This window comes from Paraburkholderia sp. BCC1885 (genome assembly GCF_900996235.1).
In the GTDB taxonomy this organism is placed as follows: Bacteria; Pseudomonadota; Gammaproteobacteria; order Burkholderiales; family Burkholderiaceae; genus Paraburkholderia.
Map to the genome: position 1 here is coordinate 1 of NZ_CAAJGM010000155.1, position 57,671 is coordinate 57,671.

The window sequence follows — 57,671 nt, forward strand, 5'->3', positions numbered from 1 at the left end:
AGATCGTGTCCACGATCGCCGATCGTGGACACGATCTCCCTTGATCTACACGGACTCCAACACGCCATCACCATCATGCCTTGCTCGCGCGCGCGTGAGGACACGGCCCAGCCGAGCCGCTTACCGACAAACAGGGTCGACGTTCGTCTCGGCGAGGATATTCCCTTTCGGCTCACTATGCCAATCTGTCCACGAATGAGTTCGCGAGGTTTCGTTCTAGAACAGCTTTGGCCACCCCGTCGTACCCAGGAAAAATCGAAGCCGCAGACACACCGAATTTGTGACATCTCATCAACAGATCACCGGCCAAGCTCACAGGTAGCGTCAATTTAATTAGCTTGTCCGCATAGTGTAGCTGCGTCTCTAGACTCACACCAACAGAAAAATCCTCGTTTCCAAAGCCAGAGTTATTTACCAGAATAAACGAGCCGCTCTGAGCAGGGATGTTTACGGAAATGCTGCCGGGAACCTTGACGTATTTGTATTCTGTATCTGGCCTGTGTTCGCTAAAAGTGAATCCGAATACAGCGATCCTTGTGTCTTTAGTTATCTTTTCTTTATAAGTGTCGAGTTCAGTCACTGCACGAGACGCAGCAAAATAGCATGCGACCATGGAATTACTTGACCAATCCAAAAGGCGAGTCGGAACTCCGTGGTGCTGCGCGAGAGCCATTATGGGCCACAGTTTAGGGTCACGCCAAGCGTCGGGATTAATATCTACATTATGCAAGAGTTTCGGGAATTCAAAATAATTTCGAAAATCCATCGAGTCGAATGGGACGGGGAGTCCTCGCAAATCACAGTGGTGGACAAAAGATTGCAACAGCATATATTCAAAATATATCTGACCCGAGTGGTCCGGACGTCCCCACGGCATGCTGCCCTTGTATTTATCGATTATATCCTGCCTGTAGACCGGGGGGACTAGTCCCCAAGCGCTATCCCGGTGACCACGGTAAATAAAATTCTGCTGTCCAAATATTTCTCCAATAGGCGAAATAGCATTCCAAAAGTCGTCAAGCGAATCGTAATCCTTAAGCGAGTCGGTCATGGCCCCCCCTGATGTGGCGATGTAGTATCCGAAGGCACGCGGTGCCCACCCGGCGTCAATGTATATCCATTTTCGACTCCCGCCACCACATGTTGATGCCTGCGCGCAATGGGCGCTGCCGCCGACGCCGCGACGACGCTGGCTTCATACGGAAGGGGTCACAGGTTCACGATAACTCGGATGCCCAAGCGTACGTTCACCGCGCACTGCTTCCCAAAAAAATCGGGCGTATAGGCCGTATACTTGCGCAGTGTCTTTCATATCAATCGCTGTCGAACGAACCACGTGCATCAAGTCTTCAACGATGGTTCGGGTATCCAGATAGAACGCTTCGACCGCTTCATCCTTAGCGCTACGATGCGCTGCTGTCCGCGCCTCCTTCTGACGATGCGCAAGGCTGGTATTGCGAAAGATCACAAGCCGTTTCATCACGTCACTCGCTATGCCGTTGCTTTCGTACTTATCGCAAAGTTGCCCCACCCTCTCGATTCGTTCGCGGAAATTGCTTTCGATGTGCTCGGCAAGGATTATTTGGAAGCCTCCTGTTGTCGCTTCTGCTCGGAGTCTGACCAGTGCATCGAACAGGCCCGGTTCACGCAGCGCACTGACGATCCGCCGAATGCTGATTGCTCTCTTGTCGTCATCCCAGATACGCATCAGCGCCATCAGCATTTCCCGACGCAATGCCCGTCGGATCACGCTAAAGGTCCCGGTCGCAAACGAGGTGCCCATACGGTCAATCAAAGCCTCGTCGTACGCCATCGGCTTCCACGACTCATGAAGGCCAATGACCAACGTGATTTCCTCCAAGGCAATGTCAATCTGCCTTTCCAAGTCTGCGATTCTGGTTCCGTAGTCCATCCTAATTTTCCAGTTTTGAACTGACAACGACCATACAGCTTGCGAAAACTCGTGGCGCTTTTGGCAACAAGCGGACGTCCGTTGGGCCATCTCGATTGACCGCACCCGGCCAAACGGAGGCCACGCTGCGGGACTTTCGATGCCCCCGAAAACGGGGCTACACTGTATATCCATACAGGATTCGCACCATGGACTCTACCGAAGGCGCTATGGAATTCTACGAGGAGCGAGCCGCGATAATGCAATACGACGGCGGTTCCAAACGGTACGACGCTCAATTGTTCGCAGAGCATCTAACGCGGCAGTACTGCGACCGGACCGGCAAACCACTCCCCGAGCATTCCGCTTTCCGCTTTTCCTTTAGCCGAGGCAGTACCGCGTGGGACGAGGATACCGGAAGGGCGTACTACGTACCGCCGCCATACGAACGGCGCTGACTAATCGAAGTCTGCGAGCCGTTAACGGTAGGTACGTATCGCGCACAATTGTCCCGTATGCAATGAATTTGTACGTGGAGCGGAAACAAACTCTAGGCGCTCGCGATGGGTGAAAGATCGTCGGTTGACAAAAAGCGATCTAGCCGCTTCTGAGCGTTTTCAATAACGTGTCTCGGAATGGTCGCCAGTTGCCGATCATGCATCGCCAGTACGTGCTCTATCTGAATGCAACCGTCGCCCGAAATTTCATAAACTCCACTTCCCTTCGCTGCGGTAACCATCTCGTGAAGTGCAGCCTCGGCGGCACGAAACACATTAAGGTCGAAACGACCGATCGTGGCTTCGCGCACGAAATACGCCACATAGATGCAGTGGAAAAGTCGGCCTACCGTATCGCTACCACCCCTGCCGCTCCGTAGCGTGGCGAGCGCGAGATGATGTTCGAGCGATTTTTGACGAATGAAGTCCGCGGCAATAGGGAGCAGCATTTCTTTGCCCATAGGTCTTTTGGTTCGAACGGCTGCCGCCTTGGCTCGTTGTTTCACAATGGTTCTAGGAGATTTCAATATGCATAGATTCTCGCACGCTCGGAACCGCAAGAGTCCTCACCGAGCAAGGATCGGTAGAAGCTGCGCTGCGGCGAGTCCGTTCGCATAGTCGGACATGTGATCCCCGTAGCTATAGAGGTAATGTCCATTCATCGTCATTGGACAAATGTTCCCCCGGATATCGCACAGCACGGCGGCAGGATCGTAGACTTGCATGCGGGGGTGATGCTTCTCCAGTTGACCGACGATGGCACGATACGCCGCTGTGCTTTGGACGTGGCTGCTATAAGAAATTGCACAGCGTTTCGCGGCACCGAGGTTTGTGACTCCGAGCGCTCGACGCACGACCGGCCACTCCAATGGCCTTCTGTCCATGCATTGCCGAGGGTCGCGCAATCGCGGATTATCGAGAACCAGCGAGACGTGCTTGCCTGCTCGCTGAAGCTGTGTGACCGCCTTGTCGAGTCCTTCAACTGCTGCTGAGGATGAGTCGACCTCCGAAGCGCCATCGGCTGCGAACTGCGCGTCAACGACATCCCGATCTGACATGACCAGCACAACTGTCGTGAGCGCCGGGTTGTTGAGCAGCATGTGAAGCGCTTTGTCGTTCGCCTCACGGCACATCTGGGGATCGTCGCCCACATGCGAGGAGATGCGGGAAACGCCAACCATCGGAGCACAGCTTGGCCGTCCGATCAGCGTCCAGCTCATGCCAGGCAGCGACTTGCGCACCAGCCCCCAGTACAGTGCGTCGGCCTTGCTGTCGCCCCACACCACGAAATGGGACGGCGACCGCCTGTCAGTCGCACAAAACGGGAACAGGCGCTGATCGGCAGACGATATGCCACACGCGGGATTAACGAACTCGTGTCCGGCTCCGAGCGTCGCGGTCCCTGCATCGGCATCCGGACTATATCCTTTGCGGAAACCCAGCCCACCACGCGCATAGGTCATACCGCCGAGATAGGCGATTCCGAGCATGAGCACGCACGGCACGATGAGTTTCCAGCGCGCTGGCGGTCCGAGGCGTACCGGTTGCTCGATCGAGATCGTCGTGAGCCATGCCAGTCCGATGCTGATGACGACAATACCAGTCCGCACGGTCGACGATGGTTCGTCGCCCGCCATGATGAAAGCGAACGACAACAGCGGCCAGTGCCATAAGTAAAGCGCGTAACTGATTTTCCCAAACCAGACGGCGACCCGGTTTGACAGGACGTACCGATTCACCAAACTGTCGGGGTCTGCCGATATCAACGCGACTGCGCCCAGAACGGGCAGGATCGCCCACCCTCCCGGAAAGGCCAGTTTTGAGTTGAGCGCAGAAAATGAAACCACACACAGCAAAAACCCGGCGAGCGAAAGCGCATTCTCGGTCGCTGGCGTGCGCCGGGTTGTGACGACGTGTTCCCGGCTGATCGCCAATCCGGCACCGGCTGCCAGTTCCCAGATGCGGCTCATCGGCCAATAAAACGCTGCCGATGGGTGATACTGCGTGAGCCAGAGATTGCACATGAACGACGCAAGACCGACCGCCGCGCAGAAGAGCGCCACTCGTCGGGCCTTGAATGCGACCAGAAGCAGGAAGGGCCAGACAATGTAGAACTGCTCTTCGACACCAAGCGACCACAGGTGCAGCAATGGCTTGGCGGAAGCCGTCTGGTCGAAGTAGCCAGCTTCCGTCCACAGCGCCCAGTTCGACAGGAAGCCCGCGCCCGCGAGCACATGCTTTCCCAGTTCCTTGTATTCGTCACTGGTAAGGCAGGACCAGCCTATCGCCCACGTTGCCAGCAGCACAGTCAGTAGCGCGGGAAATATCCGGCGCGCCCGCCGTGCATAAAACCGGCTGACCGAAAACTGATCCGCCCATAAGTCACCGAGCAGAATGCCGGTGATCAGGTATCCGGAAATGACGAGGAAGATGTCGACGCCAACGAAACCACCCGGCAACGCGGCAGGAAATGCATGGAAAACGACGACGGCGAGGACAGCAACGGCGCGCAATCCGTCGATATCGGCGCGGTAAGGGTGCGAACGGGCGACCGCAGGCGCGGTGTCAGGAAGGGTTTTGGTCATCGTTTCGCGTGAGCGGTGCTGAAAGGCGACCCGAATCACGTCATAATATTCTCTGGGACGAATATTATTCCACATGAAGCCCTTCAGGCGTCCGTGCTGAAAACAGACACTTCCTCGTCAACAGAGGAGGGAGTCAGGTTTGAGCGATATAGATCAGCTCGCGCGGTCGATTGGCTCGGCAATTGCCGCTCGCCGTAAGGAACTCGACATGACGCAGGAACAGCTTTCAGAGCTAATCCAGATAGAGCAGCCGTCGCTCTCCAGAATCGAGCGCGGCACACTTGTTCCCAGCATTGAGCGTCTTGCTGGCATCGCCGAGACATTGCGATGTCGCCTGGCAGACTTGCTAAGCACTGCCGGAACCGCGCCGCTTGACCGGGCGATCAGAATCCAGGAGAAGCTGTCGCCCCTCTCACCCGTGCAACAGGAATTGATAGAACGGATCATCGACGATGCAGTTGCGCTGTTAGATGCGCCCGCAAGTCGACGTCCATCCAGAAGCGGCTCAAGGCCTGTTAGAAAAGGCCCCTGACTGCTTCAACGAGATGTTGCGGAACGCCCGTGCAGGCCGCAGTCATTCGCGTCCAAGCACGAGGGCGTGCTTCCTGTCTGAGATCGATAGCGAGCCATGTCTAACTGACGAACGACCCCCGCGCCAGCAGCGACGTGCCGTAGAGAGCGTAGCCAAGATAAAGGCCATTGAAAGCGACTACCTTGATGTAGCCAGTCGAAACCGCTCACCTCACCGCAATATGTGCTTGAGATGTTGCGTAAGATGCTCCTAGCTTCGAGACAATCTCTGTAACGGTTGTGTGCCACTGTTGCTACGGAGGGTCAGATTCTACCGCCCATAAACCATTGATTATTAAAAATAAATTTATGGGGTGGAATAAGGCTTGAAATTTAGCATCAAACGGCCTATAGCGCTCACACTCAGGAGAAATAGGCAAACCTTCGAGATATTCAGGTATTCCCGAGGTGGCGCCCGCCCCCTACGATGGGAACCCTGCCACACCGTCCCATTCCCGCCGCCGCAGTCTCTCGGCGCCGGCGCGTTTTGCAACAACCCCTCTTCATTGCAGGAGCACTCATGACTACGACCTACGCCTATGCCGCAAGCGACGCCAAAGCGAAACTTGCCCCATTCGAATTCCAGCGCCGCGAGTTGCGCGAACATGACGTGCAGATGGAAGTGCTGTTTTGCGGCGTGTGCCATTCCGACCTGCATCAGGCCCGCAACGAGTGGAAAAACTCGATTTACCCGGTGGTGCCGGGCCATGAAATCGTCGGCCGCGTAACGGCGGTCGGCCCGGATGTCACGCATCACAAGGTGGGTGACCTCGTCGGCGTCGGCTGCCTCGTCGACTCGTGCCGCACCTGCGCGAGCTGCGAGGAAGGCCTCGAACAGTATTGCGAAAGCGGTTGGGTCGGCACCTATAACGGCGCGGACCGCATCACCGGCGAGAACACGCTGGGCGGCTATTCGACGCAACTCGTGGTCGACGAAGCCTTCGTGCTGCGCGTGCCGGAGAATCTCGACCCGGCCGGCACCGCGCCGCTGCTGTGCGCGGGCATCACGCTCTACTCGCCGCTGCGCACGTGGGGCGCCGGTCCCGGCAAGAAGGTGGGGATCGTCGGCCTCGGCGGTCTCGGCCACATGGGCGTGAAGCTGGCGCGCGCCATGGGTGCGCATGTCGTGCTGTTCACGACCTCGCAGTCGAAGGTCGAAGACGCGAAACGCCTCGGCGCGCATGAAGTGGTGATTTCGAAGAACCCGGAAGAGATGGAAGCGCATGCCAACAGCTTCGATCTGATCGTCAACACGGTGGCGGCCCAGCACGACCTGAACCCGTTCCTCAACCTGCTGCGCCGCGACGGCACCATGGCGCTGGTCGGCGCGCCGGAACACGATCACCCGTCGCCGCAGGTGTTCAACCTGATCATGAAGCGCCGCCGTCTGGCGGGTTCGCTGATTGGCGGCATTGCTGAAACCCAGGAAATGCTCGATTTTTGCGGCGAGTACGGCATTACATCGGACATCGAAATTATTCCGATGCAACAGATTAACGATGCATATGAGCGCATGTTGAAGAGCGACGTGAAATATCGCTTTGTGATCGACCTCGACTCGCTCCGGAAGTAACTGCCGGTCGTTTTACCCCAAGGATTCACCCCGGTAGTTCCACAGGTCGTCACGCCGGCGGGTCAAGCGCCCGCCAGCCGTGATGCACAGGCCGCGCCCGCTGCGGCGGCCTGCCCTGCTCCCGCCTTGCATCGTCATGCCGACTCGCCGTTCCAATCGGGCCACGCCCGAAGGGACCAGGCGCGTTGGCTGTACGTCCTTGATTCGGCTTGTCCCGCGTATGTACTGTTTGACAGGAGATTGCCCGTGATTGACCGTATTCAGGCGATGCGCACTTTTATCCGTATCGTCGATACCAATAGTTTCACACGTGCCGCGCAATCGCTCGATATGCCGCGCGCAACGGCGACGACGCTGGTGCAGAATCTCGAAGCCCTGCTCGGCACCGTCTTGCTGGTGCGCACCACGCGCAGGCTGAGCCTCACGCCCGAAGGTGCTGCGTACTACGAACGATGCGCGCAGATTCTTGCCGACATCGACGAGATGGAAGCCAGCCTGCGCCATTCCACCGATCAGTTGAGCGGCCGCCTGCGCGTCGAAATGCCGGGCTCGGTGGCCACCGCGCTGGTGTTGCCCGCGCTCGACGATTTTCACGAGCGCTTCCCGAACATCGATCTCGCGATCGGCGTCAGCAATCGCGCGGTGGATCTGGTCGGCGAGGCGGTGGATTGCAGCATCCAGCTCGGCGAGTTGCCCGACTCCGGCCTCGCGGCCCGGCGTCTCGGCATGCTCGAACTGGTGACCTGCGCGAGCCCCGAGTATCTCGCGCGCCACGGCATGCCCGAGGACCTCGACGCCCTCGAGCATCACGTCGCCGTGAACTGCATCTCGCCGCACAACGGCCGCGCGGTGGACTTCGATTTCGAAGTCGGTGACACCACCCTGAATGTGAAGGTGAACGGCTTCCTGAAAGTCAGCGACGAGCAGGCGTATCTGACCTGCGGCTTGCAAGGGCTCGGCCTGATTCAACCGGCCCGCATCGCCGCGCAGTCTTACCTCGATGCCGGCCAGTTGCGCGAAGTGCTGCCGCAGTGGAAGCCGGCGCCGATTCCCGTTTCGGTGGCGTATGTGAAGAACCGGCGTGTATCGCCGCGAGTGCGCGCTTTCGTCGACTGGCTGGCGGTGCTGTTCGAGCAGGCGGAAAACGTCGATCAGGACCTGTCGCGCGTGCGGCAGTTGCTGCGCGGCGGGTTGCACGCGTGAGCGTGAGACCGGCCGCAATTCAGGGCGTTACGGTTGCGGCTGCTTCTGCGCAGTTCCTGGGCAGGAAGGGTCTTTACCCCAGTGGCCGTCGCAAACACGCCAGCGGCAAAGCTGGTCTTCAAAGAAGCCGCGCGTGCCGCATTCCTTGACACGTTCGGCCAGTTTCGCATCGCCGGTATTCGCACTCACTTTGGTAGTCGCGCCTTTGGTGTCGGCCGGCTTGGTGCGCGCCACCAGCGCAGCCAGCAGGTCGGCATCCGGGTCGTCCTTCGAGGTGGCGCCGTTACTCGCCGGGTGCGGCTTGTCCTTCTTCGCCTGCGCAACCGCAGTCTGATTTGCATGATGGGCGGCGGGCGTTTCATGCTTCGCGTGCGCGCCTGCGCTCGCCGTTTCATGCTCGTGCTCATGATGCGTATGACTCGCCGCCGATGCCGTCACCGGCGGCTTCACGCTCTTTGCATTTACCGTCGGCGCGGCAGACGCGGCAGACGCAGCGCCCATGTCGGCGCCGTTCGCCAGCGCACGCGATAGACGGTTGTCGTCCAGCCCGTTCGCCGCCGATGCAGCCGCATCGAACGATGGTTTGGAGTCCTTGTTTTCGCTATCGTCCGCGACGATAGTGGCCGCTTGCGGAACCGAAGCCACTGCGGCCGACGCTACCGACGCTGCCGCCACTTTGGCCGCCGCCTGGGCAGCACTGCCGCTCACGGGTGCTGCGGCCATCTGCGTCGCAGCAAGCGATTGCGTGGCGGCGACCATGGGCCGCCCGCCGGCGCCGCGCTGCTGCAGGTGCCATGCGCCCCAGCTACCGGCGGCCACGACCAGCAACGCCACCAGCACCATGGGTGCTTTCGCGCGGCGTGGCTTGTCGGTGGGCGGCGCAACGCGGCCTTCGAGATCCGCGAGAATCCGCGAGCCGCTGGCGGGTGAACCTTTCGCCTGATTGGCTTGCGGGCCCTTTGCCGGATCGGCCAGCAGGCTAGGCGGGGCTTTGGAATTCGAGCTGTCCGGCGCACTCATTCACTGTCTCATTGAATCCTGGTTTATTTCGCCGTGATAATACCGTTTCGGCTCGACTTCGAGCAGGCCTGATTCTAAGAGCAAGCATTACAAAATACAATTGTTTCCAATTTTCCGGGGTTACCTTTGATTGCCGTCGTACTCATCACCTATTTCGCCATTGCCGTGCTGATCGCGGCTGTACTGCTATTGCCGCCGGTTCGATCTTCAATATTTAACATTGTGCGCGATTTGCACAGACGCTTTATGCGCAATGCATCTATTAGCGCATCGGCGGCACTCGGCCAATTAAGTCGCTCGGCAAAAATTTCGCAATCAACTGTAGTTGATATGCAAAATTTACTCGTAAAGCGGCGCTTGCTGATTTTAACGACCGCAGGTATTCTTGCGACGCCGCCATTGGTCGCGATCGCATTACGCGGTCGGCAGTTATTCCAATACGACGACACAGTAAGAGTACCCGACGAAAAAATCGCCGCGCTATTGAATGGCGAGCAGCTCGTCCCGCCGCCAGCCTTGCCGCCGGAGGCTTTTGCAACGCAGGAAGTGGAGCAGGTCCGCCCCGCGCTACAGGATGCGAGCCGCGACTGGAATTTGCTCGATGCCGACTTCAGAACCCGTTTATTGCTCGTCTACAAAATCATGCACGAACAATACGGCTATGAAATGGCTTTACTTGAAGGCTATCGCAGTCCGGAGCGGCAAAACCGGCTGGCGCAATTAGGAGGAAACGTCACCAATGCCGCAGCGTTTCAGAGCTATCACCAATACGGGCTCGCCGCTGACAATGCATTTTTGCGTGACGGCAAGCTCGTCATTTCAGAAAAAGATCCCTGGGCCATGCGCGGCTACCAGTTATACGGACAGACCGCCGAACAGGTCGGTCTGGTGTGGGGAGGCCGCTGGAAATTGATGGATCTGGGGCACGTCGAATATCACAAGCCCGGTTTCGTAATCGGGCGGCATTAAATGGCGCAAAGCGGCAAATAATGGGGTTGGCATGGGGCGTTCATTTATTTTTCCCGCCGGCAAGACCGATTGGGGCGGCACGGTCATTACCACGCCCCTTTTGCAGGCGCGGCCCCATCCCCGGAGCCGCAGGCGCGCCCATGCGGCGCGCGCCGCTCGCTTCGCCCGTCATGCGGCGAGCATCGCGAATCGACACCAACCCGAAACAGATGACCGGCACGCTAGACGCGCACGCAGCGCTGGACGTCCTGCCGCACGCTACCCATAACATTCAGACCTGAACGGCTTATGCAACGCTTCCTCAACGGGTTGACCCACCCTCGCACGCTCTCGATCATCGGGGTGCTCGCGCTCGCTGCCGTGCTGTTCATCGCGGCGGATACCTTGCAGATCGACCCGATCTGGCCGGCCATCGCGCTGGGCGTCGTGCTGGTGCTGTGGCTCATCGTCTGGCTGATTCGCCGGCTGGCAGCGCGGCGCGCCAACCGCAAGCTCGGCGACATGCTCGAACAGCAGGCCGAAAAACAGACCGAGGCCGCTGCGGCGGCGACGCCCGCGCGCCAGGCGGAACTCGACGCGCTGCGCACGCGCCTCGTCGACGCGGTGAAGACCATCAAGACCTCGAAGATCGGTCAGGTCTCGGGCGGCGCGGCGCTATACGAGCTGCCGTGGTACATCGTGATCGGCAATCCGGCGGCGGGCAAAAGCAGCGCCGTGCTGAACTCGGGCCTGCAGTTTCCGTTCGCCGACAAGAACAACGCGGTGATTCACGGCATCGGCGGCACGCGTAACTGCGACTGGTTTTTCACCACCGAAGGCATTCTGCTCGACACGGCCGGGCGTTACTCGGTGCACGAGGAAGACCGCACCGAATGGCTCGGCTTCCTCGGCCTGCTCAAGCGTCACCGCCCGAAGGCGCCGATCAACGGCATTATCGTCACCGCGAGCATTGCCGAGCTGACCGGCAGCCGCCCCGAGTTCGCCATCAACCTGGCAAAAAATCTGCGCCAGCGCGTACAGGAACTCACCGAGAAGCTCGAAGTGTTCGCGCCGGTGTACGTGATGTTCACCAAGACCGACCTGATCACCGGCTTCACCGAATTCTTCAGCGGCAGCGAGCGCCACGAGTACGACCGCGTCTGGGGCGCCACCCTGCCCTACGAGCCGGACGAGAAGCGCGATGTGGTCGGTCTGTTCGACGAGCGTTTTGAAGAGCTTTACGAAGGCCTGAAAGAGATCAGCGTGGCGCAGATGTCGATCAGCCGCGGCAACAAGCTCTCGCCCGGACAACTGAGCTTCCCGCTGGAGTTCTCCACCATCAAGCCGGCGCTGCGCTCGTTCCTCGCCACGCTGTTCGAAACCAATCCCTTCCAGTACAAGCCGATTTTTCGCGGCTTCTACTTCACGAGCGCGCTGCAGGAAGGCGAGACCAATAGCGCGGCGGCGCATCGCATCGCCAATCGCTTTGGGCTCGACGGCGACACGCTTCCCAAGCCGCAAAGCGCCTTTTCGAAGAACGGCTTTTTCCTGCGCGACCTGTTCTCCAAGGTGATCTTTGCCGACCGGCAGACGGTCAAGCAGTTCGCGAGTCCCGCCAAAACGCGTATGCGTTATGGGACTTTCTTCGCCTTCGTCGCCGTGCTGGCGCTGGCGCTCGGCGGCTGGACCTGGTCGACCGTCAACAACCAGCAGCTCGCCGCGAACGTGCAGGCCGACCTCGATAACGTGGTCCGTCTGCAGCAGAACCGCAACGACCTGCAATCGCGCCTGCAGGCGATGGATATTCTCGAGGACCGCATCGACCAGCTCGAACAGTTCCGCCGCGACCGGCCGCTCGCCGTTTCGCTTGGGCTGTATCAGGGCGACCGTCTCGAACAGCATCTGCTGACCGAGTATTACAACGGCGTGAAGCAGATCATGCTCGACCCAGTCGCGCAGAATCTCGAAGGCTTCCTGAAAGACGTCAACGCCCATCCGGACCAGCTTGCGCCGATGACGCACGCACCGGACTCCGGCGCGGTGCCGGTGTCCACCAAGGGCTCGGCCATGGTGGCGGCAAGCCAGGGCGGCCTGTATAGCGACGCCTCCCCCACTAACGTGGAAGACGCCTACAACGCGCTCAAGACCTATCTGATGCTGGGCGACAAGCGTCACGTCGAAACGGCCCACCTGACCGATCAGGTGGCGCGCTTCTGGCGCGGCTGGCTCGAAACCAACCGGGGCAACATGCCGCGCGACGAGATGATCCGCAGCGCCGAGCGCATGATCACCTTCTACCTGTCGCGCGTCTCGGACGACGACTGGCCGATGATCGACCAGAACCTCTCGCTGGTCGATCAGACGCGCGAAAACCTGCGCCGCGTGGTGCGCGGCATGCCGGCCCGTCAGCGTGTCTATGAAGAGATCAAGGCGCGCGCCTCGACCCGCTTCGCGCCGATGACGATTGCGCGCATCGTCGGCGACAACAACACGGCGCTGGTGGCGGGCAGCTATGCGATTCCCGGCACCTTCACACGCGACGCATGGTTCGAATACGTGCAGCCGGCGATTCGCGACGCCGCCACCAAGGAACTGCAGGCCAAGGACTGGGTGCTCAACACCTCGGCGCATGACGACCTGACGCTCGAAGGCAGCCCGGAGCAGATCCAGAAGGCGCTGGTCTCGATGTACAAGACCGAGTACGCAATGCACTGGCAGAAGTTCATGCAAGGCATCGCGGTGCAGAACTTCGGCACCTTCAGCCAGGCCGTCGACGCCATGAACCGCCTCGGCGACCCGCAGGATTCACCGATCCGCAAGGTGCTGCAGACCGCTTACGACCAGACCTCGTGGGACAACCCGTCGTTCGCCGGCGCCGCCGCCAGGGGCGTGCAAAACGGCGTGACAGGCTGGTTCAGACAATGGTTCTCGTCGCATACGCAAGCGGCGCCGGTCACGGCGAACATCGATATCAACGGCAATCCGGTCGATCTGCCGATGGGTCCGATCGGCGTGGAATTCGCCGGCCTCGGGCGCATCGTCGCCAAGGGGGACAACGGCTCGATGCTGCAGGGCTATATGGACACGCTGTCGAAGGTGCGCACGCGCTTTAACGTCATCAAGAACCAGGGCGACCCGGGACCGGGCGCGCGCGAATTGATGCAGCAGACGCTCGACGGCAACGGCTCGGAACTGGCCGATTCGCTGAAGTATGTCGACGAACAGATGCTCACCGGCCTCACCGATTCGCAACGCAAGGGGCTGCGGCCGCTGCTGGTGCGCCCGCTGATGCAGGCATTCGCCGTGGTGATTCAGCCGGCCAGCGTCGAAGTCAACAAGGTGTGGAACGCCCAGGTGTACCAGCCGTTCCAGGGATCGCTCGCCAGCAAGTATCCGTTTGCGGCCGACGCCAAGGTCGAAGCCGGCGCGAATGAAATCGCCCAGGTGTTCGGCCCGGACGGTTCGGTGGCGAAGTTTGTCGGCACCACGCTCGGGCCGCTCGCCGTGCGCCGCGGCGATACGCTGACCGCGCGCACCTGGGGCGATATGGGCCTCGCGCTCACGCCGGAGTTCACGAGCGGCTTCGCGCGCTGGGTGGCCCCGCTTTCGGGCGGCGCCGCAGGCGGCGGCGCTCAGGGCGGCGGCTCGGCGGAACCGCAGACGGTGTTCCAGATCCTGCCGCAGCCGACCACCGGCACGACCGAGTACACCCTCGCGATCGACGGCCAGCAACTGCGCTACCGCAACACGCCGCCGCAGTGGACCAACTTCGTCTGGCCGAATCCGTCCGGCTCGCCGGGTGCGACGCTATCCGCGACCACCTTCGACGGCCGCACGATTCAGCTCGTCAACGAGCCGGGCCGCTACGGTCTGGAGAAGCTGATCAACTCGGCGCAACGCAAGCGTCAACCGGACGGCACCTTCGATCTGTCGTGGACGCAAGGCAATGTGACCGTGGCGGTGAGCATGCGCATCATCAGCACCTCGCAGGCTTCGGGCGGCGGCGGCAGCGACGCGCCGCAGCAGCAGAGCCTGCGTGGCCTGCATCTGCCATCGTCGGTGGCGGATGTGAGCGCGGCGGCGAATTCGGTCAATGCCACGCAGACCGGCGCTTCGGGCGCGGCTGGCGCGGCGGGTTCCGCGGGCTCAGGCGCGGGCGGCTCGCCCGTGCCGGCCTCCGCCAACGGCTCCGCTGCCATGCAAGCGAATCCGGGCGCCGCCATGGCTGCGAACTCGAACTCAGGGAGCGCGCAATGACGCAGACCGTCCAGGCGCAAATCGCCTATTTCGGCAAGATTCCGTCGCGCGGCGACTTCGTCAAAAGCGCGCATAACCCGCAGTTGCTGCAGACGCTCGACCGCTGGATCGCCGAGGCCATGGAACTGCTTGCCGACGACCCGCGCTGGAAGATCGTCTACGAAGGCGCGCGGCCGATGCACTTCGCGTTCCTCGGCTCGCGCAGCAAGCTGGCGATTGCCGGGCATATGGTGGCGAGTCACGATCAGTCGTCGCGGCGCTTTCCGTTCCTGGCCGCTACCGCGCTGGAAGTCGAAAAGCCGCTGACGTTCCTCGCGCGCAGTCCGCTCGCGTTCGCGCGGCTGTGGTCGCGGGTGGCGGCGCAAATGCGGCCGCTGCTGGCCGCCAGCGAGCCCGCAGGCGCCCTGCAGGCTCTCGGCGACACACAGGTGCCGATCGAAGTAGGCGGCGGTCCGGGCAACCCGCATGACGGCACCTTCAACGATTTCGTCGAACACCAGACGCTCGCCGGTCTCGAACAGATGCTGCTGGCAAGCGGCCATCCGGTGCGGCTGCGCGGCGCCATGCTGGCGCTTGGCTCGCTGCTCAAGCCGGTGATGACGAGCGGCTCGTCGCATCTCGAACGCGGTCTGACCTTGCCGCTGCCGAACGATCCGTTTTATCGCACGCTTGTTGCCGCGTTCTGGCTCGAACTGATCGCCCCATTCGTATCGCAGGCCGATTTCGAACTGGCCATTTTCATCGGCACGATCGCGCAGCGCGAGCGGCTCGTGATCGGCTTTAACGGCGCCTCGGCGAAGACGCTGCATAGCGTGGTCGATCCGCAGGCCTACGCCGCACATAACATCGATATCGACGATCCCGAATGGATCGACGAACATGCACAAAACGACCATGGGATCAGCAAGCTCGTCAGTTACCTCGATCAACCGCAACTGTCGCTGCGCGTCAGTATCGACACGTTCCGCGAAGCGTTTTCCGGGGAGTGAGGCGATGTCAAGCAGCCCTGATCGTCTGATGACGTCACCATTGCCGGCGCGCTTGCGGCACATCGCGCCCGCCGCGGCCTTGCTCGGCGCCTTGCTGTTCAGCGGCCTCGCGCGCGCCGACAACGCCGGGCCGGCGAACGTCACGCCGGTCGACAATAGCAGCACGTCGATTCATACGACCGTCCTGCCGCCGGGACCGTCCGCCAGCAACGCGACGCCGGCGGCGCCCAACACGGTGAGCCGTGGCGCCACCGGCGCGGTCTCGCAGATGCCCGCGCCGGCCAACGCGACGCCGGGCCAGGTGGTGGTGGGCGGCAAGGTGCCGGACGAGGCCACCAAGGCGGCCGTGCTGCAACGACTGCGCGACACATACGGCGCGGCCAATGTGGTCGATCAGATCGAAGTCGCCGACGTGGCGACGCCGCCGAACTGGGGTACCAATGTGCAGAAGCTGATCGGCCCGCAGTTGAAGCAGATCAGCAAGGGGCAGTTGAAAATCGACGGCACCGAGGTCGATGTCAAGGGCGAAGTGAGCAACGAGGCGCAGCGTCAGCAACTGGCGAGCGATATGGCGAACTCGCTAAATCCGACCTACACGATCAAGAACGGCCTGCGCGTGAGCGCGTCGCAACAGGGCCTGCTCGACCAGACGCTGGCGAACCGCACGATCGAATTCGAAACCGGCAGCGCGACGCTCACGCCGCAAGGCAAGGCCATTCTCGATCAGATGGCGGCGGTGCTGGCGAAGATGACCAACAACACCGTCGCGATCATCGGCCACACCGATAACTCCGGCAACCGCACCTCGAATATCGCGCTAAGCCAGGCGCGCGCGGATGCGGTCAAGGGCTACCTGGTGTCCAGGGGCATCCCGCCGCAGCAGTTGTCGACGACGGGCGTCGGGCCGGATCAGCCGATCGCGTCCAACGATACCAATGACGGCAAGGCAAGGAACCGGCGGATCGAGTTTCGGGCGGGGTTGGGGACGAGCGGGACCTGAGGGGTGTCGTAAAACCCGCTGGGGCTAGTGATTCAGCCCTAAAACGCTGAGGTAAGCGGCAAGCGAGCGTTGCACCGCGTTCGCCACCAACTGCGTGATACCCGTGTAGTCGCCGCTCACGCACGCCTCGTCGAGCGAGTCGTAGTAGGCCAGCCGGTCTTCTTTCTGGATGATCGCCGGAGGATAGCCGGCTTTCATCAACTCGAAGTTGAGAAGCAGGCGACCGGTGCGACCATTGCCGTCCACGAACGGATGAATCTTGACGAAGCGCGTGTGAAGTTCCGCCGCACCCTCGACGGGATGCAGCGCGTTAGCCTGCTCGTGCCATTCGATCAACGCGCGCATTTCCTCGGGCAAATGCAGAAAGTCGGGCGGCGTGGTGCTCGCGCCGGCAATCACGACATTTTCCTGACGGTAGCGGCCTGCTTCGGTCTGGTCGATGCCCTTGAGTACGAGGTTGTGAATATTGCGGATCTGCCATTCGCTCAACGCCTCGTTCTTCGCCACAATCGATTCGACATACAGAATGGCGTCACGGTGATTCGTGGCCTCGAAGTGTTCGCGCAGCGACTTTCCGCCGACCGTAATGCCTTCTAACACGACCTTGGTCTCACGCAACGTGAGCGTATTGCCCTCGATGGCGTTCGAGTGATAGGTCCATTCCAGCATCAGTTTTTCGCGCAACGACGCCAGCGTGTGTGCGGGCATCGGACGCACGGCATCCAGCCTGGCCTTGTCGGCATCGATTGCTTGCAGGAGCGCCGCGGTTTGGGAAGCCATCACGTTTCTTTTAAGGCACGAATCAGCGGGTTGGGGTCCGCCTATCATAGCACCGCGTTCCCACCCTCAATTGGGCGTGCATCCGGCGGCAACCACGCCCCTACTTCAATACCTCCGGCCCCGAAAACGGCGCCTTATCCGGCTCGGCCTGATACTTGTCCTGGATCGCGCTGACGCAGTTGGTGAATTGCGTCCGAAACGCGACCGGATTGTCGGCCGGTGGCGAGAGACCATCGGAACTGACGTTCCAGCCGTCGGCGGTACGAATGGCGTCGAGATCGAACGAATCATCGGCGCCGCTATCGAGGATCACCGATTCGCGTTTGTCGCCGCCCGGCAGATGCAGGATCGCCTCGCAACCCTGCTGCAGCCGTACCGGTCCGTGAGACCCCGAGTTGCCGAAAGGTGCGGCGTTGTCGGGCGCCGTGTGATACATGCGGAATGACGTGAACTGCGGCGGCATTGCCGAGGTCACGAATTGCACGTCAGACTGCGAAATGCCATCGCTGCAACCGGCCAGAACGCCAATTAGCGCTACCAGCGTAAGACGCGAACCCTGGCCCTTCGATGAAGCAACTGCGGTGAACATCCCCCCTCCTCGCTTTTCTGTTCCTTGCCGAACCGCAAGGCATCAGTAAAGTGAGGCTCTTGGGCTACAACCTATAACGGCAGCCCAAGGAGATATCTTTAGGGTGATTGGATGAAACCCACTACGGGCAGCGTTTTGCGGCCAGGCCCGCTTTGGCCTGTCTCGGCCGGTCTGAAATAAAAACTTCAATTGCTCTCGTCGGGCTTCACACCCAGCAACTCGCGGATATGCGCAAGCGAGCCATCGTCCTTGACGACGGTCGAGAGCCATTGATGCAGCGGCATCTCCGCCCATTCCGCGGCCTTGTCGGCCAGATACGCCGCCGGACTATGCGGCTCCGTGCTGCGAAAGAACTTCGCCACGGCGCGCAGTTGCGCCACCGCTTGCGCACGATTCTGGATGCCTGCAACGCCCACCTGCGGATTGCTCGATACGGTCGTCAACACGGGTTCCTCCCGTTGCGGTGAGTTCCTGAAACTGGGCTCGGCGCGCTCGACGGCTTCCGGCTTCTCCGCTTTCGCCACCGTCTCGGCCGTGACGCCAAGTTCGCGGGCAAAGCGCTCGGCGAGCCGGAATACCCCTTCATACGCGTCCTTCGCCTGGCGAAAGCTCGGCGCGGCATCGCCCGCGCGGTGGTCCAGCTCCTGTTCGAGCGCCAGCATGGCCGCTTCGAAGGCCTTCAGATCCGCCAGCAAGCCGGCGTAGAACGCCACCGGGCTCACGCGTCTGGACGCCTCGATCTGATCGATGGACGGCTTGCCGCGCGCGATATCGTCTGCGTGATCGGGGTCGCGTTTGATGGCCTGGGCGACGTGGGTCGCCACTTCCCAATCGACGGTGCTGTAGAGATTGCCCGGCGCCGCGGTCAGCGGCATGGCCCGCAACAGCTCGGCTGTGCGCCCCATCAGCCACGCGACATTGCCGAGGCGGTACTCCGCGCCGTCGCCCTCGGGCAACGGGTGCAGATGGTCCCAGAAACGCTGCGAAAGCCCTGTGATCAGTTTGTAGCCGTCGGTCAGACCCACCACGCCGTCTTCGATGGCGAGGCCTTCCGTGAGCCATACCGCGAGCCGCAAGTCTTTCGTTTGCGTCTTGAGCAGGCTCGTGCTTCGTTCGACCACGAACGGCCAGTCGGCTTCCTTGATCTCGGTGACCCAGTCGCCCTGATCGAGCGACGGGTCGTCGAAGCGCCGCGCATGCTGGATCGCGTCGAAGTCGGCGGAGAACAGCAGGTCGTCGCCGCAGGGCGAGGTTTCGCTAATCGGTTCCAGCAGCGTGTTGATGTTAGCGGGCATGAGCATGGCTGAAATGCAGTGAGTGCCTGGCTTCAGGCGTTAAAACAGGCCGGGCGATTCGCCCGCCTTCGACGATTCAAACGCTTCACACAACCGTGTATTCGAATTCACCGGCCTCGCTCGCGCGCACGGCAATCCGTTGGAGCGCCGTGCCGTCCGCGATCCGTTCCAGCACCTGTTGCGCTACTTCGGGCAACAGCGTGCCGTTAAGAATGTGATCGACGTTGCGCGCACCCGAATCCACTTCGGTACAACGCGCCAGCACCGCATCCACCAGCGATTCGTCCCATTCGAACACCGCCTTGTGATTCGACTCGATGCGCCGGCGAATCCGTTCCAGCTTCAGTTCGATGATTTCCGCCAGCACGTCGTCGGAAATCGGATAGTACGGCACCACCTTCATGCGACCGAGGAACGCCGGCTTGAACGCCTTGTATAGTTGCGGCCGCAACGTTTCGGCCAGTTCGTCGGCGCTCGGCAACTCTTCTTCGCTCTTGTTGAGACAGGCCTGCATCACTGCTTGCGAGCCGACGTTCGAGGTCAGGATGATCAGGGTATTGCGGAAGTCGATCTCGCGGCCTTCGGCGTCGTCCATGGTGCCTTTGTCGAACACCTGGAAGAACATTTCCAGCACGTCCGGATGGGCCTTTTCGACTTCATCGAGCAGCACGACGGAATACGGATTGCGCCGCACCGCTTCGGTCAGCACGCCGCCCTCGCCATAACCGACGTAACCCGGCGGCGAGCCCTTGAGCCCCGACACGCTATGCGCCTCCTGATACTCGCTCATGTTGATGGTGACCATCTTGCGTTCGCCGCCGTACAGGATGTCGGCGAGCGCCAGCGCCGTTTCGGTTTTGCCCACCCCCGACGGGCCGACGAACATGAATACGCCGCGCGGCTTGTTCGGGTCTTCGAGATTCGCGCTCGCGGTACGCACGCGCTGCGCGATCGCGTCGAGTGCATGGTCCTGGCCGATCACGCGCGCGGCGAGCAGCGGCTGCAGGTTCAGCACGGTCTGAATTTCGTCCTTGACCATGCGGCCAAGCGGAATCCCCGTCCACGAGGCGACGATCTCGGCCACCACATGGCCGTCGACCTGCAGCGGCACCATCGGCTGAGCGCCTTGCAGGGCGTGCAATTCGCTCACGCGCATGGCGAGCGTCTCACGCGCCGACGCCGCTTTTTCAGCCTGTTCGGCATCGGCGCTGCGGCCGCGCGCCGCGTCGATCTGCCCGCGCAGTTCGCCGATCTCCGACACGAGCGCGCGCTCCTTGTCGTAGCGCGCTTCATTGACGGCCAAGGTCGCGACGTCCGTTTCGCGCAGGCCGCGCAATTCGGCAAGACGCTCCTCGTGGACCGCACCGCTCGCGACTTCCCGCTCGAGCGCGGCCACTTCGGCGTCGATGCGTTCGATACGCTTCTTCGCATCGTCGATCGCAGCCGGCGTCGAGCTATGCGCCAACGCCACTTTCGCGCAGGCCGTATCGAGCACGCTGATTGCCTTGTCCGGCAACTGACGCCCGCTGATATAGCGATGCGACAGGCGCACGGCTTCGGTAATGGCATTGTCCAGCACGCGCACGTTGAAATGCCGCTCCATCAGCGCCGCCATGCCGCGCAACATGGACGCCGCCAGCAGCTCGTTCGGCTCTTCGATCTTCACCACCTGAAAACGCCGCGCGAGCGCCGCGTCTTTTTCGAAGTATTTCTTGTATTCGCTCCAGGTGGTCGCGGCAATCGTGCGCAATTCGCCGCGTGCGAGCGCCGGCTTCAGCAGGTTCGCCGCATCGTTCTGTCCGGCCTGGCCGCCCGCGCCGATGATCGTATGCGCCTCGTCGATGAACAGAATGATCGGATGCGCGCTCTTCTTGACCTCGTCGATTACGTTTTTGAGGCGGTTTTCGAATTCACCCTTGACGCTTGCACCCGCCTGCAACAGGCCCATATCCAGCACGTGCAAGGCCACGCCTTTGAGCGGTGCGGGCACATCCTCGGCGGCGATGCGCAAAGCCAGCCCTTCGACCACCGCCGTTTTGCCGACGCCCGCTTCGCCCGTCATGATCGGATTGTTCTGGCGGCGGCGCATCAGGATGTCGATGGTCTGGCGAATCTCCGCCTCGCGGCCGATCACCGGATCGATATGGCCGTCGCGGGCGCGCTGCGTCAGGTTGGTCGTGTACGTGTCGAGCGCGGGCGTTCTGGACGGGCCGCCGGTCTGCGCGGATTGCTGTGGATCGGCTGCGGCGTCGCCGCTGTCATCGGCTCCCGTCGCATGACTGCGTTCCGCTTCGCATGAACCGACCGTCAGTTCATCGAACTTATGCTTGAGATCGGTCAGCCGCACTTCGCGCAACAAGGGCGACATGCGCTGTGCAAACTGCGCCAGATCCGGCGCGCTCAGCAGGGCCAGCAGCAGATGTCCCGAACGGATGCGGCCAATCTGCGAGTCGAGCGACGCCACCAGCCACGCCTGCTCGAATAGCGCGATCAGATGCACGGAAAACACCGGCGTGCGTGTATTGCCGGTTTTCAGCCGCTGCAATTCGCGTTCGAGGTCCGCACGCAACGCATGCGCATCGATGCGGCTCGCGCGCAGCACGAGCGACACGTCGCCTGCCGGCTCGTCGAGCAAGGCCAGAAACAGATGCTCGAGATCCACCTCGTAGTGACCGCGTGACAGGCAGTTGCTGGCGGCCCGCTCGGTGGCCTGGCGGCAGGTCGGGTTCAGTTTCGCAATCAGGGTCTTGAGGGGCGTGCTCATGTCGTGCGGTCCAGGTCCTGTTCGTATCGTGACGTCGTGTGGTCTTGCCGGATTCAGTGGATGACGTGCAGTTCATAACGCGCATCCGCGCGGTCGCGCTCGGCCTCGTGAGTGCACAGAAACGCATCCCAGCCGAGCCGTGCGCCCCGGCCGAGCTGGATCGGGCCCACTTCCGCGCGGCGCAGCACCAGCGAGACTTCGTATTCGAGCGTGACGCCGGCGAGCAGCGTGAGCATCCGTTCCAGCGCAATGGCGCGCTCGGCACCCGGAAGAAATGCTTCGTAGTCCTTTTTGTCGAGCGGACCGATCACGAGGCGCGCCCGCATGTCGCGCTGCCAGACCCGCTCGCCCGCGAGCGCGGTCGCGCCCAGCGTGGCGTTGACGCTGCCGAGCACCGTCAACTGATCGTGCGGCACGTCGTACCATTTGCCGACAAACTGATCGACACGCACTGGCACTTCGAAGTATTCGGACAACGTGCGCTGCAAATATGCAGCCGACACCGGCCGATGCCGCGCCGCCAGCGCGTAGCCCGCAATCGCTTCGTCGAACAGCGCGCCGTCGCCCTGTTGCAGAGTGCCGCGCGTGTCGGCATCCGCGACGCCGGCAAGCGCCAGCAACAACGGCAGATAGCGCTCGTCACGATCCAGTTCGTAGTGAAACGGCAGCCGGTATTTTTTCCACGCCGAGTAAAACAGCGCGGTCGCACGATTCGAGAAAACGTCGAAGAATTCGCGCGCCGCCCGGTCGCGTCGCAACTGCTCACGTGCGATGATCTGCTCGGTGTAATGCAGCGGCAGCGCGCCCTGCCCGCCCAGCAGCCCGAAAAACGCCGGCGTGATGTCGACCTTGCCAAGCGTGCCGTCTTCGACTGCGCTGTCGCGCTGCGGCTTGTCCTTGAGCGCCGCGCCCTGATCGTCGTAGGACTGCGCGCCCTGAATCTCGCTGGGCGGAAAGCCGAGCGAGAGTGTGTTACGAAACGCGATTCGCTGCGCGACGATTTCGCCGGGACGAGTGGAGTTATTTGTGGCGAACCACTTCTCGAGGATTCGCACCGCCTGAAAAAACTGGAAACGATGCGGCTCGTCGAGCAGTTGCCCGATTACGCCAGGATCGATTCGCCGCTGCGGGGTTTGCATCGCAGGATCTCCTCGCCGGTGCGCTTCGACACGACGACCAGTTGCACAAAGCTGTTCAGATGCACGTACAGCCCAAAAAACGTGTCGATCACGCGCACGAACGATGCGAGGCTCGTGCCTACGAAATGGTCCTCGTCGATCGTCAGGCGAATTTCCATGCCACGCACGAAGGTGGCAAACGGTTTGCCGGGCAGCCATTGCACCGCCGCGCGCTGCTCGATGCCCACCAGCCCGTCGATATGCCGCGCCGACACCGCCGTGCGCCGCACGTCGTACAGCACCAGCATTTCCTTGAGCGCGGCGAGCCCGCTGCTGGCAAGCGAGACGTGATTGAGCGCCAGATGCGAAATCAGCCGCCAATGCACCGCACGACCGCGTTCGAAGCGCACGCTCGGCGTGGGCCGGCGCAGCATCGAAATATTGCCGGTCAATGAGCCGCCTTCGAGGAACAGATCGCCGCCTTCGAGACCCATGGCGAGTCCCGCCGGCAGATCGCGATTGGTACAGGTCAGCTCGAGACTCAGCGTATCGGTTTGCGGCGCGGCTGGTTCGAAGTCGATATCGACGATCGAGATTTCCGTTTCATAGCCGGGGCTTTTCTGCGCCACCCAGTCGTTGCGGCGCGCGAACCAGTAATGTCCGGCGCGCTGTTTTTCGCCGTGATGCAGCGAGTAAAACGGCCTGAATTCGATCACCGATTCTTCATGCGCCTGCTGCCTGACGAGCTTGACCGAGTCGATCGAATAGACGTCGTAGGCAAAAGCGCGCCGCGCTTCGGCAATCACCGGATACGAAACGGCCTGATGCGTCAGACGGATCGGCTCGCCGTGCTGTTTGAACAGGTTCACCACCGGCGTGCAAAACAGCCGGAAATGCTGCGCCGACAACGAATCGAGCAGACGTGCGACGTGCGAGTCGCTGCGCACATCCTTGAGCACGACGTGCAGCGTCAGACGGCTGCAACGACCGCTCGCACGCGTCATCGCGGCCAGATCGAAGTCGACGAAATTGAATTTGTCGGGGAACGCAAAGTATTCCGTGAGCAGCCGATACGCCGGATGCGACTTGGCCGGATAATCGATCAACGCGTCCGCTTCGTCGAAACCGGCCTGCGCGAGCGGAGAATTGCGCAGCGCGGTCCACACGCCGCAGCGGTCGGCCTCCACATAGCTGGCCAGCGCGTTGACAAACAGGCAGTCGGTCAGGCCCGCGATAAACGACTGTTCGCCGTGCAGATGCGTGCGTAGATTGCCGAGCTTCAGCGCGCCCAGATCGAGTTGCGCCGCGGTCGATTCGAACGTGATCGAGACGATCGCCGAGGCATTGCCGGGCAGCACGGTCGCGCTCGGCGCCATCGCCACCGAGGTGTACTTCGCCTCCGAGATGCGGAGCGGCGCCAGCGTCACGTCGTAGGCGGTGCGAAAGCGGCATTGCACGCCGCGAATCGCCCGCGATTTCAGTTCGGTGCCGCGCTCGATGGTGGCCGGCTCGGTCAGATGCGCGAACGCGCCCGAGGTGCCGAGCTGCGCAATCGAACACGAGGGAAACGGCCGCAGATAATGCGGATACAGCACTTCCAGCAGGGCTTCGGTGAATTCGGGGTAATCGTCGTCGAGCTTCTTGTTGATACGTGCGCCGAGCAGCGCGAACGACTCGATCATCCGCTCCACGTGCGGATCTTCGCAATGCTCACCGGACATCGCCAGCCGTGCGGCGATCTTCGGATAACGATTGGCGAAATCGTTCGAGTAGCGCCGCAGGAATGCCAGTTCGCGCTCGTAATACGGCAGCAGTTCTTCCATCAACCTATCCCCGGACCTGACACTTCCACGCCGCCGTGGCGCGTGACGGCGGCCAGCAAGCTGGTTTTAAAGCTTCGCGCGGGCGCGCGATACGGAATACTGCAACGTCGATGGTTGCAGCATCGCGTCGAAACTCACCGGTTCTTCCGCCGGATGCACGACCAGCAGCGCCTGAATGGCAAAATTCAGCGCGTTGGTGGATTGTTCGTTCAGTTCGAGCGTGACTGCAACCTGCTTCAGGCGCGGCTCGTGCCGCGCGATGGCCTGCTGAATCGATTTGCAGATGAAGGTACGGTCATAATGGCTCGCGAGGCTCAGGCCCGCGAAGTCGTTCAGACCATACGTCAACACCGAACGCTGACACTCGGGCAGCGCGGCCAGTTCGTGTTCGGTCAGGGCGATCCGCGTATTCAGAATCGCCTCGACGTCGCGCGCCACGGTTGCCTTCAGCTCTTCCAGCGACAATTGCCGCATCGCCGGAGAAGCCGGCAAATGCGGTTCGTCGTCGAACAGCTTGTCGAGGAAGCTCGGTTCGAATCGTTTCATCAGGTGCCGAAGAAGTGCTGCAAAACGCCGCGCGGCGTCCGCGGGTCGAGTACGGACGCCGCGCCGCCCATCAGACTGCGTATGTCTTGTCGTTCTTCGTCAGGCTCCACGCGCCCTGCGCGTTACCACCCTGATTGCCGCCGATCTTCTGCTGCGTGTACTTCCACTGCACCGCCGCGTACTTCAGCGAGAACTGCTCGTTCGGCAGCGACACGCCCGGCGCGTCGCTCGTGCCGGTGGTGACCGTGGGCGAACCCACGCTCGGCGCCACGCTCGAGATGATCACGTACTTCAGCTTCACTTCCAGATACTTGATGCGGTTGCCTTCGCCGTCCGAGCGCATGAAGTCGACCGTCACCTCGTCGAACGTCGTGCCGCCCGAAGCGTGTTGATACAGCAGCGGGCTAACCACGTCGATGTCTTTGGTGAAGACCATGTCGCCATGCTCGCAGCGCTCCGCCGTATGGCCGCCGGCTGTCGAAGCCGTTGCCGAACGCGGTTGCGTGATCGAGTGATTCCACGAATCGATTTCGATCCAGCCCTGGTGATCCTTATCGGCGGACTCGCCCTTGATCGCCGGATTGCCGAATTTTAAATAGATGTCCTTCATAACTCATCGACTCCCCAAAGAGGTGGTTTTGACAGTCAGCCCGGACGACCTGCCCGGGCATACTGACTTCATTTATGAATTTGCCGGTTTCGGCAGGTCAGCAACAAGACGCAAAGAGATCGACAGCTCGTCCAGCTGGAAGTGCGGACGCAGGAAGGCGACCGAACGATACGCGCCGGGTTTGCCCGGAATCTCCGAGACCTGTATGGATGCCTCGCGCAGCGGGAACTGCGCCTTCTGCTCCTGCGTGGCGTTGTCGTCGAGCAGGACGTATTGCGAAATCCAGCGATTCAGGAACACTTCGACGTTCTGCGCCGAGGCGAAGCTGCCGATCTTGTCGCGCATCATCGCCTTCAGGTAGTGCGCCACGCGCGACACCGAGAAGATGTACTGCAACTGCGCGGACAGAACGGCGTTGGCGTTGGCGCTATCGGTGCTGTACTTCTTGGCCTTTTGCACCGACTGCGCGGCGAAGAACGCGGCGTAGTCCGAATTCTTGCAGTGCACGAGCGGAATGAAGCCGAGGTCGCTCAGTTCCTTTTCGCGGCGGTCGGTGATGGCGATTTCGGTCGGGCATTTCAGCGCCACTTCGCCGTCGTCGGTCTTGAAGGTATGGGTGGGCAGGTCTTCGACCAGACCACCGCCTTCCACGCCGCGAATCGCCGCGCACCAGCCGAAGTCGTCGAACGCTGCCGTCAGGCGCGCGGCAAACGCCCACGCCGCGTTACACCACAGGTACTTGCTGTGATCGGTACCGTCCACCTCTTCGACGAAGTTGAAGCCTTCCGCCGTGGCGCCGTCTTTCGGATTGAACGGCAGACGGCCGAGAAAACGCGGCAGCGTCAAACCGACATAACGCGAGTCTTCGGAATCGCGGAACGACTTCCACTTGGCGTATTCGACGGTATCGAATACCTTGCCGAGATCGCGCGGCTTGCCGAGGTCGGCAAAGGTTTCGAGACCCAGCAGTTCCGGCGAAGCCGAGGCGATGAACGGCGCGTGCGCCGCTGCGGCCACGTGCGCCATCTGCTCGATGAAATAGACGTCTTCCGGCTGACGCGTCACTTCGAAGTCGCCGATGATGGTGCCGAACGGCGCGCCGCCGAAGGTGCCGAACTCTTCTTCGTAGACCTTTTTGAAGAGCGCGCTCTGGTCGAATTCAATCGCGTTCTTGAAGTCGCGCACCAGGTCGCGCTTGGGTGCATGCAGCGCCTTGATCTTGACGGTCGAGCCGGTGTTGCTTTCCTTGCACAGGTAGTCAAGACCGCGCCAGGTGCCTTCCAGCCGCTGGAATTCGGGCGCGTGCATCACCGCGCTCAATTGCGCCGAGATCAGCCGGTCGAGTTCGGCCACGCGGGCGTCGATGGTGGCCGACAGGTTGTCGGAGACGATCACCGTGCCGTCGAGCACCTGATGCACGAGTTCGCCGATCAGGTCTTTCGCGCGCGCGTGCTCCGAATCGGACTTCGCCACCTTGCTCTTCTCGACGATCTGGTCGAGCAGCGAGGTTTCCGTGCCGCCTTGCACATTGGCCAATTGGGCCGCTGCCGTTTGCTGGTTCATCTCACACCCCGTGCTTATTCGCCCTGCTGATCTTTATCCGGCGCGCTGCCGTGCTGTTCTTCGCCTGCATCGCCCTGGCTCTTCGCGAGGGCCTGCAGTTGCTGGGTATTCGTGAGCACTTCGCTCAGCAGGTCTTCGAGCTTGTCGTTGCCCGCGAGCTTGTTGCGCAGGTCCGCGAGCTTCGAGCGGGCGTCGAGCAGGCACCGCAGCGGCTCGATCTGCGCCACCACTTCGTCCGGGCTGAAGTCGGCCATGGAGCGAAACCGCAGGTCCACCGCAAATCGGCCACCGGCTTCGCTCAGGCGGTTTTCCACCTGAAAAGCCGCGCGCGGTTCGATGCCTTTCATCACGTCGTCAAAATTGTCGCGGTCGATATTGACGAACTTGCGATCGCGCAGCTTCGGCTGCTCCACTTCGGATTGCCCGGCGAGATCGGCCACCACGCCGACGACGAACGGCAGTTCCTTGATTTCAATGGCATCGCCGCGTTCGACCTCATAGGTCAACTGAACGCGCGGCGGCCGCACTTTTTGCAAGCGCTTCTGAATGCTTTCTTTCTTCGCCATCGTCGGCTCCCGGAGGCAGGTGGTCTTGCGTGTGAATTAGCGAAGTGCGCTGAACGGGTCGGACGCACCGCCGCTCTGGGCTGCCTTGGCAGGCGCGGCCGGGGCAGCGGGCGCGGACGGCACGGCGGGCGCCGGCGCGTTAGCTGCGGCTGTGTTTGCGGCCGCGCTGCTGCTGGCGGCATCCGCCGCCGGCTTCCTGACGGCACGCCGCACGTACTTTTTCTTGACGACCGGCTTGTCGGAATCGTCCGGCGGGAACAAGGTGGCTTCGCCGAGCGTGTCGCGCAGTTCCTTGGCGAGCGCCTGGGCGTCGGTCTTGGCATCGCCCGCGAGCGACGCATCCTGGCGCAGTTCGCCAAGCGACTGCGTGGCGACGCGCAGACCAGCGACGGCCAGCACGCTCTTCGCCTGACGGTCGGTCTGATCGCGCTGCAGGGCTTCCTGCGCGTCGACGATGGCCTGGCCGTAATGCCCCTGGGTGAACTGGATCTGCGCCATGCGCGACCACGGTTCTTCGCGCGTCGGATCGGTCTTGGCTAACTGCTGGTAAAGGCCCATGGCCTTGTCCTGGTCGCCCGCCTTGGCGACGGTATCGGCGTCGGCCAGCGACTTGTTGAAAGCCTCCGGCGTGGTCGCGACGTTATTGCCTTGGGTTGCACATCCGGCAATCACGCCACATGCCAACACCACCCCTGATAGTTTTACAAAGAGACGCTCTTTCATCGCTTTTTCACCGACGTGCGAGTTTTTTAATTCAAGGAAAAACCGGAGTTTTGCTTTGCTTCAAGTGCGCGGGTATAGTACAGGTCAATTTTTGATAATTCAACTTTCGTGTGACAAAGCATTGCATGAAAAAACCGTATTGGGAACATGCAAGGACCGAAATAAGAAATAGTTTCCGGGCATAAAGTCCCGCATTCTCGGGTGCGGAACTTTTTTCCGCCCATTGGAATGGGGTTGTACGGCTAATCAATGCGTACTGCATAGAAATGGCGTACCACCCGGATGGTTTTGCTTAATCGCGATTTGACGGGGGCGATCGGCAAAGAACCGATCGGTGTAAATGAATTCGCGCCTTATTCGTTATGCATCGCTGCTCGCTGCATGCGTGTCGCTGGCCGGCTGCGCCGCTGCCGTTCCCATGCTCGGGTCGGCCGCCTCCGCCGCCTTGCAGGCCACCGGGCTCGGCAAGCCGGACCTGCCGGATGCCCAGAAACCGCCGCGCAATATAGGTTTGACGCTGTATGCCGCGCAAAATCTGAACGCCGCCAACGACCAGCGGCCGCTCTCGCTGATCGTCCGCCTGTACGTGCTGAAAGATCCCACGTCGTTCCAGCAGGCGCCGTTCGACACATTCACCGATCCAGCCAAAGAGAAAACCACCTTGGGCGGCGATTTGCTCGGTGTACGGGAAGTAACGCTGATTCCCGGTCAGCATTACACGGTCACCGAGAAGGTATCGCAAGAAGCGCAGGCATTCGGTATCGTCGCGTTATTCCGCGACCCGGCAATGCAGCGCTGGAAATTCGCCTTCGATCCGAAGAAGTCCGAGAAATCCGGCATAATGATCGGCCTGCATAACTGTGCAATGACCGTGACCAACGGCACTGTGATCCCAGCCGATCAGGCAATGCCGGTTCAATCGTTAAATATGCTGTCTTCGGTAAGCTGTGGCTAAATATGCATTTGAATGGCGATTTAACCGTATTTGACGATTTAACAATTGCAGGGGCCGATCCGGTTATCGCCCGGCGTGCCACCCGCTTGATGCATATAACAGGTTCGAGATGAGTTATTCGGCAAAGGTGCTCTGGGGAGAAGGCCTGTTTCTCAGGCCGCAGCATTTTCAGCGTCAGGACGCCTATCACGAGGCGCGTCTGTTCGAATCGATTCAGGCCATTCAGCCTTACAACTGGGGCGTGCGCTCGGTGAAGTTCGACCGCGACGCGCTCGGCAGCAACGTGCTGCGCGTGAGCGAACTGTCGCTGGTGTTTCCGGACGGCGCGCTGTACTCCGCGCCGCAAGCCGACGATCTGCCGCCGCCCATCGCGCTCGACACGCTGCCCGACGGCATCAACGAATTCACGTTTTATCTGGCGCTGCATCCGGTGCGCGAGACCGGCGCGAACTACTCGCCGGACCGCAACTCGGGCTTCGTCTCGCGCTACGTCAGCGAGCAGTCGCCGGTTGCCGATCACTTCACGGACGCGGCCGAAGCCGACATCACGTTCCTCAAGACCCGCGTCAAACTGATCGCGCATAGCGAGCCGCGCGACCAGCTGCTTTCGGTGCCGCTCGCGCGCGTGCGCCGCACCGCGACCTCGGGCTTCGAATTCGACGACAGCTTCGTGCCGCCGTCGCTTGCCATCGACGCGTCGCCGATTCTGCATCAACGTCTGCGGCAGCTGATCGACGCGCTGCAGGCGAAGGTCAACGCGCTGTACGGTTTTCACCGCGAGCCGACCAAGAACATCATCGAATTCCGTTCGGGCGACATCGCCTCGTTCTGGCTGCTGCATACGGCGAACGCGGCCTTTGCGTCGCTCGCGCATCTGTATCAGCACGCCGCGCTGCACCCCGAGCGGCTGTTTCAGGAACTACTGCGTCTGGCCGGCCAGTTGATGACCTTCTCGAAGGGCTATGCATTAGCCGACCTGCCCGCCTATCGTCACGACGATCCGGGTCCGGGCTTCGCGCGTCTCGACACGATTCTGCGCGACCTGCTGGAAACGGTGATCTCCACGCGCTACTTCGCGATTGCACTGGACGAAGTGCGGCCGTCGTTCCACGTGGGCCGCATCGACTCGGGCAAGATCGACGACAAGACCATGTTCTATATCGCGGTCTCGGCGGACATGCCCACCGTTGAACTCGTCGAAGCCGTGCCGGCGCGCTTCAAGGTCGGCGCCCCGGACGACGTCGACAAGCTGGTGCTCTCGGCCATGCCGGGCGTGCGGCTCGTCTACACGCCACAGGTGCCGCCCGCCATTCCGGTGCGCCCCGGCGCCTGCTACTTCTCCTTCGAATCGCGCGGCGCGCTGTACGACCGCATGCTGCAAGCCCAGTCGGCCATGATCTACGCGCCGTCCGGAATCAACGATCTCAAACTCGAACTGATCGCCGTCACATCATGAGCTACGCGCCCTCTCTGTTTGGCGGCAGCACGCCGTCCGTCACGCCCGCCCCCACGGTCGAGCCGACCTATCAGGTTCGCTCGCTGCTCGATCTGCTGTACGACGGCTTTTTCATGCTGTTTTTGCTGAAGAACGGCCGGGAACCTGGGGATGCTAACGAATTCAGCCAGCGCATCCAGCAGTTTCTCGGCGATTTCGAGCGCGGCGCAAAAAAGCTGAACGCTTCCGCCGACGACGTGTATGCGGCGAAGTTTGCGTTCTGCGCGGCGGTGGACGAGTCGGTCCTGTCGTCGACCTTCAAGATCCGCACGGAATGGGAACGGCGGCCGCTGCAACTGATCTTGTTCGGCGAGCAACTGGCGGGCGAAAAGTTTTTCCACTACCTGGAAGAATGCCGCGCGCAGGGCGCGGCGCGCCTGCAGTCGCTGGAGGTGTTTCATATGTGCCTGCTGCTCGGCTTCCAGGGCAAGTATCTGCTGGAAGGGCCGGAGAAGCTGGCTTACCTGACCGCACGCATCGGTGATGAAATCGCGCATCTGAAGGGCAAGCGCGCGCCGTTCGCGCCGCATTGGCCGCTGCCGGATCAGGTCGCGCACCGTCTGAAGCGCGAGGTGCCGTTGTGGAGCATCGGCGCGGTGTTCGCGCTGGTAGCGCTGCTGGCGTTTCTCGGTTTGAACAGCTATCTGCGCGACAGCACGCTGCACACGCTCGCGCCGTACTCGCAGATCATCAAGCTCGGCCCGCAATCGGCCAATCTGACGATCTCGCTGCCGTAGGCTCTCTCGCAGCCTGCCCGGTCTAGTCAGGCTCAAAACGACAAAGGCGGCCCGATCCAGCGGCCGCCTTTTTTATCTCAAACGTTGAAACGCCAAAGCCCCGAGGCGATGGAGCGCCAGACCTCGGCGCCCTCCCGCCCGCTTACTGCGACTCTTCGGCCCACACCGTGTTGTCGCGCGCCATCAAGGCCGTCGCCGCTGCCGGACCAAACGTGCCGGCGGAATAATTGCGCGGCCGCTCGCCCGATTTCTTCCAGCCATCCAGAATCGGCTCCGCCCATGCCCATGCCGCTTCGAGTTCGTCGCGGCGCATGAAGTGCGTGAGACGCCCGCGCACCACGTCGATCAACAGACGCTCGTAGGCTTCCGCGCGACGCTCCGTGAAGGCTTGCTGCAGGTCGAGGTTCAGGTTCACCGGCAGCATATGCATGCCGCTGCCCGGCTCCTTGGCCAGCATCTGCAACTGGATCGATTCTTCCGGCTGCAACTGGATCACGAGGCGGTTGCCGTATTTATGCGGACCGCTCGGGATGATCGAGAACGGCAGCTCGGAGAACTCGATGACGATCTCCGAGATTTTCTTCTGCATGCGCTTGCCGGTACGCAGATAGAACGGCACATTGGCCCAGCGCCAGTTGTTGATCTGCGCCCGCAGGGCGACGAAGGTTTCGGCACGGCTGCTGGCCGGCACGTTGTCTTCTTCCAGGTAGCCCTGCACCGCTTCGCCATCCACGGCGCCGGCGGTGTACTGGCCGCGCACGGTGTCGCGGGCGATGTCTTCCGGTGTCATCGGACGCAGCGAGCGCAGCACCTTGAGCTTTTCGTCGCGCACGGCATCCGGGTCGAGCGAGACCGGCGGCTCCATGGCCACGATGCACAGCAGCTGCAGCAGGTGGTTCTGCACCATGTCGCGCAGCGCGCCGGTCTTGTCGTAGAAACCCGCGCGAGTGCCCACGCCGACCGTTTCCGCCACCGTGATCTGCACGCTCTTGATGTACGGCGCCTGCCACAAGGGCCCGAAAATCGCGTTGCCGAAGCGCAGCACCATCAGGTTCTGCACCGTTTCCTTGCCGAGGTAGTGGTCGATGCGGTAGATCTGCGCTTCGCTGAAATGCCGGCCCACGTCGGTGTTGATCTCCTGCGCCGACGCCAGATCGTGACCGAGCGGCTTTTCCAGCACCACGCGCGCATGCTCGTCGATCAGGCCGGCAGCCGCGAGGTTGTCGCAGATGTTGGTGAACAGATCGGGTGACGTGGCGAGATAAAACACGCGCCGCGAGCCTTCGCGCGAGACTTCCTTCAGCCGCTGATAGTCCTCCGCCGAATCGACGTCCATGCGCACGTATTCGAACATCGCAAGGAATTTGTCCCACGAGGCGGCGTCGAAAGCCTTCTTTTCGATGAAGGGCTTCGCCTTCACTTCCATGAATTCGCTGACGTACTCCTCACGCGACCACGGCTTGCGGCCAATCGTGAGAATGCGGGTTTCCGGCGGCAGGTTGCAGTGCAGATGCGCCATGTAGAGTGCGGGCAGCAGCTTGCGGAACGAGAGATCGCCGGTGCCGCCGAAGATGATCATATCGAGCGGCAAGTCTGGGGTGGCAGAAGCGGTTTGGGTAATCATGGCGCGATGTCACCGTCGTGAAAGGCGTCGCTAAAGGCAACGTGAAAGGGCAAAAATGCCGTTGCCGGCATTCTCTGGCAAACGCCTATGGTGCAACGTTTTCGGATTGTTTGCACGTCGCGTGCGGTCGACGGTGTAGAAAAACTACAGGTTTATGCGCCTTGCAAGGCCGCGCGGGCCACCCGGCAGGCGGCCAGATCCCACGCCGCGCAGCCGACGCTCTTGAATAGCACGGGCGTGCCGGCCGCAGGCCGTGGCGCGCTGCCGTCCAGCACGGCGGCGATGCCGGTCACGCTCGTCCAATCGACGCCCGCCTGGATGAAGTCGCCGGCTTCGTGCTTCGCGCCGGCCGGATCGTCGACATAGAGCGCGCTGCCGTGCACGGTGTGCGCGCCGAGTTCGAGCATGGCGGGCGTGAACGCGCCCACGCCGATCACGAGGCGCTCCGCGCGCGGCGCTTCATCGTAGACCGCCTGCTTGCTGGTGGTGAGGGCGATGACCACGTCCACGGCATCCGGCACCTCGGCTTGCGCGAGCGGCCGGAGTCTGGATGCCTTGTGAAGATGCGCGGCGCAAAACGCTTCGGCCTTCGCCGGCGCGCTGCCCTTCACCCAGATAATGGCTTCGGGAAACAGTTCGCTGATCGCCTCGGCATGGTTCGCCGCCTGCGTGCCGGTGCCGATCAGCAGGAATTCACGCGGCGCCGCCTTGCCGGATGCGCCGCCCTTGAAGGTCTCCACGCCGAGCATCGACATCGCCGCCGTGCGCCTTCCGGTGACAGTCGGGCCGTCGAGGATGAACAGCGTCGCGCCGGTGTCGGCGTCGAAGCCCATCACCTGGCCGTGGATCGTCGGCAAGCCGCGCGCGCCGTTGGCCGGGCAGACGTTGACCAGCTTGTGGATACCGAGGTCGGGCGCGGTGGCCGGCATCGACAGCATGATGCCGCCCGCGTTGAGCGGCACGACCAGCCGCTCGGGGCTCACGATGCGCTGCCGGGCGTAATCGACGGACGCCGTTTTCAGCGCCTCCACCAGCGCCGCGTAGGGCGTGAGATGCGCGGTCGCGGCGGCGTCGAAGATCTGCGTGGCCAGGTGGGTCATAAACGAAAGTCTCCTGCGACGTGTGCCGCGTTAGCGCACCAGAAAGCCATACGTTAGCGGATCGCGTTCGTCGACGATCCAGTTCGCGAAGCCGCAAATATGGGCGTCGCCCTCGATTTCCGGGATCACCGCGTCGAAGCGGTCGAGCCTGGTTTCGGACAGCACCCGGCCACGGAAAATCGTGCCGATCACCGATTCGTTGACGAGCGTCTCGTCGCGCCCCAACTGGCCGCGCAGATAGAGCTGCGCGACCCGGCCCGCGGTGCCCGAGCCGGTGGGCGAACGGTCCACTTCACGGTCGGCAAAGACGCAGCAATTGGCCTGCGTGGAGCCCGGATGACGCGGCGCGTTGTCGATAATCGTGCCGTAAACATGATTGATTTCGGGGATGTGCGGATGGACCACCTTGACCGCTTCGTTGGCCGCGCGCTTCACTTCGGCGCCGAACTGGATCAGGCGATCCACCTCCGCTTCGCGCACGTTCAAGCCGAACGGCTTACCCGATGTATAGAAATAGAACGCGCCGCCGAAAGCGATGTCGCCGGTCACCTCGCCGAAGCTCGGCGTGCTCACCGTGACGTCGCGCTGCCAGATAAACGACGGCACGTTGACGAAGCGCACGCGGCCCGCGTGATCGCCATTCCATTCGACAAAGGCTTCGATAAAGCCGCATGGCGCGTCGATACCGACCCGCGTTTCCGGCTCGGTACGCTCGATCCACCCGAGCGCCACGGCGGCGGTGGCAAGGGCAATCACACCGTGGCCGCAATGGTCGCTATAGCCCTCGTTGTGCACGAAGATGATGCCGAAGTCGGCGCCTTCGCTGACCGGTTCGGTCAGGTAGCCGCCGTACATGTCGGCATGGCCGCGCGGCTCCAGCATCAACGCGCGGCGCAGGTGATCCTGATGTTCCTTGAGCCACGCGCGGCGCTCGACAATGGTCTTGCCGGGAAACTTCGGCAAGCCGCTCGTGACGATGCGAAACGGCTCGCCGCCCGTGTGCACTTCGACCGTGCTGATGACGCGGGTCAATTTCATAGCGCGTGACGCCCCTCTTGCATACGCGGGGCGACCGCCGAAAAATCCTTCCTGCACCGCATGCCGTCGTCTCCATCTGGTCACCGAAGTGACGCAGTGTATCAAGCCTCTGTGTAACTCCGGCGCGCGGCACGTTCCTCCGCTCTAGTTCGAATTCGAACCTCCGTCCGAAGAATCGCCGCTCTTCTTGAACATCTTCTGGCAGGCGGGGCTCAGTTCGCTCACATGCTGCTTCATGCAAGCCGTGATCTTTTCCTTGTTGGGAATTTCCGCGCTGCAAAAATGCATTGCGTCGCTGCGGCAGGCTTTCTCCTGCTCATCCTGGGTCGCGGCGTGCGCCTCGCCGATCGTGAGCAGCGTCAGCAGGCTGGCGGCGATCAGGGCTGGGTATCGGTTCATATGGGCTCCGGTTAGCAGGTGGATCAATGGCCCGATACAAGGGCATGGGAGCCATGCCGCCCAGGACGAAACAAATTTTTGCTGCACTGCACACCGCGATTTTTGACACCCCTACAATGGGTCAACTTAGGTATTTACCCTTATCTACCTTGATGGGTGCCGCGATGTCCAGCCAAACCGTTTCGTCCCGCATCGTCTCCGCCACTGCCGGCGCGCGGGGGTCATCGTTGAAGGCAACGATTAGCCGCCTCGCGCGCCTCATGTGGCGTTCCAACGAGCGTCATAGCCTGTATCAGGTGATGCTGGCGGCCGGTCATCAAGACGCATCGACGGACGCTCCCGTCCACGACTCCCTTCAAACCGGCCAGCACTGATCAGCAGCGAAGCGCTCGCTGCCCAGCCATTTCTTCAGCAGAAATCGGACCTGAGAGACAGACCGGCGCGCACCCGATGCAAGCCCGTAGCGCCGCGCTGACGACCGCTTTCAGGAAGCGGGACGCGTGAGCGTCAAACCGCGCCCGGCGTAAAAGCGCGCGACCGTAGCGAACGGCAAATAGGCGTCGCTCTGATACGGCGCGACGCCGGACGGATTGTGAAACCAGACACCGTGTGCATCGCGCCCATGCAGCAGGATCAGATGACCGCCGCGCGCCGTATTCGGCGCATCCGGGCGACGGATTTCCGGGCTCACCGAAACGATCGCCAGCGTCCTGCTATCGATGCGCGCCGCGATCTCTTCGAGCGGCGTCTCGGGCAACACCTCCACCTGCAGGCCGAAAGCCGCTTCGGCCCAGCTGGCGAACGGCCGGTAAATCAGGCCGTCGACGCCGCCGTCTTCACGCATGCGGTACACCTCGTGGCGTAACGCTTCGTCGAGCAAGGCGGCGCGCGGCGCATGCTCGATGCCCCAGTAATCCAGCGCCGACTCGAGACACGTCAGGCCGCACAGACGCTGCGCCCAGAAGCGGTAATGATCGCGTCCGGTGAAGCCGCTGCGTTGCCACGCCGGATCGTCGCAGGGATCGGCGTCCCGTTCGACGATCGGCTGCACCCACTCGGGGCTGCCCCATTGCGAGTAATACGGCACCCCGTTATGGCGAATCAAGGTTTTGTCTGTCATGAATGAGAGAGATAGTTGGAACGGCGTTGCAGGCACAACTCTGCCAGATTGACCGGACACTTGTCGCGTCGAATTGCGCCGTGGCTCTCATAGAAGAAAAGACCGGCCGCCTCAAAAGACCACAAAGGAACACATTTCATTACAGGTCGGAGGCGCTTTCCCCGCTAAAATACGCAACACGCATCGGGCATGACCCATGCGTGGAATTGGCTGGAACAGCCCGATCGGGCGAACTTCGGCATCCTCGCGGCGGCGCCATAAAAGCAGCAGCGTGAGCTTTTTTTGCTGTACATTTGCTCTCCCGCGCGCGGCCGGTCGGCTCGCAAAGGAGGCGGTGCGCCACATCGCTATCAAGCCTTTTCGCGTCCCTCACCCGATACCATTTAAAACGACGGACCTTCACGTAGCATGGCCAACGAAGCAACCTCACCTGACTCCATCGCAGTCGCGGAACGCGTGCGTGAGTTGATGAGCCGTCACGGCATCGGCAAGCGGCAACAGACCACGGAGCTGTGCCGCATTCTCGACCTGAGCTTTTCTCAGGGACACCGCAAACTGCGCGGCAATAGTCCCTGGACACTATCGCAGATCAAGAAAGTCGCCGAGGTGTTCGGCGAGCCCGCAGCCCAACTGTTCGGCGCGCAATCGCTCGATCCGGGCATGGTGGGCGCCATCGCCCAGGAGGCGGTGTTCTCGGTCGGCGGCATCGAGCTTGCCTGCACCGCGTGGGTGGGCGCCGCGCTCGAACCCGGCAGCCGTCCGGAATTCGTCGCCTACTCGAAAATGGGACAGTGGCGCGTCACGCGTCATGACAGCGCGCTTTTTCAGAGCGCGTTCGAAGTACACAAGATCGAGATTTATCCGCGCCGCTCGGAAGCCGACAAACCGCTGATCGCGGTAGTCGACGACGACCAGGCCTCGGCCGACAATCTGCGCGATTATCTCGAGCGCAGCGGTTTCGCGGCGGTGGCGATCTACGGACTGGGCGCGTTCGACGAGCAGTTGCAGACCCAGGTGTTCGACGGCGTCGTCATCGACTGGCTGTTCGGCAACCAGACTTCGGCGGCGGCGATTCGCGCCGTGCGCGCCTCGGAAAATCCGGACGCGCCGGTGTTCGTGCTCACGGGCGAACTGCTGACCGGCAAGGCCAGCGAGTCGGAGATCAGCGAGATCATTCGTAATTACAACGTGGCCTGTTATGAAAAACCGGCACGCATGGCGATTCTGGTTGCCGATCTCTCCAAGCGCCTGCACCGGGCCTGATAAAGCTGACGAACGCCGCTGCCGTCAAGCGAGACTGCGCGCCGCCAGGGCGCGCTGCAAAGTCTCGCGCAACTGCTCGTAATGAACCGGTTTCACCAGATACTCGAAGAATGGCGTGTCGGATGGCGGCGCTTCCGCTGCATACGCGCTAATGGCGATCACCGGCGCGCCCGCGGACGGACCGCTGCGCGCGTTGAACTCGGCAAAGAAGGCATAGCCGTCCTGATCGGGCATGTGCAGGTCTAGCAGCAGCGCGTCGCAGCGATGCTCGTCGAGCCATGCAAGGGCATCTTTGGCGTTGGCAAGCGCGCTTGCCTCGTAGCCCATGTGCGCGATCATCTCCAGCAGCGAGTCACGAATCAGACTATTGTCGTCGACGATCAGCACGCGCGAACGGCCGCCTTCGTGGGCGCTCGCCGCTTTCGTGTCAGGCTGCCTGGCGGGCTCGACCGGCCCGACGGGAATCGTCACGTTGAAGGTCGTACCCTCGCCGACCTTGCTCTCCACCGAAACGCTGCCACCGAACAGCTTCAGTAATCCCTGCACGATCGCGAGGCCCATGCCGGCACCCTCGAAGCGCCGTGTGCGCGAGCCGTCGAGCTGGGTAAACTCCTTGAACATCAGCGGCAGTTGCCCAGGCGGCACGCCGGGCCCGGTGTCGCTCACCTGGATGGTCAGCAACGCCAGCCGCTGCACCAGCCGCACCTTGACCGCGCCTTTCTCGGTATAGCGAATCGCGTTCGTCACGAGGTTGCTGACAATCTGGCGGATGCGGTGCGGGTCGGAGTCCACCGGTCCGGTCAAGCCGCTCGCCTCACTGGTGAGCGACAGCCCGCGCGCCGCAGCGGCCGGCGCGTGCTCGTCGACGATCGACGCCAGCAGTTCGCGCGGCTCGAATTGCTCGTAGCGCAGTTCGAGCTTGCCGGCGCCGAGGCGCGCGTAATCGGTAAGGTCGCGCATCTGCGCTTCCAGATGACGCGCCGCGCTTTCGAGCCGCTGGATCACCTTGCGGTCAGCTTCGGACTGAAAGTTGAAACCAAGCAATTCGATCGACGACACGATCGCGTGCAGCGGCGTGCGCAACTCGTGGCTGATCATGCCGAGAAAAGCGTCTTTCGCGAGACTCGCCTCGCGCGCGGCGCGGGTGGCTTGATGCTCGGCGTCGAGCGCGGCGCGTTGCTGGCGGATCAGGCGGCTGCGGCGGCGGCCATTGACCACCAGCAGCAGCGTGGCTGCGGCGGAGAGCAGCAACAGCATGAGGCCGGCGGCGAACAGCATGCGCCGCTTGTCCATGAAATCGCGGGTCAGCGCCTCGCGGTCGGCAACGTCGGCAAAGCGCCGGCTCAAGGCCAGATCGTTGACCTCCTGCCAGTGCGAGCGCAGCGCGGCGACGATGTGGTCGGCCTGGGCAGGATCCCGCGGCAACGCTTCGAAATTCGGCTCGAGCTTGTCGAGGGTGTCTTCGAGCGTGTGGATCTCGCCCTGCTGACGCTGCAGCAAGGCGAGCTGATCGGTCAGCATGCGCGTCGAGCCGGCCATCACGTGCAGCTTCGATTGCAGCACTTCGTAGCTCAACTGCAGGCGCGGGTAATCGACATCGGTGCCGCCACGGTACAGCAACAACTGGTTTTCGAGGCGCCCGTAGGCGATCTGCAACTGCGCGGCGTCCCAGTAAAAGCCGTCGTAAGTGCTGGTCAGCAACTGCGTGGAGCGCGGGTTCAGCAGGTTGGCATACAGCAGATAGCCGATGGCCCCGACCGGCGCGGCGAGCGCGGTCACCCACACCGCCGCGAGCAGCCAGCGCCGCCGCCGTGGCGGCATCACTTGACGATCAGGTCTTTGATTTGCCATACCCGTTTCGAATCCGCGGGGGCGGCCGAGTGTTCTTCCGGCCATGCGTCGCGCGGATAGATAGATGAGAAACAGCGGTCCCAAGCCGCTGACCTTTAAACGCTTGCCTTTGATGCCATACGCAACGATTACGCCGCGGCGATGGCAGTCCGCCACCGCAGCCTGGCGTGATTCATTCCTTGCCGTCCGCCAATCGCAGATGCTGCGCCGCACGCTGCGAGGCCACCACGATCAACTTCATGGTCGCGCGCGTGGCGCCGACGAACAGCTTGCGGGCGCTACGCTCGTCGAAACTGTCGAAATCCACCTCCGTCAGAATCACGCAGGGCGCGGACTGCCCCTTGAAGCGGTAGATCGACTCCAGCAGCACGTCGCCCTCGCGGTACTCCGGGTTGCCGAACAGGTCGTACTTGCCGGTGAAGCTACGCAGGCGGTGCGGGCCGAGCTGGTCGAGCGCGCTCAGCGCCGAGCCCTCGCGCCCGCGAAACGACAGCACCGCGATGTCCTGCTTGCGAAACCCCAGCGAGAGCGCCTGGGTAATGGCGCGCTTGGTGGCGTCGATGCAGCCTTCGGCCGCATTCGCCTCGTCGTAAGTCGAGAGCGACAGATCCGAGCCGTCGAACGGACTGCCCGACGACAGCGCCGCCGCCAGCGGCACCTCGCCGCCCACCACGTCGCGCACGAAATCGAGAATGTCGCGCGGACTGCGGTAGTTGGTGGTTTCCTTCAGCGTGGTCCAGCCCGGCAGGTCCACCGGCTCGCGCATATACAGGTTCTGCAGCGGGTCTTCGAGCCACCACCACGCCGCACCCGGCCGCAGCAGGCGTTCGAGCGCGCCGACCCACGGTTGCTGGAAGTCCTGCCCTTCGTCGACAATTAAAACGTCGAATTGCCAGTGCGCCTCGATAGGTGTGTCGGCAAAGACCCGTTCAAGCTGGACGAAGATGTCCGCGGCCTGGAAGTCCGGCGTGCGGCCGCCGTCGCGCGCAATCCAGTCGCACAACTGATGATAGTTCGCCACTTTCGCTTCGGGCGGCGCCACCCGCGCGATATGGTCGGCGAGCGGCCGGTTGAAACACACATACAAGGGCCGCTGGCCGCGCGCCACCGCATCTTTCATGACCTGCACGGCCAGTTGGGTCTTGCCGGAACCCGCCGTGCCGGCCACCCGTAGGCGAAACGGCGTGAATTCGAGCCGCCGCGCCCAGGTGGCGAGGCCGCCGGCCAGCCGCGTGACGAGCGTGCCCGCCTGGCCGACCAGGGCGCTGGCGTCGGGCGACAGCGCCAGTTCGTCGGCGAGAAAGTGGTGAATCTTCGCCGCGCAGGCCAGCCGCGGCTCGTCGGCCGGCAAGGCCTCGCGGATGATCGCAGCGAGCCGCTCCTTGCGCGTGGCGTCGACGATCCGCGCCGGATTCACGCCGGCAATCGCCGCATCCTTCACGACGTGGTCCGGGCAATACAGCAATTCCTCGATGAAATAAGTACCCGCGCCGAAAGCCGCGGTAAAGCGCCGGTGCATACCTTCGATGGTGCGCGCCAGCGCGATTGCCACATTGCGCTCGGTCTGCATGTGGACCTTGACGAGCCCTTTGGGCGTCTCGCGCAGAAAGCCGGTTTTTTGCTCGACGATCATCACGCGCCCCGAAGGGCTGACGATCACGAAATCGGCTTCGCCGAACACCGAGAAGCCCTGGTTGAGCCGCGTCCAGTGGACGCCGTGGTACACCGTGTAGTTCTCGGGCAAGGCGGTTTCGAGCAGCGCCAGGGTTTCGCGCTCGCGAGCGGCCGCACCGGCGGCGGCGAGATTTTTCCAGTCGTCAGGGACAATGCGGGCCATGCGGTGCCTCGTCGTCTTCAGGTGCGCCCATTGTACGCAAGCCCTATGCATTGCCGGCATCGGCCAAACGGCTAATGGGTAATTACAAGGTGGTTCGTGTATCGTTACTGGTTGAACGCCGCATCTCGCATGCGGCTTGCCAACCCAGTAACAAAGAGGATCTGCCGGATGATTACGATCTGGGGACGCGCCAATTCGGTCAACGTCCAAAAAGTATTGTGGTGTTGCGACGAACTCGTGCTGCCGTATGAGCGTATCGACGCGGGCTTGCAGTTCGGCCGCAACAATGAGCCGGAATATCTGGCGATGAATCCGAACGCCCGCGTGCCGACGCTGGTCGACGGCGATTTCGTGCTGTGGGAATCGAATTCGATCCTGCGCTATCTGGTCATGCAATACGGTCCGGCGAGCCCGCTCTACCCGCCGGAGCCGCAGCAGCGCGCCAGCATCGACCGTTGGCTCGACTGGTCGTTGTCCACGCTGCAGCCGGCCGAGCGGCCAGTATTCTGGGGCATCGTGCGCACGCCCGCGGCCGAGCGCGATGCCGGCAAGCTCGCCACCGACCTCGCCGCCGTCAACGTGCTGTGGAAACTGGTCGACACGCATCTGCAAGGCCGCTTCTTCCTCGAAGGCGAAAAGTGCACGCTGGCCGATATCGTGATCGGCGCCTTCGCCAAACGCTGGTTCGGGCTGGACGGCGTCGAGCGGCCCTCGCTGCCGAATCTCGAACGCTGGTATTCGCGCCTCGCCACGCGCACGGGTTTCAAGAAGTACATCGATTTCCCGCTGACCTGAGCCCGTCGCAACGCTGCTGTCAAACGTCTGTCCTGATCCGAACGATATGACCATTACGCTCTATGCCTGGGGCACGCCGAATGGCCGCAAGGTCAGCGTCGCCCTGGAAGAAATGGAACTGCCGTACAAGGTGGTGCCGGTCAACATCGGCGCGCGCGAACAGTTCCAGCCCGACTTCCTGCGCATCAGCCCGAACAACAAAATTCCGGCCATCGTCGATCCAGATGGCCCGAGTGCGGCGGGCGTGTCCAGCGGCGGCCCGATCAGCGTGTTCGAATCGGGCGCCATCCTGCTTTATCTCGGCGAGAAAACCGGCAAATTCCTGCCCGCCAGCCTGCGCGAACGCGTGCCGGTGCTGGAATGGCTGATGTGGCAGATGGGCGGCTTCGGACCGATGCCCGGCCAGGTGCACCATTTCGCCGCGCTCGAAGCGGAAACCGACCGCCGTTACGGCCTCAAGCGCTTCTCCGACGAAACGCGTCGCCTCTATGGCGTGCTCGACCGGCGGCTGGCGGAAGTGGAATTCGTCGCCGGCGAACTGTCGGTAGCCGATTTCGCGATTCTCGGCTGGGCGTGGCGGCACGAACGGCATAAGGTCGACCTCGCCACCTATCCGAACGTGCGGCGCTGGTACGAAGCGCTATTCGCGCGTCCCGGGGTACAGCGCGGTTTTGCGGTAAAACTCGACAGCCTATGACAGAGCAAGACCACCCAGCACCAAAGATGGATCAGGACATCGCGAGCACGCTCGCCACGGCGCAGCAGCATTTCACGGCGGGACGCCTCGCCGAAGCGGCGGACCTGCTGCACGGCATCCTCCAACTGCAACCGGAACACGGCGAGGCGCTCGAAGGGCTCGGCTATATCGCCGCCAAACAGGGTGACCACGCGCGCGCCGCCGACTACGTGACGCGCGCGCTGCAACTCATGGCGGCGTCCCCCGACCAGGTCTACTTCGCTGCGCACGTCTGCCAACTGGCGGGCCGCCATGCCGAAGCCGTCGCGCTGTACGAGCGCTGTCTCGAACGCCTGCCCGATCACGTGCAGGCGCAGCACGGCGCGGCGTTGTCGCTCGTCAAGCTCGGCGCCAACGAGCGCGCCCTGCGCTACTTCGAGCGGCTCACCACACGCCACCCGCAACTCGCGGAAGTGCATTACAACAAGGGCAGCCTGCTTGGCACGATGGGCCGCTACGAGGAAGAACTCGCGGCGTATCGCAAGGCCATCGCCCTCAAGCCGAATTTTGGTCAGGCATATGTCAACGTGGGCGTGGCGCTGCGCGATCTGCACCGTTTCGACGAGGCTTTGCAGCAGTTCAGGAAAGCCCTTTCGATCGATCCGAACGACGCCGGCGCGCGCACTAATCGGGCGCAGACCAATCTGCTGCTCGGCGAATTCGAGCACGGCTGGCGCGAGTACGAATGGCGCTGGCGCGTGGGCAACATCCATCACGGCTTCGACGACGCGACGCTGTGGACCGGCGCGCAAGCCATCGCCGGCAAAACGGTGTTCGTGCATAGCGAGCAGGGCTTCGGCGACACCCTGCAGTTCCTGCGCTTCACCGACCGGCTGAGCGCCGCCGGCGCACGCGTGGTGTTGCGGGTGCAGGACGCACTGCTGCCGCTGCTAAGCGGTTATCCGGGCGTGGCCGAAGTAATCGGCGAACACGCGCCGGTGCCACCGTTCGATTACCACTGCCCGACGATGAGTCTCGCCTTCGCGCTCAAGGTGCGCGCCGCCGATCTCGCCGCAACCGTGCCTTATCTCAGCGCCGACCCAGCCCACACCGCGCAGTGGAACACGCTATTCGAGAAGAGCGAAGACGAAGGCGGTAACCGCGCTCGCCGGCCACGCGTCGGCATTGTGTGGTGCGGCAACCCCGGGCATGTCAACGACCACAATCGCTCGATCCCGCTGGAGCAACTCGCCTCCTTATTCGACGCCGACGTGACCTTCGTCTCGCTGCAAAAACTGGTACGTGAAGGCGACCGCGCGAGCTTCTCCCCGCTCGTGCAACGCGGCGCGCTGCTGGACGTGGCAGAGCGCCTCGGCAGCTTCGCGGACACGGCCGGGCTGATCGCGCAACTGGATCTGGTTATCGCCGTGGATACCGCCGTCGCCCATCTGGCGGGGGCGCTCGGCAAGCCCGTCTGGATTGCGCTGCCGTTCACACCCGACTGGCGGTGGCAACTCAACCGTAGCGACAGCCCGTGGTATCCGGGCGTGCGCCTGTTCCGCCAGGCGGTGCGCGGCGACTGGTCGAACGTGACGCAAGATATCCGCGCGGCGCTCGACGCCTTGCCGCGCCCGGGCTGACGCGAATGGACGCAATGGTCGCGACGGGCGCCGTCACAACCCTGCCCCATAAACCGGCAATTAGCCCCCGCCACGCCGAACCGCGATGGACCTTATAATCTGCTTATGAAGAATGCAAAGTCCTCCGCGGTCGCCGAAAAAGCCGCCCTTGTCCAAACCGCCGCTCACGAGACTGCGCATGCTCACGCGCACAATCACGAGCATGGGGAAGGGCACGATCACGGGCCAAGCCGGGCAGCTTCGCCGGAAGCCGCGCTGGTGCTGGCGGAGGAATATTGCCGCGAACGCGGCGAGAAACTCACGCCAATCCGACGCAAGGTGCTGGAACTGCTGCTCACTTCGGGGCGCGCCACCAAGGCGTATTCGCTGCTGGACGACATGCGGCAGATTCACCCCGGCTCGGCGCCGCCTACGGTCTATCGCGCGCTCGACTTCCTGCTTTCGGCAGGGCTTGTGCATCGGATCGAATCGATCAACGCGTTCACCGTCTGTCACGATCTCACGCAATGCCAGCATGGCATTCTGGTGGTCTGTCAACAGTGCGGCAATGTAACTGAACTGCATCAGCCGAAGCTGCGGCAGGCGCTGGTGGCGCAGATCGAAGACGCGGGCTATCGGCTCGCCAGCGAGGAAATCGAGCTGAAGGGCTTGTGTGCCGCGTGCCAGGCACTTGAGGCCGAGGCTGGCGCAGTCAAGGCGACTGCCGACGGCGTCTGATTCCGCATTCGCCAGGCCGATTCCTTAAACAACGCGACGGCACGACCCGAAGACGCGGCAAACGCCGCTCCACCCTCTGCTTGAGCTAACACTCAAGGGATCGACGGCGCATCGCAACACAGCGGGCAATGCCCCGTCACGTCAGGCGGACCGCGTTTAGCCGGCAGCGCGGGCGTCGATGGCGTCGTGCAGCAGATTGACCAGTTCGTCCGGTCGCGCCGGCTTGGTCATGAAATGCTGGAAGCCCTCGCCGATGCTGCGCAAGCGGTAGGCGTCGTCCGTGTGGCCGGTGAGGGCCACTGCCACCGCCGGCGAGTGATCGCCGCGAATCTCGTGATCGCGCAGCCGCTGGATCAGGTAAAAGCCATCCATGCAAGGCAGTTCGATATCGCAAACCACTGCATCGGGTAACAATCGCAGCGCCGCTTCGACGCCCTCTTCCGCATCCGCCACTGCGACGACATGCGCGCCCTCCGATTCAAGCAACAGCGTCAACGACTCCCTGCTTTGCAGGTCATCTTCGACGAGCACGATCGTTGCCTGATCGAGTCTCAACACTCCGTTCATTTTTACGTTGTTGCTAAAAAGCAGGTTAGGCCCGATAAGGCGGCCATTGTATCGCGCTCCGCCCCGCGAGCCTCTTGATGTTGCCGGATGGGCAGCCGCCGGTTGGGCAGGCGCCGTCCGCAAGGTCCGAGCGGGTTTCGTGCGACGAGTTGCAATCGTCCGGTTACTCCAACGCCAGGCGGGTTCGCCGTGCTGCTGTCACTAGCCGCTGCCGCGACACGGCTCCTGCATCCTGGTGTACCCGCAAGTCACATGCATGAAAGCGGCCGCCGGGCCTCTTTCGCATGCCTGCAAACGTGGCCTTCCGGCCGCCGCGCCTGCGCCTCGCTCCCGTGGGCCTTCCCTCATTAGCACGCGGCGTGCCTTGCCGCTTGCGCTCGCCTGAATTCCAGCGCCCGGTTGGCGCCGGAAGCGCCGTCGCGCGGGGCCGCAAAGACTGGTCCCCAAACGCGGCTTCGCGTTTCGTGAGACCTCATATGTTCTGCCGGGAACCCACGTCCACGCACCGTCAATGGGCAAAATTTGCCAGGCGGCGCGCCGTTTTTTGCCGACCTGACTTAGGTGTAAACGATGACCTCAAAGCGCGACTAATTTCCCGGCGCGGCGACCCGCCGGTGCTAAATTTCGATCCAGGCGAAGACCGTGGAGGAGCATCCGGCATGAAGATCAAGAAGGCCATCGACCGTATTCCTGGCGGGCTGATGCTCGTCCCCCTGCTGCTCGGCGCGTGCGTGCATACCTTCGCGCCGCACGCCGGCAAGTTCCTCGGGTCCTTCTCCAATGCGCTGATCACGGGAACATTGCCGATCCTCGCCGTATGGTTCTTTTGCATGGGCGCCAGCATCAGCCTGAAGGCGACGCCCGTCGTGCTGCGCAAAAGCGGCGTGCTGGTCGTCACCAAGGTGTTGACGGCGGCCGTCGCGGGTGTGATCGCCTCGCACTTTCTGCCGCCGGGCGGCATCACCTCGGGCTTTCTCAGCGGACTGTCGGTGCTCACCGTGATCTGCGTGATGAACGAAAGCAACGGCGGTCTGTATATGGCGCTGATGCAGCAATACGGCACCCGCGAGGAAGCCGGCGCGTTCTGCCTGATGTCGCTGGAGTCCGGACCGTTCATGACCATGGTGACGCTCGGCATTGCCGGGCTCGCCAGCTTTCCGTATGCAACCTTGCTCGGCGCGCTACTGCCGTTCCTGATCGGTTTCGCGCTCGGCAATCTGGACAGCGAGTTGCGGCAGTTCTTCGGCCAGGCGGTGGCCGTCATGGTGCCGTTCTTTGCGTTTGCACTTGGCAACAATCTCGACTTTCGCGTGATTCTCGATACGGGGCTGCTCGGCGTGCTGATCGGCATCTGCGTGATTTGCGTGACGGGGACGACGCTCGTGCTGGCCGACATCTTCCTCGCGCGCGGCAACGGCACGGCAGGCATCGGCGCGGCATCGACGGCGGGCGCGGCAGTGGCCGTGCCGCAGATCATCGCCGGCATCGAGCCGCGCTATGCGGCCGTCGCCCCGGCCGCGACCGCGCTCGTCGCGACCTCGGTGGTGGTGACCTCGCTGCTCACGCCGATCCTCACCGCAGTCTGGGCGCGCGGCTGGGGCGTGCTTTCGCCCGACTATCTGGACAGGCATCCCGCTGCGGACGACTCGCCTGCATCGCCCCCTTCGCCCGATTCTGCCAATTCGCCACCCGAAAATCGCGAAAGCCGCCACAATCACGAAGGCCACCACAGTCACGAACTCGAGCCCACGCTCCATCAACCGCTGAAGTAGTGGCGTCTTTCAACCCTATTGCCATCCGATAACACCTGATCTCACGATGCACGAACTCGATCCCGCTACGCTCGAAGCCCTCCGTCACGTCAGCACGGCCACGCTCACCACGCAGTTGTTCAAGCGTGGCTTGCGCAACACCTTCATGCAGGGCGTCGCGCCGTTGACGCCGCCGGGCGGCGCAAACCTGGTGGGGCCCGCGTTCACGCTGCGCAATATTCCGGCGCGCGAGGACATCGACGTTCTCGAACTGTTTGCGAATCCGGAATACGCACAGCGCAAATGCGTCGAAACGATTCCGGCCGGCTCTGTGCTGGTGCAGGATTGCCGTGGCGAGCGCAATAGCGCGTCGTTCGGCTCCATCCTCACGCAGCGCCTCCAGGTGCGCGGTGTCGCGGGCATGGTGTCGGATGGTCCGGTACGTGACAGCACCACCATCGCCGCGCTCGGCCTGCCGGTGTTCTGCGCCGGCGCGAGCGCACCGCCGAATCTGCTGCGCCACCACGCAATCGATATCAACGTGCCGATCGGCTGCGGCGGCGTCGCCGTGTTCCCGGGCGACGTGATCGTCGGCGATGCGGACGGCGTGGTCGTGATTCCCCGCGAGATGGCCGATGACGTCGCCAGGGCGTCCGCCGAACAGGAACAGCTGGAAGAGTTTCTGACCGAACGGATTCGCGAAGGCGCGGCGCTGCCCGGCACGTATCCGCCGAACGACGTGACCAAGGCGGCTTACGAAGTGTGGAAGAAGGCGCGTAAGGCGTAATCCTCCAGGTTGTCAGTCAGCGGCGTGTTGCGAGACGAGTTGCCGACCTGTTTGCCGCCAGGTCTGCTGCTCCGGTCGCAACCAATTTGCCAGTCCGGATTTGCGAATCGTTCACAGCGGATTTGCAAAATCAGCCGCTGATCTTTCCCCGCGCGAGCCTTCTCAAGGCTCGCCCTCGCGCTACCGCGTATTTCCGCATGTTTCCCCGCGTTACCAGCCGGTCATATTCGCGCCGCGCGGAAAACCACGCTCTTCCCGCCGCACTGTAATGTCCGGCCGCGCCACCACGCCACGCCGCGCCAATCGCCTTACAGATCCGGTGTGGACGGGCTCGTCACTGCTTCCAAAATGTTTATCGGCGTAATACGGTGGAATATCCGCGCGTTGTCGCGGGCGCCGGGGTCGGCTGTAATGACTCGACCCTGCATTCCCGGCGCCGGCAAGCGAACCTCGCGGCGCGGTGTTCTGCCCTCGCAAACCGGCCCTTGGCGGCAAGCTGTCACGCACGCCCTAGCCCTTTCATTTTCCCGCCGGGCACGACAAATTGGCTGACGCACAGAATCCCCAGACCGCATCCGCCAGCAGCGACGCGGCTGTTCACGCGAAAGGCGTCATCGATCCGCAGACGGACGTCAGCGACGACGAAGCCGCGGCCATCGCGCAGGCCGCGCTAAAAAGCACGATTGTTCACGTCAGCCGCCAGACGCTCACGCAAAGCGGCAATGCCATTTTCCGCGTGCAACTGGCCGATGGCCGTGCAGTCGCCGTGCGCGTCAATCCACGCCGCGGCATGTTCAGCTTCACGCAGCACAATTTCGACGCGCTGCGCGAACTCGGCTTGCCGGTGCCGCGCGTGCTGGCTTCCGGGACGACGGCGAGGCAAGGCTCGTTCATCGTGCTCGAATGGGTACCCGGCCGGGATCTGCAATACGAACTGGCCGGCATGTCCGCGCCGCAGATGACGCGCATCGCCGAGACGGTCAGCGATTACCAGAAGCGCGTCGCGGCTCTGCCCGAAAGCCGCGGTTTCGGCTGGGCGCCGGTTCGCCGCCACGCGAGCACCGCGCGATGGACCGACATTTTCGGCCAGACTTCCAATGAGGAACCGCGCGACGACGCGCCCGCGCTCGACCATCTCAGGGCTCGCTTGCGCGCGATTCGCCGCTCCGTCGAGCCCTACTTCGCTTCGTTGCGGCCCATCTGTTTTCTGGACGACCTCACGGTCAAAAACGTGCTGGTCGAGCATGGCGATCTGCAGGGCATCATCGACGTCGACTTCGTCTGCTATGGCGACCCGCTGATGGCAGTCGGCACCACGCTCGCTCACATTGCGGCCGACGTCGGCGAGGAAGGTCGTTTCTACGGCGACGAACTGATCCGCTGCGCGGCGCCCTCGCCCGACGCAGAGCGCGCCATCTACTTCTATGGCTCGCTGTGGATGACGGGTTTTCTCGCCGCGGCCGAGGCTGCTGGCGACGTGCAACGCGCCACGGAACTGATGACGGCAACCGACACCATGCTGCGCGCCGCCGAGTCCGGCCTGCACATCTGAAACGAAGCCGGCGGGCTAGCGCGTGTCGCGCTGCGGCCCCAGGCCGTGCACGAGTAGCGCGACGGCATGCCGGGCAATGTCGTCCGGCGTCAGACTGCGCCGCACCGGATCGTTGCGCCACATTTTCGATGTCGCCAGCGGCAGGATCGTCAAGCCCAGCAGCGTGAGAAATACCAGCGACGGTTCCAGTTCCGCGTTCACCCGCCCCTCTTTCTGCCACTGCTCGATCCGCGCCAGCGAAGCCTTGTGATGCGTATGGCCGAAGCGCTCGTGCATACGTTGACGCAGCAGGCCCCCCTCGCTGATCACCTCGCGGACCCACAACGACGGAAACCACGGATTCTCGACCGCCACCGCCACCATCCCGCGCGCCAGTTGCGTGATCGCGGCAATCGGGTCGTCGGGATTGGCTTCGAATGCGCCGCCAATCGCCGCGCGAAGCGGCAGAAAACGCTCGTCGATCAGCACGTCGAGCAACTGGTCGCGCGTCTTGAAGTAGTAATGCACCATCGCCGACGTGAAGCCGGCCTCGCGGGCGATCGCGCCAAGCGTCGTATCGACGATGCCCTGGCGCGCGAACAGCGCAAGCGCCGCATCGAGCAGCCGCTCGCGCTGTTCGGGGCCGCGCGCGCTGCCGCTCGGGCGGCCGGGGCGCCGGGCGGCGGGAGATTTTGCCGCTGCAGGGGCAAGCGCGGCCGCAGCCCCGCCGGCGTTGACCCGTGCTTTGGCGCGTGATTTGGCTCCTTTCGGCGGCCGTTCATCGGACGATGCTGAAGTCATGTCCTTACCATTTGACCAATGATGAGATGTGGCATATATTAATCTCCACGTTAATTAATTTCAAGACACATTTAATACGTGTCCCTCATGCTCAATAGGTCCCCATTCATGGATCAACGTACCACTGCCCCAGCGGAAGTCACGGCCGCGGCGGACCATCCGCCGATCCGGCTGCTGTTCCCGGCCCTGCTGCTGGTGATGCTGCTGGCCGCGCTCGACCAGACCATCGTGTCGACGGCGCTGCCCACCATCGTCGGCGAACTCGGCGGCCTCGCCAATCTGTCGTGGGTCGTCACCGCTTACCTGCTGACGTCCACCATCGTGGTGCCGCTCTACGGCAAGTTCGGTGATCTGTTCGGCCGCAAGATCGTGTTGCAGGCGGCCATCGTGCTGTTCCTCGTCGGCTCCGCGCTGTGCGGAATCGCACAGAACATGACGCAACTGATCGTGCTGCGCGCGCTGCAGGGTCTCGGCGGCGGCGGCCTGCTGGTGGTCACCATGGCCGCCATCGCGGACGTCATTCCGCCGGCCGAGCGTGGCCGCTTCCAGGGCGTGTTCGGTGGCGTGTTCGGCCTTGCCACGGTAGTCGGCCCGCTGCTCGGCGGCTTCCTGGTGGAGCATCTGTCGTGGCGCTGGATTTTCTACATCAACCTGCCGCTCGGCCTGCTCGCGCTGGTCGTGATCGGCGCGGTGTTCAAGCCGCGCGCCGCGCATATCAGGCACACCATCGACTACATGGGCGCCGCGTTTCTGGCGGGCGCGCTCACCTGCATCATCCTGTTCACGAGTCAGGGCGGCACGATTCTGCCGTGGTCCTCGCCGCAACTGTGGTTCACGCTCGTGATGGGCTTGGTGTGCATTGGCGGCTTTATTTACGAGGAAAAACGCGCCGTCGAACCGATCATGCCGCTCGAACTGTTCCGGCAACGCACGTTTTTGCTGAGCAGCCTGATCGGCTTCATCATCGGCGTTTCATTGTTCGGTTCGGTGACGTTCATCCCGCTTTATCTTCAGGTGGTCAAGGGCTCGACACCTTCGCAAGCCGGCATGCAGATGCTGCCGATGATGGGCGGCTTGCTGGTGATGTCGGTGATCACCGGGCGCGTGATCAGCAAAATCGGCAAATACCGCATGTTCCCGATTGGCGGCACGTTCCTCGTGGCGGTGGCGATGACCCTGCTCGCGCGCCTGCAAATCTCCACGCCCATTCATGTGATGTATCTCTACATGGGTCTGCTCGGGCTCGGACTCGGCATGGTGATGCAGGTGCTGATCCTCGCCGTGCAGAACACGGTGGAGTTCCGGCATATGGGTGTCGCCACGTCGGGCGCAACGTTATTTCGCTCCATTGGCGGCTCGGTCGGCGTGGCGGGTTTTGGCGCGGTCTTTTCGAATGGTCTCGCGTCCCGTCTGCAAAGTCTGATTCCGCCCGATACGGAGTTGCCTCACTCGCTCGGTCCGGCTGCCATTCATCAGTTGCCTGCAACGTTGCGCGAGGATTATCTGCAGGCTTTTGCCGGCGCCCTGCACACGGTCTATCTGTCGGCCTCGTGCGTGGTCGTGCTGGCGTTCCTGCTCGCCTGGCTGCTTAAGGATCATCCGCTGCGCAAGCATTGAGCGCGTCGTGTGCGAAGCCGGGTTCGACAATGACCGGCCTCGCCACGCGTTTCATCCGATCAATCGTCGCGCCGGTCTTTGCGCACCGGCATCATGTAAAAAACTTCCCTTGATTCGTTCTGCCGACATGTGCAGCAATCTGCCTGCCGCTGTGTGTGTTCTCGCACACGCGGTAGGTGCGAACGTCGATTGACGTTGACCTCGAAAGCTCACATATTGTTCATGGCGGCGCTGTCATTTTTGTTTGTATGGCGAGCGCTGAACTTCCGCACATTCGGAGTGTGATTCGCGCAGAGATTGCATGCTGCTTCGAGCACCATCCGAAGCATGCCCTGTAGGCATAGCCTATCGCAGGTGGGTCACAGCATGTCCACCCAAAGTACGTCCGGCCAAAATTTTCCCGCGCCCTGCAAACGCTGCGGCGGCGCGCTGTACCAGTACGCCGACCTGTGTCCTTACTGCGGCGCGGCGCATCCGCTCGCAGCACCCGCGCATGCGCGCTTTGCGCCGGACAGTCCGCTGCACAGGCCATTGCAAACGGATCCTCAGACCCCGCCAGGCGGTCCGGATCTCGCCTCGCCGGAGACACCGATTCCGCCGCTGATTCATTTGCCGATGAGCACGCCGATTGGCTCGCGCTGGCTCATTACGCGTGGACTGATCGCGCTTGGCGTCGTCGTGCTAGGTTATGGCGGCTACGCGCTACTCGGCGATCGCCACACCGACGCACCGGGGTACGATGCACAGGACTCCCGATCAACTGCCGGCTCCATTGCGCCGTATGCGCCGGATCAAACCGCGAATACGCAGGCCGGCACAGGCGCCGTCAACACGTCCGCCACGCCCACCGCGCCCGCACGCGCGGTGATTCAACCGGTGAACGTTCCGCACTACCGCGACCTCGCGGATAGCCTGCGCGCCGCGCATAGGCATATGGAGTCGCACGATCTGTCGGGCGCGCAGGCAGCCGTCAATGCTGCTCTTTCGATGGAGCCCGGCAATGCCGATGCGCGTGCGGTCCAGAATCAGTTGACGCCACTCGAGCAGCGCCGCGACGCCGCGCTGCAAACGGCGAACGTGTGTGTCAAAGACCACCTGTGGAATTGCGTCGAGCACAGCGCGCGCGACGCACTCTCGATGGATAGCGGTAGCCCCGAAGCAAAATCGCTGCTGGAACGCGCGATCGTCGAAACCGGCTGGGTGCCGCTCGGCGGTCATGTCGCGCCACCCGCCCGCGTCGCCCAGCCGTCTCGACCCCAGCCAGCCGCGCCCGCCGTTGCGGCCACTCAGGTTACGCCGGCCGCGCCTGCGCCGGGCAGCGTCGACGCGCAGGTTCGGGCCATCGCACAATCGGGCTGGCGAAGCTCGCCGGCGTCGGCTGCGGCGCCCGCTCACTGAGCGGCGCATCGCGCTCAAATTGACAACGGATTTTCAGGCACTTCGCACGACGCAATAACCAGAATCGCAACACCGACTCACCGATGCTTCGTCGCGGCGCTCCGCGCGAAGCCCGTTCAAACCAGACCGATAGGTGGACAGACCATGCTCAAGATAATTCTGGCGGGGTGGCTCGGGTTATTGCTGGCGTCGTCGCCGGCGCTTGCAGACAATGCGCACTACAAGATCGTCACCGGACCCGAGCGCGGCACCTATATCCAGTTTGGCGCGGATCTGGCGAAATGGGTGGCCGAACCGGCCGGCATCGACCTCGACGTCATGCCGTCGAAGGGTTCGGCGGAGAATGTCCAGCGCTTGCGTTTCGAATCGGGCGTCAAGCTCGCGCTGGTCCAGTCCGACGTCTATCAGGCTTATGTGGATATGGCTGCCGCCGGCAATACCGATGCCGGTCAGGCCATTCGCCCGCTGCGGCTCATCATGCCGCTCTATGACGAAGAGATCAATTTTGTCGTGCGCGCCGACTCGCCGATCAGAACGATCAACGAGATCAAGGACAAGAACATTAGCGTGGGCCTGCTCGGCAGCGGCACAGCGCAGTCCGCCAACACGATTTATCACCTGATGTTCGGCCAGCCGATTCCCGATCAGAACGTCCAGCATCTGAGCAACGAAGATGCACTCGCGGCGCTGATCGTCAAGAAGATCGATGTCGCGGTGATCGTGGTGGGCCAGCCCGCCAAACTGTTCACCGACATGAACCCGGAACTGCTGCAACAGCTTCGCCTGCTACGGGTCGATCCCAATGCTCCCGAAAGCGCGCGCGCCAAACAGACCTATTTTCCCGCGACGATTCACACGTCAAGTTATCCTAACTGGTTAAAAGAGGACGTACCGACCTTCACTGTGAAGGCGTTTCTCGTCACCTACGACTACGGGTTGCGCGATACGGTGGTCAATCTCGACCGCTTCGCCGAGCCGCTCTGCACGAACTTCGACAACCTGCAGGAGCACGGTCATCCCAAATGGAAGCAGGTGAAGATGGAATTGCCGAATCTCGGCAAGGGCTGGCAATACTATGGGCCGGTGGAAAGGCGTTTGCGCACCTGTGTGGCTCGCCGCGAAGCCGGCATGACGACCGCAGCGCCCGCGCAAACGGCGGACAAGGCGTCTATCAAGTCGAATTGCTCGGATGAGGCACGGGTGCTGATGCTGTGCAAGTGATGGTGCATGCGAGTGTCGAATGCGGCGTTCGCTATCGGATCTCGGAGACACCTGATCACTTGCCTGGCATCCCTGATTATTTATGAATCAGACGTCGACGCTCTGGGCAAGCTCCATCGCGCGCTGCAAGGCCTCATAAGCCTTCGGCCGGTTGCATTGCGAAACGTTGAAACGCAAAAACCCTGCCGCCGTTTGCGCGGCGCTGAACACATTGCCCGGCGCCAGCACCACGTTTTCGGCAAGCGCATGGCGCGCGATCTCCGCCGCATCCAGTTGGGCAGGCAAACGCGCCCACACGAACAGCCCCGCGCGCGGCCGGGTCCACACCTCGAGACCAGCCTGCGTCAGACGGCGGATCGTTTCGCCCATGGCGTCGGCCAGTTTCGTGCGCAGACCTTCGAGATGCCGGCGGTAGGTGCCGTCCACCAGCAGTCGATGCACCACGCTCGCGGCCAGTTGTCCATTGCCGAAAGTCGTGGCCAGTTTCAGGTCGATCAGCGGCTCGATCCAGTCCGCGCGTGCCGCGATGAAACCGCAACGCACCGCCGCCGAAAGCGTCTTCGAAAAACTGCCGATGGATACCACCCGCGCGAGCCCATCGAAAGCGGCAAGACGCGGCGCGGCTTCGTCTTCGAAGTCGGCGAAGATGTCGTCCTCGACGATCAGCAGGTTGTGCTCGCCGGCCAGTTTCAATAAACGATGTGCCACCGCGGGTGCCAATGTTGCGCCAGTCGGGTTGTGAATGGCCGAGTTCGTCACGTAAAGGCGCGGGCGATGCTCCGTCAGCGCCTGCTCGAAACGCGCGAGGTCCGGCCCCGAGGGCGTGTAAGGCACGCTGACGATGCGCGCGCGATGGGCGCGCAGCAACGCCTGAAAATTGAAGTAACACGGGTCGTCGATCAGGACGGTATCGCCCGGTTCGAGCAGAAAGCGGCAGACGAGATCGAGCGCGTGCGTGCCGCCATCGGTCAGGATGATCTGCTCCGGCGGCGCGTCGACGCCATGCTGCGCGAGCCGCCAGGCGAGTTGCTGGCGCAGCGCAGGCAAGCCGGGCGGCGTGGCGTAATCGGCGAGCGCCGCGTGCGGGTCGCGCGCCACCGCGCGCAGCGCCCGGCGCACGCCGTCTTCCGGCAGCCATGACGCCGGCAGCCAGCCGCAGCCGGGCTTGAGCACCTTTTGCCCCGCTTCGAGCGACTGCCGCGTGAGCCACAGCGGATCGAGCTGGCGATCCAGACGCGGACCGAGATCGGCTAGCGCCAGCGGCGGCGCATGCCCGGAGACGAAAAACCCCGACCCGCGCCGCGCGACGATCGTGCCTTCCGCGACCAGCCGGTCATAGGCTTCGACCACCGTCGATTTCGACACGCCGAGCGTCTCCGTCATCATGCGGATCGACGGCACGCGCGCGCCCGGCATCAGCGAACGACTCGCGATGCGTTCGCGCAACGCGTCCATCACCACTTCGACGCGGGTGCGCGACACGGCATTGCCATCGGAACTGTCTCTGCTGCTTTCCGCCATCTGTACTGCTCCACGGTTCGGTACAGTTTGCACGAATTGTACTGATCTGTAGCTTACACTTTTCGCAGATCAGGAGGATGCTCGGGGTTCGATCCTGGCGATGGAAATTCCGATGCAAAACTCCCAAAACAGCGGCGCGCTTCCCGCTCGCGCTTCGAGTGGCTGGGTGAGCGGCCTGCTCGGCGTGCTGATCTTCAGCGGCTCGCTGCCGGCCACGCGCCTCGCCGTGCAGGGGCTCGATCCGATCTTTCTCACCGTGGCCCGTGCGACGATCGCCGGCACGCTCGGACTGATCCTGCTGCTGGTGTTTCGCGAGACCC

The 57,671-nt window shown here is 62.7% G+C and carries 48 protein-coding genes and 2 pseudogenes (1 of these 50 running past the window's edge); 23 read left to right on the forward strand and 27 right to left on the reverse strand.

Annotated elements, in window-relative coordinates:
- Positions 1-175: 175 nt before the first annotated feature.
- From FQ755_RS14995 to FQ755_RS15010, 4 genes are all read right to left on the reverse strand, one after another.
- The gene (locus FQ755_RS14995; protein ID WP_144155454.1) at positions 176-1,051 is read right to left on the reverse strand and encodes an FRG domain-containing protein; all 876 of its coding nucleotides are present in this window, start codon (positions 1,049-1,051) and stop codon (positions 176-178) included.
- Positions 1,052-1,195: 144 nt separating this feature from the next.
- Entirely contained in the window at positions 1,196-1,912 is a 717-nt protein-coding gene (locus FQ755_RS15000) for a hypothetical protein (RefSeq protein ID WP_144155456.1), read from the reverse strand.
- Between the two features lie 529 nt (positions 1,913-2,441).
- The gene (locus FQ755_RS15005; RefSeq protein ID WP_144155458.1) at positions 2,442-2,849 is read right to left on the reverse strand and encodes a hypothetical protein; all 408 of its coding nucleotides are present in this window, start codon (positions 2,847-2,849) and stop codon (positions 2,442-2,444) included.
- 105 nt (positions 2,850-2,954) lie between these two features.
- Positions 2,955-5,048 carry an acyltransferase family protein gene (locus tag FQ755_RS15010; RefSeq protein WP_260858598.1) on the reverse strand — a complete coding sequence of 698 codons (2,094 nt, stop codon included), beginning with the start codon at positions 5,046-5,048 and terminating at the stop codon, positions 2,955-2,957.
- Positions 5,049-5,112: 64 nt separating this feature from the next.
- Here FQ755_RS15010 and FQ755_RS15015 point away from each other — a divergent pair, with 64 nt between their 5' ends.
- From FQ755_RS15015 to FQ755_RS15025, 3 genes are all read left to right on the forward strand, one after another.
- Positions 5,113-5,505 carry a helix-turn-helix domain-containing protein gene (locus FQ755_RS15015; protein WP_260858599.1) on the forward strand — a complete coding sequence of 131 codons (393 nt, stop codon included), beginning with the start codon at positions 5,113-5,115 and terminating at the stop codon, positions 5,503-5,505.
- A gap of 558 nt (positions 5,506-6,063) precedes the next feature.
- Positions 6,064-7,116 carry an NAD(P)-dependent alcohol dehydrogenase gene (locus FQ755_RS15020; protein ID WP_144155460.1) on the forward strand — a complete coding sequence of 351 codons (1,053 nt, stop codon included), beginning with the start codon at positions 6,064-6,066 and terminating at the stop codon, positions 7,114-7,116.
- 246 nt (positions 7,117-7,362) lie between these two features.
- The gene (locus FQ755_RS15025) at positions 7,363-8,319 is read left to right on the forward strand and encodes a LysR family transcriptional regulator (protein ID WP_144155462.1); all 957 of its coding nucleotides are present in this window, start codon (positions 7,363-7,365) and stop codon (positions 8,317-8,319) included.
- Positions 8,320-8,346: 27 nt separating this feature from the next.
- Here the strand turns inward: FQ755_RS15025 and FQ755_RS15030 are convergent, their stop codons facing one another.
- Positions 8,347-9,339, reverse strand: a complete 993-nt coding sequence (locus FQ755_RS15030; RefSeq protein WP_144155464.1) for a hypothetical protein — start codon at positions 9,337-9,339, stop codon at positions 8,347-8,349.
- Between the two features lie 126 nt (positions 9,340-9,465).
- On the opposite strand from FQ755_RS15030, the gene FQ755_RS15035 reads away from it, so the two are divergent.
- The 4 genes from FQ755_RS15035 (at position 9,466) to FQ755_RS15050 (ending at position 16,533) form a co-directional block, all read left to right on the forward strand.
- Positions 9,466-10,308 carry a M15 family metallopeptidase gene (locus FQ755_RS15035; protein WP_144155466.1) on the forward strand — a complete coding sequence of 281 codons (843 nt, stop codon included), beginning with the start codon at positions 9,466-9,468 and terminating at the stop codon, positions 10,306-10,308.
- 288 nt (positions 10,309-10,596) lie between these two features.
- Entirely contained in the window at positions 10,597-14,544 is a 3,948-nt protein-coding gene (tssM, locus tag FQ755_RS15040) for a type VI secretion system membrane subunit TssM (RefSeq protein WP_144155468.1), read from the forward strand.
- The gene (gene tagF, locus FQ755_RS15045; RefSeq protein WP_144155470.1) at positions 14,541-15,533 is read left to right on the forward strand and encodes a type VI secretion system-associated protein TagF; all 993 of its coding nucleotides are present in this window, start codon (positions 14,541-14,543) and stop codon (positions 15,531-15,533) included. Before tssM ends, tagF begins: the two co-directional genes overlap by 4 nt.
- A 28-nt stretch (positions 15,534-15,561) precedes the next feature.
- The gene (locus FQ755_RS15050) at positions 15,562-16,533 is read left to right on the forward strand and encodes an OmpA family protein (RefSeq protein WP_144155696.1); all 972 of its coding nucleotides are present in this window, start codon (positions 15,562-15,564) and stop codon (positions 16,531-16,533) included.
- 24 nt (positions 16,534-16,557) lie between these two features.
- Here FQ755_RS15050 and FQ755_RS15055 read toward each other — a convergent pair whose 3' ends face one another.
- The 11 genes from FQ755_RS15055 to FQ755_RS15105 form a co-directional block, all read right to left on the reverse strand.
- Positions 16,558-17,313, reverse strand: a complete 756-nt coding sequence (locus FQ755_RS15055; RefSeq protein ID WP_144155472.1) for a Fic family protein — start codon at positions 17,311-17,313, stop codon at positions 16,558-16,560.
- Between the two features lie 100 nt (positions 17,314-17,413).
- A complete protein-coding gene (locus tag FQ755_RS15060; protein WP_144155474.1) occupies positions 17,414-17,902 on the reverse strand; it encodes a hypothetical protein in 489 nt (162 codons plus the stop codon).
- Between the two features lie 185 nt (positions 17,903-18,087).
- Positions 18,088-19,197 (reverse strand): type VI secretion system protein TssA, encoded by a 1,110-nt coding sequence (gene tssA / locus FQ755_RS15065; protein WP_144155699.1) that lies wholly within the window; start codon positions 19,195-19,197, stop codon positions 18,088-18,090.
- Between the two features lie 85 nt (positions 19,198-19,282).
- The gene (gene tssH / locus FQ755_RS15070) at positions 19,283-21,961 is read right to left on the reverse strand and encodes a type VI secretion system ATPase TssH (protein ID WP_144155476.1); all 2,679 of its coding nucleotides are present in this window, start codon (positions 21,959-21,961) and stop codon (positions 19,283-19,285) included.
- Positions 21,962-22,014: 53 nt separating this feature from the next.
- The gene (gene tssG, locus FQ755_RS15075) at positions 22,015-23,100 is read right to left on the reverse strand and encodes a type VI secretion system baseplate subunit TssG (protein ID WP_144155478.1); all 1,086 of its coding nucleotides are present in this window, start codon (positions 23,098-23,100) and stop codon (positions 22,015-22,017) included.
- Positions 23,064-24,902 carry a type VI secretion system baseplate subunit TssF gene (gene tssF / locus FQ755_RS15080; protein WP_144155480.1) on the reverse strand — a complete coding sequence of 613 codons (1,839 nt, stop codon included), beginning with the start codon at positions 24,900-24,902 and terminating at the stop codon, positions 23,064-23,066. Before tssF ends, tssG begins: the two co-directional genes overlap by 37 nt.
- 66 nt (positions 24,903-24,968) lie before the next feature.
- Complete coding sequence (gene tssE / locus FQ755_RS15085) at positions 24,969-25,448, reverse strand: type VI secretion system baseplate subunit TssE (protein ID WP_144155482.1); 480 nt, start codon at positions 25,446-25,448, stop codon at positions 24,969-24,971.
- Positions 25,449-25,518: 70 nt separating this feature from the next.
- A complete protein-coding gene (locus tag FQ755_RS15090) occupies positions 25,519-26,058 on the reverse strand; it encodes an Hcp family type VI secretion system effector (protein ID WP_144155484.1) in 540 nt (179 codons plus the stop codon).
- 72 nt (positions 26,059-26,130) lie between these two features.
- Positions 26,131-27,621 carry a type VI secretion system contractile sheath large subunit gene (gene tssC / locus FQ755_RS15095; RefSeq protein WP_144155486.1) on the reverse strand — a complete coding sequence of 497 codons (1,491 nt, stop codon included), beginning with the start codon at positions 27,619-27,621 and terminating at the stop codon, positions 26,131-26,133.
- A gap of 14 nt (positions 27,622-27,635) precedes the next feature.
- Positions 27,636-28,187: a type VI secretion system contractile sheath small subunit gene (gene tssB, locus FQ755_RS15100; RefSeq protein WP_144155488.1), complete on the reverse strand. Its 552-nt coding sequence runs from the start codon at positions 28,185-28,187 to the stop codon at positions 27,636-27,638.
- Positions 28,188-28,223: 36 nt separating this feature from the next.
- Positions 28,224-28,910 (reverse strand): tetratricopeptide repeat protein, encoded by a 687-nt coding sequence (locus FQ755_RS15105; RefSeq protein WP_144155490.1) that lies wholly within the window; start codon positions 28,908-28,910, stop codon positions 28,224-28,226.
- 340 nt (positions 28,911-29,250) lie between these two features.
- Between FQ755_RS15105 and tssJ the strand changes: the two genes are divergently transcribed.
- From tssJ to icmH, 3 genes are all read left to right on the forward strand, one after another.
- Positions 29,251-29,865, forward strand: coding sequence for a type VI secretion system lipoprotein TssJ (tssJ, locus tag FQ755_RS15110; RefSeq protein WP_144155492.1), 615 nt, complete (start codon positions 29,251-29,253; stop codon positions 29,863-29,865).
- 109 nt (positions 29,866-29,974) lie between these two features.
- On the forward strand, positions 29,975-31,321 hold the full coding sequence (gene tssK, locus FQ755_RS15115) for a type VI secretion system baseplate subunit TssK (protein WP_144155494.1): 1,347 nt from the start codon (positions 29,975-29,977) through the stop codon (positions 31,319-31,321).
- Positions 31,318-32,097, forward strand: coding sequence for a type IVB secretion system protein IcmH/DotU (gene icmH / locus FQ755_RS15120; RefSeq protein WP_144155496.1), 780 nt, complete (start codon positions 31,318-31,320; stop codon positions 32,095-32,097). The genes tssK and icmH overlap by 4 nt, the downstream gene beginning before the upstream one ends.
- A 142-nt stretch (positions 32,098-32,239) precedes the next feature.
- Here the strand turns inward: icmH and zwf are convergent, their stop codons facing one another.
- The 4 genes from zwf to FQ755_RS15140 form a co-directional block, all read right to left on the reverse strand.
- Positions 32,240-33,721, reverse strand: coding sequence for a glucose-6-phosphate dehydrogenase (gene zwf / locus FQ755_RS15125; RefSeq protein WP_144155498.1), 1,482 nt, complete (start codon positions 33,719-33,721; stop codon positions 32,240-32,242).
- Between the two features lie 152 nt (positions 33,722-33,873).
- Positions 33,874-34,821 (reverse strand): bifunctional Delta(1)-pyrroline-2-carboxylate/Delta(1)-piperideine-2-carboxylate reductase, encoded by a 948-nt coding sequence (gene lhpI / locus FQ755_RS15130; protein ID WP_144155500.1) that lies wholly within the window; start codon positions 34,819-34,821, stop codon positions 33,874-33,876.
- Between the two features lie 30 nt (positions 34,822-34,851).
- A complete protein-coding gene (gene lhpH, locus FQ755_RS15135; RefSeq protein WP_144155502.1) occupies positions 34,852-35,859 on the reverse strand; it encodes a trans-3-hydroxy-L-proline dehydratase in 1,008 nt (335 codons plus the stop codon).
- Between the two features lie 144 nt (positions 35,860-36,003).
- Entirely contained in the window at positions 36,004-36,258 is a 255-nt protein-coding gene (locus tag FQ755_RS15140) for a hypothetical protein (RefSeq protein WP_186308537.1), read from the reverse strand.
- Between the two features lie 26 nt (positions 36,259-36,284).
- Between FQ755_RS15140 and FQ755_RS15145 the strand changes: the two genes are divergently transcribed.
- Positions 36,285-36,632 carry a hypothetical protein gene (locus FQ755_RS15145; protein ID WP_144155504.1) on the forward strand — a complete coding sequence of 116 codons (348 nt, stop codon included), beginning with the start codon at positions 36,285-36,287 and terminating at the stop codon, positions 36,630-36,632.
- 110 nt (positions 36,633-36,742) lie between these two features.
- Here the strand turns inward: FQ755_RS15145 and FQ755_RS15150 are convergent, their stop codons facing one another.
- Positions 36,743-37,378 (reverse strand): C39 family peptidase, encoded by a 636-nt coding sequence (locus tag FQ755_RS15150; RefSeq protein WP_144155506.1) that lies wholly within the window; start codon positions 37,376-37,378, stop codon positions 36,743-36,745.
- A 408-nt stretch (positions 37,379-37,786) separates the two neighbouring features.
- Here FQ755_RS15150 and FQ755_RS15155 point away from each other — a divergent pair, with 408 nt between their 5' ends.
- The gene (locus tag FQ755_RS15155; RefSeq protein WP_144155508.1) at positions 37,787-38,641 is read left to right on the forward strand and encodes a helix-turn-helix domain-containing protein; all 855 of its coding nucleotides are present in this window, start codon (positions 37,787-37,789) and stop codon (positions 38,639-38,641) included.
- Positions 38,642-38,665: 24 nt separating this feature from the next.
- Here FQ755_RS15155 and FQ755_RS15160 read toward each other — a convergent pair whose 3' ends face one another.
- The 3 genes and pseudogenes from FQ755_RS15160 to FQ755_RS15165 form a co-directional block, all read right to left on the reverse strand.
- On the reverse strand, positions 38,666-40,492 hold the full coding sequence (locus FQ755_RS15160; protein WP_144155510.1) for a hybrid sensor histidine kinase/response regulator: 1,827 nt from the start codon (positions 40,490-40,492) through the stop codon (positions 38,666-38,668).
- Positions 40,462-40,648, reverse strand: a pseudogene (locus FQ755_RS38140) (oxidoreductase); the annotation flags it as partial. The pseudogene FQ755_RS38140 and the gene FQ755_RS15160, both read right to left, overlap by 31 nt.
- A gap of 16 nt (positions 40,649-40,664) precedes the next feature.
- Positions 40,665-42,329 carry an ATP-binding domain-containing protein gene (locus FQ755_RS15165; RefSeq protein ID WP_144155512.1) on the reverse strand — a complete coding sequence of 555 codons (1,665 nt, stop codon included), beginning with the start codon at positions 42,327-42,329 and terminating at the stop codon, positions 40,665-40,667.
- A 168-nt stretch (positions 42,330-42,497) separates the two neighbouring features.
- On the opposite strand from FQ755_RS15165, the gene FQ755_RS15170 reads away from it, so the two are divergent.
- From FQ755_RS15170 to FQ755_RS15185, 4 genes are all read left to right on the forward strand, one after another.
- Complete coding sequence (locus tag FQ755_RS15170) at positions 42,498-43,124, forward strand: glutathione S-transferase family protein (protein WP_144155514.1); 627 nt, start codon at positions 42,498-42,500, stop codon at positions 43,122-43,124.
- Positions 43,125-43,170: 46 nt separating this feature from the next.
- Positions 43,171-43,821, forward strand: a complete 651-nt coding sequence (locus FQ755_RS15175; RefSeq protein WP_144155516.1) for a glutathione S-transferase family protein — start codon at positions 43,171-43,173, stop codon at positions 43,819-43,821.
- A gap of 26 nt (positions 43,822-43,847) precedes the next feature.
- Positions 43,848-45,440, forward strand: a complete 1,593-nt coding sequence (locus FQ755_RS15180) for a tetratricopeptide repeat protein (protein WP_144155518.1) — start codon at positions 43,848-43,850, stop codon at positions 45,438-45,440.
- 105 nt (positions 45,441-45,545) lie between these two features.
- A complete protein-coding gene (locus FQ755_RS15185; RefSeq protein WP_144155520.1) occupies positions 45,546-46,157 on the forward strand; it encodes a Fur family transcriptional regulator in 612 nt (203 codons plus the stop codon).
- A gap of 156 nt (positions 46,158-46,313) precedes the next feature.
- On the opposite strand, the pseudogene FQ755_RS15190 reads toward FQ755_RS15185, so the two are convergent.
- A pseudogene (locus FQ755_RS15190) lies at positions 46,314-46,771 on the reverse strand (response regulator).
- Between the two features lie 612 nt (positions 46,772-47,383).
- Between FQ755_RS15190 and kdgT the strand changes: the two are divergent.
- The 3 genes from kdgT (at position 47,384) to FQ755_RS15205 (ending at position 50,814) form a co-directional block, all read left to right on the forward strand.
- Positions 47,384-48,496 carry a 2-keto-3-deoxygluconate transporter gene (kdgT, locus tag FQ755_RS15195; RefSeq protein WP_144155530.1) on the forward strand — a complete coding sequence of 371 codons (1,113 nt, stop codon included), beginning with the start codon at positions 47,384-47,386 and terminating at the stop codon, positions 48,494-48,496.
- A gap of 46 nt (positions 48,497-48,542) precedes the next feature.
- A complete protein-coding gene (locus FQ755_RS15200) occupies positions 48,543-49,262 on the forward strand; it encodes a ribonuclease activity regulator RraA (RefSeq protein ID WP_144155532.1) in 720 nt (239 codons plus the stop codon).
- A 544-nt stretch (positions 49,263-49,806) separates the two neighbouring features.
- Positions 49,807-50,814 (forward strand): phosphotransferase family protein, encoded by a 1,008-nt coding sequence (locus FQ755_RS15205; RefSeq protein WP_144155534.1) that lies wholly within the window; start codon positions 49,807-49,809, stop codon positions 50,812-50,814.
- A 15-nt stretch (positions 50,815-50,829) separates the two neighbouring features.
- On the opposite strand, the gene FQ755_RS15210 is transcribed toward FQ755_RS15205, so the two are convergent.
- Positions 50,830-51,594: a TetR/AcrR family transcriptional regulator gene (locus FQ755_RS15210; RefSeq protein WP_144155536.1), complete on the reverse strand. Its 765-nt coding sequence runs from the start codon at positions 51,592-51,594 to the stop codon at positions 50,830-50,832.
- Between the two features lie 108 nt (positions 51,595-51,702).
- Between FQ755_RS15210 and FQ755_RS15215 the strand changes: the two genes are divergently transcribed.
- The 3 genes from FQ755_RS15215 (at position 51,703) to FQ755_RS15225 (ending at position 55,830) form a co-directional block, all read left to right on the forward strand.
- The gene (locus tag FQ755_RS15215; protein ID WP_144155538.1) at positions 51,703-53,211 is read left to right on the forward strand and encodes an MDR family MFS transporter; all 1,509 of its coding nucleotides are present in this window, start codon (positions 51,703-51,705) and stop codon (positions 53,209-53,211) included.
- A gap of 366 nt (positions 53,212-53,577) precedes the next feature.
- A complete protein-coding gene (locus FQ755_RS15220; protein ID WP_144155540.1) occupies positions 53,578-54,609 on the forward strand; it encodes a zinc ribbon domain-containing protein in 1,032 nt (343 codons plus the stop codon).
- A 144-nt stretch (positions 54,610-54,753) separates the two neighbouring features.
- Positions 54,754-55,830 carry a TAXI family TRAP transporter solute-binding subunit gene (locus FQ755_RS15225; RefSeq protein ID WP_144155542.1) on the forward strand — a complete coding sequence of 359 codons (1,077 nt, stop codon included), beginning with the start codon at positions 54,754-54,756 and terminating at the stop codon, positions 55,828-55,830.
- A gap of 87 nt (positions 55,831-55,917) precedes the next feature.
- Here FQ755_RS15225 and FQ755_RS15230 read toward each other — a convergent pair whose 3' ends face one another.
- Positions 55,918-57,351 (reverse strand): PLP-dependent aminotransferase family protein, encoded by a 1,434-nt coding sequence (locus FQ755_RS15230; RefSeq protein ID WP_144155544.1) that lies wholly within the window; start codon positions 57,349-57,351, stop codon positions 55,918-55,920.
- A 112-nt stretch (positions 57,352-57,463) separates the two neighbouring features.
- On the opposite strand from FQ755_RS15230, the gene FQ755_RS15235 reads away from it, so the two are divergent.
- On the forward strand, positions 57,464-57,671 hold the beginning of the coding sequence (locus tag FQ755_RS15235; RefSeq protein ID WP_144155546.1) for a DMT family transporter. It continues 719 nt past the right edge of the window; the window shows 208 of its 927 coding nt (coding positions 1-208); the start codon lies at positions 57,464-57,466; its stop codon lies beyond the right edge, outside the window.

Excerpts from the sequence above, each read along its gene's own strand:
- FQ755_RS14995 (WP_144155454.1), bottom strand. The coding sequence starts at position 1,051 with ATGACCGACTCGCTTAAGGATTACGATTCGCTTGACGACTTTTGGAAT.
- FQ755_RS15000 (WP_144155456.1), bottom strand. The coding sequence starts at position 1,912 with ATGGACTACGGAACCAGAATCGCAGACTTGGAAAGGCAGATTGACATT.
- FQ755_RS15005 (WP_144155458.1), bottom strand. The coding sequence starts at position 2,849 with ATGGGCAAAGAAATGCTGCTCCCTATTGCCGCGGACTTCATTCGTCAA.
- FQ755_RS15010 (WP_260858598.1), bottom strand. The coding sequence starts at position 5,048 with ATGTGGAATAATATTCGTCCCAGAGAATATTATGACGTGATTCGGGTC.
- FQ755_RS15020 (WP_144155460.1), top strand. The coding sequence starts at position 6,064 with ATGACTACGACCTACGCCTATGCCGCAAGCGACGCCAAAGCGAAACTT.
- FQ755_RS15030 (WP_144155464.1), bottom strand. The coding sequence starts at position 9,339 with ATGAGTGCGCCGGACAGCTCGAATTCCAAAGCCCCGCCTAGCCTGCTG.
- tssM (WP_144155468.1), top strand. The coding sequence starts at position 10,597 with ATGCAACGCTTCCTCAACGGGTTGACCCACCCTCGCACGCTCTCGATC.
- tagF (WP_144155470.1), top strand. The coding sequence starts at position 14,541 with ATGACGCAGACCGTCCAGGCGCAAATCGCCTATTTCGGCAAGATTCCG.
- FQ755_RS15050 (WP_144155696.1), top strand. The coding sequence starts at position 15,562 with ATGACGTCACCATTGCCGGCGCGCTTGCGGCACATCGCGCCCGCCGCG.
- FQ755_RS15055 (WP_144155472.1), bottom strand. The coding sequence starts at position 17,313 with ATGGCTTCCCAAACCGCGGCGCTCCTGCAAGCAATCGATGCCGACAAG.
- FQ755_RS15060 (WP_144155474.1), bottom strand. The coding sequence starts at position 17,902 with ATGTTCACCGCAGTTGCTTCATCGAAGGGCCAGGGTTCGCGTCTTACG.
- tssA (WP_144155699.1), bottom strand. The coding sequence starts at position 19,197 with ATGCCCGCTAACATCAACACGCTGCTGGAACCGATTAGCGAAACCTCG.
- tssH (WP_144155476.1), bottom strand. The coding sequence starts at position 21,961 with ATGAGCACGCCCCTCAAGACCCTGATTGCGAAACTGAACCCGACCTGC.
- tssG (WP_144155478.1), bottom strand. The coding sequence starts at position 23,100 with ATGCAAACCCCGCAGCGGCGAATCGATCCTGGCGTAATCGGGCAACTG.
- tssF (WP_144155480.1), bottom strand. The coding sequence starts at position 24,902 with ATGGAAGAACTGCTGCCGTATTACGAGCGCGAACTGGCATTCCTGCGG.
- tssE (WP_144155482.1), bottom strand. The coding sequence starts at position 25,448 with ATGAAACGATTCGAACCGAGCTTCCTCGACAAGCTGTTCGACGACGAA.
- FQ755_RS15090 (WP_144155484.1), bottom strand. The coding sequence starts at position 26,058 with ATGAAGGACATCTATTTAAAATTCGGCAATCCGGCGATCAAGGGCGAG.
- tssC (WP_144155486.1), bottom strand. The coding sequence starts at position 27,621 with ATGAACCAGCAAACGGCAGCGGCCCAATTGGCCAATGTGCAAGGCGGC.
- tssB (WP_144155488.1), bottom strand. The coding sequence starts at position 28,187 with ATGGCGAAGAAAGAAAGCATTCAGAAGCGCTTGCAAAAAGTGCGGCCG.
- FQ755_RS15105 (WP_144155490.1), bottom strand. The coding sequence starts at position 28,910 with ATGAAAGAGCGTCTCTTTGTAAAACTATCAGGGGTGGTGTTGGCATGT.
- tssJ (WP_144155492.1), top strand. The coding sequence starts at position 29,251 with ATGAATTCGCGCCTTATTCGTTATGCATCGCTGCTCGCTGCATGCGTG.
- tssK (WP_144155494.1), top strand. The coding sequence starts at position 29,975 with ATGAGTTATTCGGCAAAGGTGCTCTGGGGAGAAGGCCTGTTTCTCAGG.
- icmH (WP_144155496.1), top strand. The coding sequence starts at position 31,318 with ATGAGCTACGCGCCCTCTCTGTTTGGCGGCAGCACGCCGTCCGTCACG.
- zwf (WP_144155498.1), bottom strand. The coding sequence starts at position 33,721 with ATGATTACCCAAACCGCTTCTGCCACCCCAGACTTGCCGCTCGATATG.
- lhpI (WP_144155500.1), bottom strand. The coding sequence starts at position 34,821 with ATGACCCACCTGGCCACGCAGATCTTCGACGCCGCCGCGACCGCGCAT.
- lhpH (WP_144155502.1), bottom strand. The coding sequence starts at position 35,859 with ATGAAATTGACCCGCGTCATCAGCACGGTCGAAGTGCACACGGGCGGC.
- FQ755_RS15140 (WP_186308537.1), bottom strand. The coding sequence starts at position 36,258 with ATGAACCGATACCCAGCCCTGATCGCCGCCAGCCTGCTGACGCTGCTC.
- FQ755_RS15145 (WP_144155504.1), top strand. The coding sequence starts at position 36,285 with ATGGCCCGATACAAGGGCATGGGAGCCATGCCGCCCAGGACGAAACAA.
- FQ755_RS15150 (WP_144155506.1), bottom strand. The coding sequence starts at position 37,378 with ATGACAGACAAAACCTTGATTCGCCATAACGGGGTGCCGTATTACTCG.
- FQ755_RS15155 (WP_144155508.1), top strand. The coding sequence starts at position 37,787 with ATGGCCAACGAAGCAACCTCACCTGACTCCATCGCAGTCGCGGAACGC.
- FQ755_RS15160 (WP_144155510.1), bottom strand. The coding sequence starts at position 40,492 with ATGGCAAATCAAAGACCTGATCGTCAAGTGATGCCGCCACGGCGGCGG.
- FQ755_RS15165 (WP_144155512.1), bottom strand. The coding sequence starts at position 42,329 with ATGGCCCGCATTGTCCCTGACGACTGGAAAAATCTCGCCGCCGCCGGT.
- FQ755_RS15170 (WP_144155514.1), top strand. The coding sequence starts at position 42,498 with ATGATTACGATCTGGGGACGCGCCAATTCGGTCAACGTCCAAAAAGTA.
- FQ755_RS15175 (WP_144155516.1), top strand. The coding sequence starts at position 43,171 with ATGACCATTACGCTCTATGCCTGGGGCACGCCGAATGGCCGCAAGGTC.
- FQ755_RS15180 (WP_144155518.1), top strand. The coding sequence starts at position 43,848 with ATGGATCAGGACATCGCGAGCACGCTCGCCACGGCGCAGCAGCATTTC.
- FQ755_RS15185 (WP_144155520.1), top strand. The coding sequence starts at position 45,546 with ATGAAGAATGCAAAGTCCTCCGCGGTCGCCGAAAAAGCCGCCCTTGTC.
- kdgT (WP_144155530.1), top strand. The coding sequence starts at position 47,384 with ATGAAGATCAAGAAGGCCATCGACCGTATTCCTGGCGGGCTGATGCTC.
- FQ755_RS15200 (WP_144155532.1), top strand. The coding sequence starts at position 48,543 with ATGCACGAACTCGATCCCGCTACGCTCGAAGCCCTCCGTCACGTCAGC.
- FQ755_RS15210 (WP_144155536.1), bottom strand. The coding sequence starts at position 51,594 with ATGACTTCAGCATCGTCCGATGAACGGCCGCCGAAAGGAGCCAAATCA.
- FQ755_RS15215 (WP_144155538.1), top strand. The coding sequence starts at position 51,703 with ATGGATCAACGTACCACTGCCCCAGCGGAAGTCACGGCCGCGGCGGAC.
- FQ755_RS15220 (WP_144155540.1), top strand. The coding sequence starts at position 53,578 with ATGTCCACCCAAAGTACGTCCGGCCAAAATTTTCCCGCGCCCTGCAAA.
- FQ755_RS15225 (WP_144155542.1), top strand. The coding sequence starts at position 54,754 with ATGCTCAAGATAATTCTGGCGGGGTGGCTCGGGTTATTGCTGGCGTCG.
- FQ755_RS15230 (WP_144155544.1), bottom strand. The coding sequence starts at position 57,351 with ATGGCGGAAAGCAGCAGAGACAGTTCCGATGGCAATGCCGTGTCGCGC.